Origin of the sequence: Nonomuraea sp. NPDC050733 (assembly GCF_040654215.1) — a bacterium.
Classification (GTDB): Bacteria; Actinomycetota; Actinomycetes; order Streptosporangiales; family Streptosporangiaceae; genus Nonomuraea.
On the sequence record NZ_JBFAHO010000010.1, the window covers coordinates 65,743 to 121,191 of the forward strand.

The 55,449-nt window shown below is 70.4% G+C and carries 56 protein-coding genes (2 of these 56 cut by a window edge); 19 read left to right on the forward strand and 37 right to left on the reverse strand.

Features of this window, described 5'->3' with window-relative positions; translation table 11 throughout:
* Window positions 1–103, reverse strand: the 5' portion of a protein-coding gene (locus tag AB0H64_RS19020; protein WP_357625872.1) for a hypothetical protein. The gene continues 452 nt to the left of window position 1, outside the view; only the first 103 of its 555 coding nucleotides appear in the window; the start codon lies at window positions 101–103; the stop codon falls past the left edge of the window.
* Between the two features lie 92 nt (window positions 104–195).
* Here AB0H64_RS19020 and AB0H64_RS19025 point away from each other — a divergent pair, with 92 nt between their 5' ends.
* Together AB0H64_RS19025 and AB0H64_RS19030 are read left to right on the forward strand one after the other, a co-directional pair.
* Entirely contained in the window at window positions 196–567 is a 372-nt protein-coding gene (locus AB0H64_RS19025; protein ID WP_357625874.1) for a hypothetical protein, read from the forward strand.
* Window positions 564–1,103 carry a hypothetical protein gene (locus AB0H64_RS19030; protein ID WP_357625877.1) on the forward strand — a complete coding sequence of 180 codons (540 nt, stop codon included), beginning with the start codon at window positions 564–566 and terminating at the stop codon, window positions 1,101–1,103. Before AB0H64_RS19025 ends, AB0H64_RS19030 begins: the two co-directional genes overlap by 4 nt.
* A 544-nt stretch (window positions 1,104–1,647) precedes the next feature.
* Here AB0H64_RS19030 and AB0H64_RS19035 read toward each other — a convergent pair.
* The 6 genes from AB0H64_RS19035 to AB0H64_RS19060 form a co-directional block, all read right to left on the reverse strand.
* Window positions 1,648–1,827, reverse strand: a complete 180-nt coding sequence (locus tag AB0H64_RS19035) for a hypothetical protein (RefSeq protein WP_357626219.1) — start codon at window positions 1,825–1,827, stop codon at window positions 1,648–1,650.
* A gap of 220 nt (window positions 1,828–2,047) precedes the next feature.
* Window positions 2,048–2,866 carry a hypothetical protein gene (locus tag AB0H64_RS19040; RefSeq protein ID WP_357625879.1) on the reverse strand — a complete coding sequence of 273 codons (819 nt, stop codon included), beginning with the start codon at window positions 2,864–2,866 and terminating at the stop codon, window positions 2,048–2,050.
* A gap of 2 nt (window positions 2,867–2,868) precedes the next feature.
* On the reverse strand, window positions 2,869–3,774 hold the full coding sequence (locus tag AB0H64_RS19045) for a DNA-processing protein DprA (protein ID WP_357625882.1): 906 nt from the start codon (window positions 3,772–3,774) through the stop codon (window positions 2,869–2,871).
* A gap of 2,382 nt (window positions 3,775–6,156) precedes the next feature.
* On the reverse strand, window positions 6,157–6,693 hold the full coding sequence (locus tag AB0H64_RS19050; protein WP_357625884.1) for a hypothetical protein: 537 nt from the start codon (window positions 6,691–6,693) through the stop codon (window positions 6,157–6,159).
* A 141-nt stretch (window positions 6,694–6,834) separates the two neighbouring features.
* Complete coding sequence (locus AB0H64_RS19055) at window positions 6,835–7,308, reverse strand: hypothetical protein (protein ID WP_357625887.1); 474 nt, start codon at window positions 7,306–7,308, stop codon at window positions 6,835–6,837.
* Window positions 7,309–7,331: 23 nt separating this feature from the next.
* Window positions 7,332–7,589: a hypothetical protein gene (locus AB0H64_RS19060; RefSeq protein ID WP_357625889.1), complete on the reverse strand. Its 258-nt coding sequence runs from the start codon at window positions 7,587–7,589 to the stop codon at window positions 7,332–7,334.
* 333 nt (window positions 7,590–7,922) lie between these two features.
* Between AB0H64_RS19060 and AB0H64_RS19065 the strand changes: the two genes are divergently transcribed.
* On the forward strand, window positions 7,923–9,833 hold the full coding sequence (locus tag AB0H64_RS19065; protein WP_357625892.1) for a sialidase family protein: 1,911 nt from the start codon (window positions 7,923–7,925) through the stop codon (window positions 9,831–9,833).
* 90 nt (window positions 9,834–9,923) lie between these two features.
* On the opposite strand, the gene AB0H64_RS19070 is transcribed toward AB0H64_RS19065, so the two are convergent.
* Window positions 9,924–10,859: a dihydrodipicolinate synthase family protein gene (locus AB0H64_RS19070; RefSeq protein WP_357625894.1), complete on the reverse strand. Its 936-nt coding sequence runs from the start codon at window positions 10,857–10,859 to the stop codon at window positions 9,924–9,926.
* Window positions 10,860–11,041: 182 nt separating this feature from the next.
* Here AB0H64_RS19070 and AB0H64_RS19075 point away from each other — a divergent pair, with 182 nt between their 5' ends.
* Together AB0H64_RS19075 and AB0H64_RS19080 are read left to right on the forward strand one after the other, a co-directional pair.
* Window positions 11,042–11,731, forward strand: a complete 690-nt coding sequence (locus AB0H64_RS19075) for an FCD domain-containing protein (RefSeq protein WP_357625896.1) — start codon at window positions 11,042–11,044, stop codon at window positions 11,729–11,731.
* 197 nt (window positions 11,732–11,928) lie between these two features.
* The gene (locus AB0H64_RS19080) at window positions 11,929–13,119 is read left to right on the forward strand and encodes a hypothetical protein (RefSeq protein ID WP_357625898.1); all 1,191 of its coding nucleotides are present in this window, start codon (window positions 11,929–11,931) and stop codon (window positions 13,117–13,119) included.
* Between the two features lie 78 nt (window positions 13,120–13,197).
* Here the strand turns inward: AB0H64_RS19080 and AB0H64_RS19085 are convergent, their stop codons facing one another.
* Entirely contained in the window at window positions 13,198–14,097 is a 900-nt protein-coding gene (locus tag AB0H64_RS19085) for a hypothetical protein (RefSeq protein WP_357625900.1), read from the reverse strand.
* Between the two features lie 217 nt (window positions 14,098–14,314).
* Between AB0H64_RS19085 and AB0H64_RS19090 the strand changes: the two genes are divergently transcribed.
* Window positions 14,315–15,067, forward strand: a complete 753-nt coding sequence (locus AB0H64_RS19090) for a glycosyltransferase (protein WP_357625902.1) — start codon at window positions 14,315–14,317, stop codon at window positions 15,065–15,067.
* On the opposite strand, the gene AB0H64_RS19095 is transcribed toward AB0H64_RS19090, so the two are convergent.
* A complete protein-coding gene (locus tag AB0H64_RS19095; protein ID WP_357625903.1) occupies window positions 15,064–15,714 on the reverse strand; it encodes a TetR/AcrR family transcriptional regulator in 651 nt (216 codons plus the stop codon). The two genes, AB0H64_RS19090 and AB0H64_RS19095, sit on opposite strands and share 4 nt — an antisense overlap.
* Before the next feature lie 143 nt (window positions 15,715–15,857).
* Between AB0H64_RS19095 and AB0H64_RS19100 the strand changes: the two genes are divergently transcribed.
* The gene (locus AB0H64_RS19100; protein ID WP_357625905.1) at window positions 15,858–16,889 is read left to right on the forward strand and encodes a medium chain dehydrogenase/reductase family protein; all 1,032 of its coding nucleotides are present in this window, start codon (window positions 15,858–15,860) and stop codon (window positions 16,887–16,889) included.
* On the opposite strand, the gene AB0H64_RS19105 is transcribed toward AB0H64_RS19100, so the two are convergent.
* Window positions 16,879–17,541, reverse strand: a complete 663-nt coding sequence (locus tag AB0H64_RS19105; protein ID WP_357625907.1) for a TetR/AcrR family transcriptional regulator — start codon at window positions 17,539–17,541, stop codon at window positions 16,879–16,881. The genes AB0H64_RS19100 and AB0H64_RS19105 overlap by 11 nt on opposite strands.
* Before the next feature lie 83 nt (window positions 17,542–17,624).
* Between AB0H64_RS19105 and AB0H64_RS19110 the strand changes: the two genes are divergently transcribed.
* A complete protein-coding gene (locus tag AB0H64_RS19110) occupies window positions 17,625–18,827 on the forward strand; it encodes a cytochrome P450 (protein ID WP_357625909.1) in 1,203 nt (400 codons plus the stop codon).
* 16 nt (window positions 18,828–18,843) lie between these two features.
* On the opposite strand, the gene AB0H64_RS19115 is transcribed toward AB0H64_RS19110, so the two are convergent.
* Complete coding sequence (locus AB0H64_RS19115; RefSeq protein ID WP_357626211.1) at window positions 18,844–20,115, reverse strand: M1 family metallopeptidase; 1,272 nt, start codon at window positions 20,113–20,115, stop codon at window positions 18,844–18,846.
* Complete coding sequence (locus AB0H64_RS19120) at window positions 20,112–23,954, reverse strand: Pls/PosA family non-ribosomal peptide synthetase (RefSeq protein WP_357625911.1); 3,843 nt, start codon at window positions 23,952–23,954, stop codon at window positions 20,112–20,114. The genes AB0H64_RS19115 and AB0H64_RS19120 overlap by 4 nt, the downstream gene beginning before the upstream one ends.
* A gap of 121 nt (window positions 23,955–24,075) precedes the next feature.
* Between AB0H64_RS19120 and AB0H64_RS19125 the strand changes: the two genes are divergently transcribed.
* Window positions 24,076–25,314: an FAD-dependent oxidoreductase gene (locus tag AB0H64_RS19125; RefSeq protein WP_357625913.1), complete on the forward strand. Its 1,239-nt coding sequence runs from the start codon at window positions 24,076–24,078 to the stop codon at window positions 25,312–25,314.
* A gap of 139 nt (window positions 25,315–25,453) precedes the next feature.
* On the opposite strand, the gene AB0H64_RS19130 is transcribed toward AB0H64_RS19125, so the two are convergent.
* The 3 genes from AB0H64_RS19130 to AB0H64_RS19140 all read right to left on the reverse strand — a co-directional run bounded on the left by AB0H64_RS19130 (window position 25,454) and on the right by AB0H64_RS19140 (window position 27,994).
* Window positions 25,454–26,026 (reverse strand): adenylyl-sulfate kinase, encoded by a 573-nt coding sequence (locus AB0H64_RS19130; RefSeq protein ID WP_357625915.1) that lies wholly within the window; start codon window positions 26,024–26,026, stop codon window positions 25,454–25,456.
* A gap of 212 nt (window positions 26,027–26,238) precedes the next feature.
* Window positions 26,239–26,862, reverse strand: coding sequence for a DUF4386 family protein (locus tag AB0H64_RS19135; RefSeq protein WP_357625917.1), 624 nt, complete (start codon window positions 26,860–26,862; stop codon window positions 26,239–26,241).
* 250 nt (window positions 26,863–27,112) lie between these two features.
* Window positions 27,113–27,994, reverse strand: a complete 882-nt coding sequence (locus tag AB0H64_RS19140; protein ID WP_357625920.1) for an NmrA/HSCARG family protein — start codon at window positions 27,992–27,994, stop codon at window positions 27,113–27,115.
* Window positions 27,995–28,106: 112 nt separating this feature from the next.
* On the opposite strand from AB0H64_RS19140, the gene AB0H64_RS19145 reads away from it, so the two are divergent.
* Both AB0H64_RS19145 and AB0H64_RS19150 read left to right on the forward strand, forming a co-directional pair.
* Window positions 28,107–28,832, forward strand: coding sequence for a helix-turn-helix domain-containing protein (locus AB0H64_RS19145; RefSeq protein WP_357625923.1), 726 nt, complete (start codon window positions 28,107–28,109; stop codon window positions 28,830–28,832).
* A gap of 58 nt (window positions 28,833–28,890) precedes the next feature.
* A complete protein-coding gene (locus AB0H64_RS19150) occupies window positions 28,891–29,094 on the forward strand; it encodes a hypothetical protein (protein ID WP_357625926.1) in 204 nt (67 codons plus the stop codon).
* Between the two features lie 21 nt (window positions 29,095–29,115).
* Here the strand turns inward: AB0H64_RS19150 and AB0H64_RS19155 are convergent, their stop codons facing one another.
* Window positions 29,116–29,682 carry a TetR/AcrR family transcriptional regulator gene (locus tag AB0H64_RS19155; RefSeq protein ID WP_357625928.1) on the reverse strand — a complete coding sequence of 189 codons (567 nt, stop codon included), beginning with the start codon at window positions 29,680–29,682 and terminating at the stop codon, window positions 29,116–29,118.
* Between the two features lie 69 nt (window positions 29,683–29,751).
* Here AB0H64_RS19155 and AB0H64_RS19160 point away from each other — a divergent pair, with 69 nt between their 5' ends.
* The 4 genes from AB0H64_RS19160 to AB0H64_RS19175 all read left to right on the forward strand — a co-directional run bounded on the left by AB0H64_RS19160 (window position 29,752) and on the right by AB0H64_RS19175 (window position 33,847).
* Window positions 29,752–30,672, forward strand: coding sequence for a zinc-binding dehydrogenase (locus AB0H64_RS19160; RefSeq protein WP_357625930.1), 921 nt, complete (start codon window positions 29,752–29,754; stop codon window positions 30,670–30,672).
* Window positions 30,673–30,727: 55 nt separating this feature from the next.
* Window positions 30,728–31,816 (forward strand): FAD-dependent monooxygenase, encoded by a 1,089-nt coding sequence (locus tag AB0H64_RS19165; RefSeq protein WP_357625932.1) that lies wholly within the window; start codon window positions 30,728–30,730, stop codon window positions 31,814–31,816.
* A 142-nt stretch (window positions 31,817–31,958) separates the two neighbouring features.
* Window positions 31,959–32,417 carry a MarR family transcriptional regulator gene (locus tag AB0H64_RS19170; RefSeq protein ID WP_357625934.1) on the forward strand — a complete coding sequence of 153 codons (459 nt, stop codon included), beginning with the start codon at window positions 31,959–31,961 and terminating at the stop codon, window positions 32,415–32,417.
* Window positions 32,414–33,847 carry an MFS transporter gene (locus AB0H64_RS19175; protein WP_357625937.1) on the forward strand — a complete coding sequence of 478 codons (1,434 nt, stop codon included), beginning with the start codon at window positions 32,414–32,416 and terminating at the stop codon, window positions 33,845–33,847. The genes AB0H64_RS19170 and AB0H64_RS19175 overlap by 4 nt, the downstream gene beginning before the upstream one ends.
* Before the next feature lie 52 nt (window positions 33,848–33,899).
* On the opposite strand, the gene AB0H64_RS19180 is transcribed toward AB0H64_RS19175, so the two are convergent.
* From AB0H64_RS19180 to AB0H64_RS19195, 4 genes are all read right to left on the reverse strand, one after another.
* Entirely contained in the window at window positions 33,900–34,103 is a 204-nt protein-coding gene (locus AB0H64_RS19180) for a hypothetical protein (protein WP_357625938.1), read from the reverse strand.
* 445 nt (window positions 34,104–34,548) lie between these two features.
* Window positions 34,549–35,454, reverse strand: a complete 906-nt coding sequence (locus tag AB0H64_RS19185; protein WP_357625941.1) for a S41 family peptidase — start codon at window positions 35,452–35,454, stop codon at window positions 34,549–34,551.
* Between the two features lie 326 nt (window positions 35,455–35,780).
* Window positions 35,781–36,128 (reverse strand): GNAT family N-acetyltransferase, encoded by a 348-nt coding sequence (locus AB0H64_RS19190; RefSeq protein ID WP_357625943.1) that lies wholly within the window; start codon window positions 36,126–36,128, stop codon window positions 35,781–35,783.
* Between the two features lie 132 nt (window positions 36,129–36,260).
* A complete protein-coding gene (locus AB0H64_RS19195) occupies window positions 36,261–36,761 on the reverse strand; it encodes a nuclear transport factor 2 family protein (protein ID WP_357625946.1) in 501 nt (166 codons plus the stop codon).
* Window positions 36,762–36,805: 44 nt separating this feature from the next.
* Here AB0H64_RS19195 and AB0H64_RS19200 point away from each other — a divergent pair, with 44 nt between their 5' ends.
* Window positions 36,806–37,939: a transposase gene (locus tag AB0H64_RS19200; RefSeq protein WP_357625949.1), complete on the forward strand. Its 1,134-nt coding sequence runs from the start codon at window positions 36,806–36,808 to the stop codon at window positions 37,937–37,939.
* Between the two features lie 112 nt (window positions 37,940–38,051).
* On the opposite strand, the gene AB0H64_RS19205 is transcribed toward AB0H64_RS19200, so the two are convergent.
* Complete coding sequence (locus AB0H64_RS19205; RefSeq protein WP_357625951.1) at window positions 38,052–38,927, reverse strand: LLM class flavin-dependent oxidoreductase; 876 nt, start codon at window positions 38,925–38,927, stop codon at window positions 38,052–38,054.
* Window positions 38,928–39,012: 85 nt separating this feature from the next.
* Here AB0H64_RS19205 and AB0H64_RS19210 point away from each other — a divergent pair, with 85 nt between their 5' ends.
* Window positions 39,013–39,498: an SRPBCC domain-containing protein gene (locus AB0H64_RS19210; protein ID WP_357625954.1), complete on the forward strand. Its 486-nt coding sequence runs from the start codon at window positions 39,013–39,015 to the stop codon at window positions 39,496–39,498.
* Here AB0H64_RS19210 and AB0H64_RS19215 read toward each other — a convergent pair.
* From AB0H64_RS19215 to AB0H64_RS19245, 7 genes are all read right to left on the reverse strand, one after another.
* Window positions 39,486–39,857, reverse strand: coding sequence for a metalloregulator ArsR/SmtB family transcription factor (locus tag AB0H64_RS19215; protein ID WP_357625957.1), 372 nt, complete (start codon window positions 39,855–39,857; stop codon window positions 39,486–39,488). The genes AB0H64_RS19210 and AB0H64_RS19215 overlap by 13 nt on opposite strands.
* Window positions 39,858–40,016: 159 nt before the next feature.
* Window positions 40,017–41,216 carry a cytochrome P450 gene (locus tag AB0H64_RS19220; protein WP_357625959.1) on the reverse strand — a complete coding sequence of 400 codons (1,200 nt, stop codon included), beginning with the start codon at window positions 41,214–41,216 and terminating at the stop codon, window positions 40,017–40,019.
* Entirely contained in the window at window positions 41,216–42,295 is a 1,080-nt protein-coding gene (locus AB0H64_RS19225; RefSeq protein ID WP_357625960.1) for a methyltransferase, read from the reverse strand. The genes AB0H64_RS19220 and AB0H64_RS19225 overlap by 1 nt, the downstream gene beginning before the upstream one ends.
* Window positions 42,296–42,332: 37 nt before the next feature.
* Window positions 42,333–43,349: a Rieske 2Fe-2S domain-containing protein gene (locus AB0H64_RS19230; protein WP_357625963.1), complete on the reverse strand. Its 1,017-nt coding sequence runs from the start codon at window positions 43,347–43,349 to the stop codon at window positions 42,333–42,335.
* A gap of 88 nt (window positions 43,350–43,437) precedes the next feature.
* Complete coding sequence (locus tag AB0H64_RS19235; protein ID WP_357625966.1) at window positions 43,438–44,286, reverse strand: helix-turn-helix domain-containing protein; 849 nt, start codon at window positions 44,284–44,286, stop codon at window positions 43,438–43,440.
* A 76-nt stretch (window positions 44,287–44,362) separates the two neighbouring features.
* On the reverse strand, window positions 44,363–44,851 hold the full coding sequence (locus AB0H64_RS19240; RefSeq protein WP_357625969.1) for an ester cyclase: 489 nt from the start codon (window positions 44,849–44,851) through the stop codon (window positions 44,363–44,365).
* Between the two features lie 19 nt (window positions 44,852–44,870).
* Entirely contained in the window at window positions 44,871–45,314 is a 444-nt protein-coding gene (locus tag AB0H64_RS19245; RefSeq protein ID WP_357625972.1) for an ester cyclase, read from the reverse strand.
* A gap of 169 nt (window positions 45,315–45,483) precedes the next feature.
* Here AB0H64_RS19245 and AB0H64_RS19250 point away from each other — a divergent pair, with 169 nt between their 5' ends.
* Entirely contained in the window at window positions 45,484–46,488 is a 1,005-nt protein-coding gene (locus AB0H64_RS19250) for a Rieske 2Fe-2S domain-containing protein (protein WP_357625974.1), read from the forward strand.
* Between the two features lie 57 nt (window positions 46,489–46,545).
* Here AB0H64_RS19250 and AB0H64_RS19255 read toward each other — a convergent pair whose 3' ends face one another.
* The 3 genes from AB0H64_RS19255 to AB0H64_RS19265 all read right to left on the reverse strand — a co-directional run bounded on the left by AB0H64_RS19255 (window position 46,546) and on the right by AB0H64_RS19265 (window position 49,185).
* Window positions 46,546–47,115, reverse strand: a complete 570-nt coding sequence (locus tag AB0H64_RS19255; protein WP_357625977.1) for a DUF5655 domain-containing protein — start codon at window positions 47,113–47,115, stop codon at window positions 46,546–46,548.
* A gap of 40 nt (window positions 47,116–47,155) precedes the next feature.
* On the reverse strand, window positions 47,156–48,667 hold the full coding sequence (locus AB0H64_RS19260; protein WP_357625980.1) for an MFS transporter: 1,512 nt from the start codon (window positions 48,665–48,667) through the stop codon (window positions 47,156–47,158).
* 146 nt (window positions 48,668–48,813) lie between these two features.
* Window positions 48,814–49,185, reverse strand: a complete 372-nt coding sequence (locus AB0H64_RS19265; protein WP_357625982.1) for a VOC family protein — start codon at window positions 49,183–49,185, stop codon at window positions 48,814–48,816.
* 147 nt (window positions 49,186–49,332) lie between these two features.
* Between AB0H64_RS19265 and AB0H64_RS19270 the strand changes: the two genes are divergently transcribed.
* A complete protein-coding gene (locus tag AB0H64_RS19270) occupies window positions 49,333–50,619 on the forward strand; it encodes an FAD-dependent monooxygenase (RefSeq protein WP_357625985.1) in 1,287 nt (428 codons plus the stop codon).
* A gap of 54 nt (window positions 50,620–50,673) precedes the next feature.
* Here AB0H64_RS19270 and AB0H64_RS19275 read toward each other — a convergent pair whose 3' ends face one another.
* From AB0H64_RS19275 to AB0H64_RS19295, 5 genes are all read right to left on the reverse strand, one after another.
* Entirely contained in the window at window positions 50,674–51,264 is a 591-nt protein-coding gene (locus AB0H64_RS19275) for a hypothetical protein (RefSeq protein ID WP_357625988.1), read from the reverse strand.
* Window positions 51,265–51,290: 26 nt separating this feature from the next.
* Window positions 51,291–52,742 carry an alpha/beta fold hydrolase gene (locus tag AB0H64_RS19280; protein ID WP_357625991.1) on the reverse strand — a complete coding sequence of 484 codons (1,452 nt, stop codon included), beginning with the start codon at window positions 52,740–52,742 and terminating at the stop codon, window positions 51,291–51,293.
* An 11-nt stretch (window positions 52,743–52,753) separates the two neighbouring features.
* Entirely contained in the window at window positions 52,754–54,184 is a 1,431-nt protein-coding gene (locus AB0H64_RS19285; protein ID WP_357625993.1) for an alpha/beta fold hydrolase, read from the reverse strand.
* Window positions 54,181–55,272 (reverse strand): class I SAM-dependent methyltransferase, encoded by a 1,092-nt coding sequence (locus AB0H64_RS19290; protein ID WP_357625996.1) that lies wholly within the window; start codon window positions 55,270–55,272, stop codon window positions 54,181–54,183. The genes AB0H64_RS19285 and AB0H64_RS19290 overlap by 4 nt, the downstream gene beginning before the upstream one ends.
* A 165-nt stretch (window positions 55,273–55,437) precedes the next feature.
* On the reverse strand, window positions 55,438–55,449 hold the 3' portion of the coding sequence (locus AB0H64_RS19295; protein ID WP_357625997.1) for a cytochrome P450. 1,257 nt of this gene lie beyond the right edge of the window; the window shows 12 of its 1,269 coding nt (coding positions 1,258–1,269); its start codon lies off the right edge, out of view; the stop codon is at window positions 55,438–55,440.

Here is a 55,449-nt window from a genome sequence, read left to right on the forward strand (position 1 = left end):
CCAAGAGGTCGTGCCTCCTCGCCTTCTCTTCGCCTACTCGGGCGGCGAGGCGCTCCCGCGTGCCGTGTGGGACGCCGACGCTCATCCGGATCGCTTCTACCATGATCAAATGATTCAGGCGGACACCCGAGTGGGGCAACCCAAGGCGCGATTATTCGGCCACCGCGTCTCGGCTCCCATGGAGGAGAGGACAGCATGCCGACGAGTGGTCGGGCTCACTGCAACACCGCCTACGGCGAGATGGACATCGGGTACCAGGGCGGCGCTGAGATCAGGCTGAAGAGTGACGACTGGATCGACTTCTTCGGCCGGATGGGGAACCCCTCGGCCGGCGACCAGATGTTCATGCGAAGGGAAGGCGACTTCCCCGCCGGCACGACGGGGACCATCGGCTACGGCTTCACCTTCACCGGAGGGACACCGGTAATCGTCGCCACGATGTTCAACGTGTTCGGACCGCACGGCGTCTGCATCAACTCTCGACACGACGGCGGGTTCGGCTTTTCAACGACAACCGGGACACCCGGGGCAGATTACCGGGTCATGTATTGGGTGTGGAAGCAATGATCACACGCGAAATCGTGGACGCTTGCATGCATGTCGGGGACGATGACGCCGAATGGTGGATGATCGTTACCGCCAATGAGGACGGAACGCATCACCTCTACGCCCTGCCGTCGATCACATTCGAGAATTTGGCCGCCGAATATGGGTTCGATCCCGACGACGTGGATCATCTGCTGAAGGTGGCGATTCTGCAGCTGCACATCCCTTCCCCTCTTCAGAGGAAGAACGCCGCCACGGATCCGGCTGCTGCGAAGGGGATGGTCCGCCAGGGGCGTCCTGTCAGCCTGAGCAATGCCGACAGCACCGCACAGGCGCGCGAGGCTCACCTGGAGCGCATTGCGTGGGTGGAGGAGACCGTCCTGCGGCTGGTGGAGCCCAGCCCCGGCAAGAAGCGGATGTCGCCGAAGGCTGATGGCGCGACGGAGGTTGAGCCGCACGAGCGACTACAGGCTCTGAAAGCCACCTACAGGCCGGACCCGCGCCGCGTGGAGCGGAGGCGACGGCATCTTGCAGCCAAGCTCGGAAGGGACGTGTAGATGAGCGACCAGCTGAGTGTTCCTACGGAGGCTGCACTCCGGGCCACCGCGGGGCAGCGCAACGCGGCCCCGGACCGCCGCCGGCTGTGAGCAGGGCGGCTCCCGCCGCCAGCACGGCGCACATCTGCGCGCTCTTGCGGGCCGTTCTGGCGCCGCAAAAGCCTCCGACTGATTGTAATTTCATGATTACAGAGAGTAGATGAAGTGGGGTGTGGTAACGGGTAGACCACGCCGCTTGCGGAGCAGGGGGTCCCGGGTAGCAACCACGGAATATCCAACAGGTATGCCGCTGACCTGGGGAGACTCGGCGGGTATCGGGACAGCGTCGAGCGCGGCCGTCCGGATAGCCCTCGCTCAGTGAGACGTTCACCGGACGGCCTATTTGAAACGACGTTTCCGCAGGTCGCCGTGCCTGCAAGGTCGCCCGCCCCTGGATTTTCCGCCAGGACTACCGAGACCCCCACTGGTGCGCGTTGGCGTTCTGGGTCATGGGGACGATCCCGGCCACCGGCCGGGGTTAGTGTCTCGCTCCGATGGCCAGTGATCACTCGCCGGGGCCGGTGCTTCGGCGGCACCGCGGGGCGGCGCCCGGTAGGGGCACGGCATCCGGGGTGGCCAGCTTGTCCACGGCCGCGCGGCGGGCCCGCTCCGGCCGCCGGTCGTATCGCGCCGTCGTGGCCGGTGAGGCATGCCCGAGCAGGGCTTGCGCGGTGGCCAGGTCCACGCCGGCCGCTATACCTCCTGGTTCCGCTGGGTCACCCTCGCCATGCTCGCGCACGCTTTCCTCGCCGTCGTACGCGCAGACGAGCACACCCGCCCCGCACCCGATGCCCTCATTCCACTCACCTGCAACGAGATCCAGCGCCTGTTCATCACCCTCGTCGTCCGACCCGTTCGGCGCTGTCAGCGCCGAGGCTCTGTCGTGTGTTGCCGTGGGGTGACGGTTACCGGTTGCTTGTGTGCTTGGTGCGATCTTGCTGGTCGCAGATGCAGCAGCGGTCGAAGCTGAAGGGCTGTTCGCGGGCTTGCTTCCAGATGCCGGCGCTGTAGGGGTCCGTGGCCGCCGGGTTGATCAGCCGCGCGATCACGAGCGCCACCACTGCCGCCGCTCCGGCCTCGATCAGCGCGGATGCGGCGCTTTGCACGTGAGCGCCGGACACGAACAGGTCATCCACCAGTAAGACGCGTGCCTTGTCTACTCTGTCGGGCCGGGGGATCCGGAAGGCGTTGCGGTGGGAGCGGCGGTCGGCCAGTACCGGGGCGAACGTGGTGTCTGCCTCCATTAGGAGTGGCTGCCACAGCTTTGCCAGGGCGCCTACCTTCTCCACGACTTGCCACATGAGGTGGAAGGCTTTGGTGGGTACGTCGAGGTTGTTGCTCGGGATGGTGGCCACCAGGGTGAACGAGCCACCCGCCAGCCCTTGCAGGCAGCGGGCGTGCTGGTGGTAGAAGTGGCTCACCGACGCGGCCAGGAAGTCTGCCCGCTTGCGCCGCCCCCCGGCACCGCGGAGGTCATTCTCGCGGACCAGAACGTCGTACAGTTGCTCGTTCGTGGCCGTCAAGGAGATCGGCACCACGTGCTGTGTGTGGCCGTACAGATGCTGCGTGGTGCGCTTGCAGCTCGCGCAGGTGACCCAAGGCCCGCCGGTGTCTCTGGTGTTGTTCGGACCGGAGTGGCAGATTCGGCACACCCCTGGCCGGATGGGTGGAACCGGGCGAAACAGCGGCAGGAACTCGCGGGTGAACGCCTCGGCATCTCCCATGATCAGTAGGTGCTCGTTCGAGGGGTCATATCTAAGAGATTGACCGCCTGCTTGGCGAGTTCGTCAATGTCCTGGACGGCAGTCATGCCTCCCCGCGATCCTGCCCGCGCAACCCACGGCTGTTCCTGGTGAAGCTGCTGGGACGCCAGGACATACTTGCCGGTCTGGAGTGCCTGCTCGACATGGTCGGCCGATGTCCCGCCGTCGGCTCCGTCGACGATGTAGAGGCAGTCTGCTAGTCCGCAGGTCACGATGCGGGTAAGCGCGATGGTCCGGTCGGTCACCGCGGCGTTGGGCCAGAACGCGGACACAAGCGCGCCGCAGTCGGCTATCTGGTCGGCCACACTGGCGTACTCGTCGATGACGGTCGGTTCGGCGATGCCGCCTGCCAGGACGGCCAGGGTGCGGCCACCGGCGTCGAGCGCGGCCTGGTGGACCGCCGTGTCCAGGGCCGTACGCAGGGGGGCGATGACGGTGATGCCGGCCCGAGCTAGGGCGCGGGCCGCAGCCGCCCCATGGCCGGGGTCGTCCTCGCCGATCACGGCGACGGACCGGTGGTCGCCGGGGCGGATGTCGCCGCGGATCCACAGGAAGGGCTGCCGGTCGTAGGCCCACATCAGGTTGCCGGGGTAGGTGTCGTCCAGCACGGTGACGAGCTGGACGCCGTCATCGCGCATGGCCGTGACGAGGTCGCGCGCCCATGTCAGGTCGCCGGACTGAACCTGAGCCGCGATGTCGGCGGCGTGTGCCCGGTCATCAGCGTCTCGACTCGTGCAGCGGCCGTCGAGCAGATCCAGGGCGCTACCGGTGTCGAGGATGGCGCGTGCGGTGTAGAACCAGGGCTGGCTGTGAGTGGCTTTGGTGAGGGCAAGGACGGCAGCTTGCTCGTCGATCGTGGTCATGGTCATGGTCATCACCATTTCGAACGTGGCTTCGGTGTGAACGTACGCGCTGACGCCGACAAAAGCGGCGACAGGATGCGTGGTTGCCTTGAGGGCTATCGTGCCGAGGCTGGCACCACGGCAGGGCCGGTTTACCGAGTTGGATTCATCGCGGCCACGAGCCCATCGGCGAGCGCCTGGCCTTTCAGCATGCCACTGGTTTCGCGCCCGCCGATGGTGTGGTTCATGCCGCATCCTTCACCGACTGGACGCTGTCGACCGCAGCTTTACCGGGTGCCGTCGCGGTGCAGGCGGCGGAAGTAGACGTAGAGCTGCCAGCCGAGGCGGGGCGCATGCCGGTGCCCTCGCAGGCGTGGCAGGTGCGGTTCTTGCCGCCCGGGCGCAGCGTCGGCACACGCCCCACGGGGAGGCGTAGCACCAACCGAAGTAACCGAGCGTGATGACAGGCAGGCAGACGGCTAGCAGGGCGATGACGCCGAGGAGCGTTACGGCCGTCGGCGGCTCCCGGACAACCGTCCGAGGGGACGGGCTCACCTGAGGGCGCGGTCAGTCCCGTCCCTTCCAAGACCGGGGGCTCCTGCGCGGGCGGTGGAGGCGTCGGCCGTGAGCCGGCTCGATCGCCAGGTGGCCGGATCTTCACCGCACGCCTGGTCGAATGCCTCGGCCACTACCGAGGAGGGCACTTGATCGCCCGGCTCGGCCTTGGACAGCGCGCTTTCACGTTCGACCCTGCGCGCTCCGACCCTCACGCCGGAGACGCCGTTGCCACCATGCCCAATCGGAGTCGGGCGAGGTGAACGGCATCGGCGAGGTTCGCCGGAGGTAATACGAGTCGACGGGCAGGACCAAGGCGTACAGATACGGTCTGGCCCACGGCGGTAAGCCGATGAGAGCCTGCTGAAGCCGCCGGCGAGGCGCATCACCGGTGCACGCCTCGCAATGGCACCTGAAGAAGACGCGGTCAGCCGTCCCAACCAGTGCCGCCTCCTGCCATGCCACCAGGGCCGCCGCCACCGCGCCTGGCCACATGCGAGTGTGTTCGAGGGCGATCACCGCGGCCATGGGACGGCGGCCGAGTCCGGGAACATGATGGATCACAGCTCTGTGGGTCCCACACGCCGATCCTCGCGTACGGACCTGAGAAGGGGGCCTACGCGGCATGGCCCTTTCTGATCAATGACATGGCCCAGATGATCGCATGCAACGTCCGGTTCAGGGATGGTCAGGTCGGCGAGGCGTGCGCGTCGCGCGGGAGCGACCAAGTGGCGGGCGTGACGTTCGAGTCAGTCATCCAACTCCTCCGACGAAACCGTCTCATCCGCGGGCGGTGGCTGGATGTCCACTTCTTGCCCTTGCCGAACCCACGACGCCGCGCACCGGCTTGAGGGCAGACCAACTGCCCGCCCAGTTCACCCGGGTGTGCTTGACGATCTTCACCCCATGACCCGGAATGAGCTCGACATTCCGTCGTTGAGCACGATCGAGCGATCCCGGTATAGAAGCGATCGGTGAGCTTCCGGGGGGTTGCAGTTCGGGCTGCAATACGAGGCGATCCACAGCCGTTCAGGATGGACCGAGCACATTATTTGACGTGCATGGAACGATCCGAACTGGGCGCACGGGATCTTTCAATGATCGATGCAGTTCCCAAGCTGACAGCGCGCGGATTGACCGAGGTCTGCAGCTTCCCGTCATCGCGGACTACCATCTCCGGATGAGACACGACGTTGGGCAGCTTCCGGATGGGTGGACCTTGGCGCGTGTCGCCGAGGTGGCCGGGGCCGACTCGGCTGAGTTGTTGTCTCTCGACACCCCGGTGTTTCTAGACGATCTGGATGGCCGAGAGAGAGTCCCAGTCTCGTTGATCATTCAGGCCGGCGGGTTGTGTCTGGCGCGTGACGCCCAAGATGGTGAGTACCTCATGGGACAGATTGATGGTTCGGAGGCCGTCTGCTGTTGGTCTTCCTACGGAGACGATCTAGCAGAGGCACTGAGGGCGCTCTAGCCGCCGACTTGCATTCCTGTAGGCAAGCGATCACGACAAGGCCGATACCGTGCGCTTCAGTCCGGCGGTCTCGTCCTCCTCGCAGTCGAGTGTCCCGGTTCGAGTACGCCGAGCGGAGGACACTGACTGTCGACACCTCGCCGGCCTGCGGGTTTGCTGGACACGGCCCCATCGTCGCGGAAGACCTAGTCGAGCCCGTTGCCAGAGGGCTTCCTTCGACCCGCACGGTGGTCCCGTTCTCGGTCAGCCCATCGGCGCCCCAGGGGTGATCACCTCGCAGAAGCCTGGCTGGCTCGGCAGAGCCGTCGCGATCGAGGCAATCACGCGTACCTGCTCGCCTCGTGATCGGACGGCGACGCGCTGGGACTGCGGTTCCGGCATCGTTATCGGCCAGGGGTCACGGTGGCGCCCGGCAGTGACTCCCGTTGAGCCTGCCGCGTGCCGACGACGGCGTTGAGCCCGCCCTTGAAGATCTGCGCGACCGCGTGACCGCGGACGGAGGGCTTCGAGGTCTCCCCTTTGACCCTGATCAGCATCCTGGTGGGGGTGCAGAACAGGCCGACCTTGCCCTCGCTGGAACTGCCCACCTCCCGTTCCTCCGGTCCGGAGAACCCGTCTTCCCGCTCGGGGTCCCCCTCGGACATGGTCAGGTCGACGGACATGCTCCAGCCAGGGCCAGTCAGACCGCACACGCCCGAGGAATTGATCCAGGCGGTCAGGTCGACGGAGCCGACCTTGATCTCTGCAAGCGTCCGCTCCGCCTGCTCAGGCAGTTCGCGGTGACCGGTACGCACGGTGAGCGCGTCCAGCTTGGCCAGCGGCCATCGCGCCGGGTCCTTGAGCAACGGGTCCTTGACTGACGGGCCCTCAGCCGGCGCGGAACACGCACCAAGGGCTGACAACACCACGAACGCGGCCACAGCCGGCGCCAGACGCCTGATCATCATGTCTCCCATCGGAACGGCTTCCAACCTCTGGTGGTGACCGAGGCGCGTCCGGCCGGCGGGACTCTCACCGCGGCCAGCCGGCTGTGCCTCAGCCCGCTTCACGTCGGGGAGGCGTCAAACGCCTGCGGTGTGCCCCGCGCAGCGCATGGTCTTGCCCTTCTTCACGAACGTGGAGTCCACGACAAGATAGAGCTTCCTCTTGGCCGGGACCTTGAGGTCGACGATGATGTCGTAGGAGACGTCGTAGGAGGCATGCCTCTCGTGGAGTGTCTCCCCGAAGATCTTCCTGTCATTGCCGCGTCGTTCGACCATCAGGCGCAGGTGGGCGGTCTTCAGGCGGATCGGCGCCTCGGAGCTCCATCGGTAGATGATGTCGGAGACGCGGTGATACCCGCCCGACGTCCTGTACTTCAGCTCGAAGTCCGCCTTGTGGCCATCACTCGTCGTGCAACTCGCCTTGACGCGATGCACCGGAACCGTAGCGGTGGCGTGCGCGCCGGAGGCCAGCAGGACGAGTGACAGGCCGGCCCCGCTGAGCATTGCCGCGGTCCTCCCGACGGTGCGCGTCATTTCGCCGACCCCCTTCACCTGGCTCGTGTCTCTGGTTGAGGTTAAAGGCGGGTTGTTGAGGATGGGTTGAGGATTTGTTGACAGGCGCGGCGCAGCCGGTCGAGCGCCGCCGCGGCCGTTCCCCGTCCAGGACTCGCACTCCCAGCCGAGCAGGCCGATGCGGCATCCAGCCCGATCTCGGGGTCCCAGCCGAACGGGTCGAACAGCGGAAGCCGTCCGCCGATCAGTTGCATCCCGTACGGGGAACCGGTCAGGACCTCGATCACGGCCGGGGCCGGCGCCTCGCCGCCGAGGATCATCGCGAGGGAGCGCCTGGTAACGGGCCCAGCGCGCCGACCGCGCGTCACGGAGCCCGTCGGCTCCCGGCCTGCCCATCTCGATCGTCACCTCTTGATCACACACCATCCCGCCGTCAGGGATCGAGGCGCGGTGCTGAGAACCGACGCGACCGGCCGCCGTACACGCCATGCCGCGGTGTTCGGCCCTGCGCCAGTTCCAGAACCAGACACGCCGTAACAAGTCCGCAACATATCCGTCCTCCAGCGACATTCCAGGTTCACTCCCTGTTTAACATCCGACGTGGGACGTAGGACGTCCTCTCATGACTTTCTCCTTCCAGGAAGGGCGAGGACATGCACGACAGTTATCTCCCGGGGCGCCGTACCGGGAGCTCCTGGCGCCGCCGGGCGGGCGCCGTGATGGTGCTCGCCGGCTTACTCGTCAGCGCGTTGGGCGTGCCGGCGACCGCGGCGCCGGCGGAGACCGCCGCGACCGGCGACGCCGCACCGTTCGTGGACGAGCAGGTGCTCTACAAGCAGGGCGACTTCGGATACGGCTGCTTCCGGATCCCCGCCGTGGTGCGGGCCACGAACGGCATGCTCCTGGCGTTCGCCGAGGGACGGGTGAAGGACTGCGGCGACGACGAGGACATCGACCTCGTGCTGCGCCGTTCCGCCGACGGCGGGCGGACCTGGGGACCACTGCAGGTGGTCTCGGAGGGCGACGGCACGACCCACGGCAACCCGGTGCCGATCGTCGACGAGCGTACCGGGCGGGTCGTGCTGGTGAGCACCCACAACGGTGCGGAGCCGTGCCCGAACGGCTGCGACCGCGACCCCTGGGTGCAGTTCAGCGACGACCACGGGGCCACCTGGTCGGCCGCCAGGGAGATGACCGAGGGCAAGCGTCCGGAGTGGAACTTCTGGTACGCCACCGGCCCGATGCACGGCATCCAGCTCAAGCGCGGCCCGCACGCCGGCCGGCTGGTCGTCGGGGCGAGCTTCGAGAGCTGGGACCGGGTCGGCAAGCACGTCTACGGTACGCACCTGCTCTACAGCGACGACAGCGGGCTGACCTGGAACATCGGCGCCGAGACGTCCCGCGACGACGGCACGGTCATCGCCCAGGAGGTCACCGTCATCGAGCTCGCCGACGGGCGGATCTACGCCTCCGCCCGCGAGCGCGGGACCGACGAGGGCAGCCGGGCGTACGCGACCAGCAGCGACAGCGGCGAGACGTGGGACGCCCCGTTCCGCACCACGCCGGCGCTGGCGACGACCGACATCCAGGCGTCGCTGCTGCGCTTCGGCGAGAAGCGCATCCTCTTCTCCTCGCCGATGCACCCGAACGCCCGGGAAGCGATGGGGATCCGGTCGTCCTACGACGAGGGGCGCAGCTTCGAGACCTGGGACGAGGGCAAGGTCTTCCACTGGGGGCCGTCGGCGTACTCGGACATGGTGCGTCTGGACGGCGACGAGGCGGCCCTGATGTATGAGGCCGGCACCGTCACGCCGTACGAGCAGATCCGGTTCGCGCGGTTCAACGAGGCGTACCTGGAGACGCCGAACGGCACCCCGCCCGGCATCCCCGGACCTCCGGCGCCCGGCCCGACGACGCCGGACAAGTCGCCGTACCGCAACAAGGCGTACGTCCGCGGCGGTGCGCAGACCACCGACGGGCGGTTCGGCAACGGGCTGGCCCTGGACCGGGTGGACGACCGGGTGGAGGTGCCGTTCGACGACTCCGTGGACCTCGGCGCGAAGGACTTCACGCTGACCTCCTGGATCCGGTACTCGGAGCAGACCGGCGCGCACACGATCCTCTGGTTCCACCGGGTGAACCGGGGCACCAACCCGCCGGCGCTGTGGCTGCGGGCCGAACCGGCCAGCAACCGCATCCGGGCGGTGCTCTCCGTCGACCGGTTCAACGTGACCGTGCAGTCGCCGAGCGCGTACAACGACGGGCAGTGGCACTTCGTGGCGCTCCAGCGGGTACGCGGCGAGCTCCGGCTCCTGGTGGACGGCGTGCAGGTCTCGTCGGCGGCGGCGCCGGCCGGTTCGCTGACCCTCGGCAAGGAGTTCGGGCTTGAGGGAATCCACGTCGGACAGCGGCTGGACGGTGTGGACCGCTTCCGCGGGACGCTGGACGAGGTGCGCGTCTACCGGCGCGCCCTCACCGGCGTGGAGCTGGACCTGATCCAACGGTCGAACCTGCCGATCGGCGGTCAGCTCGGGCTGCGGCTGCCGTTCGATCGCGTCGGCTGAGGCGACACGCACCGCTTGGCGATGACGCTCGCGCGGCCCCCGGTGGGCGTCATCGCCAACGCCTTGACGGTATCCACGCGCCCGGACCTCCTACGTCTCCGCGGGGAAGAGCTCGGGCAGTCGCGCCCGGACCAGTGGCCTGAGCCGGACGGCGAGCGAGGCGTCGACCGAGTCGTACGGCCACCGGACCCGGGTGCCGAGGTCGGCCCAGCCGCCGAGGTGGGCCAGGAACTTGTCCAGCGCGGGATTGGCGTACCCGCCGCGCTGGAGCGGCTGGACGTGCGCGGCGAAGAACTCGTGGATGCGTCGCTCGACATCGAGCGCGGCGTCGGGTCGCGCGGCCATCATCCGCTGCCAGGCCATGGCGCCGGCCGGGCTGAGGGCGGCGATGTTCGAGTAGGAGCCGGCGGCGCCGTGCCGCCGGCCGGTCGCCAGGTCGTGGCCGGGGACGAAGACGGCGAGGCCGGCCGCGTGGCGCCCCATCTCCGCGTACCACCCCGCGTCACCGCCGGCCACCTTGATCCCGATGACCGCCGGAACCTCGCGGCGGATCACCGGATACAGGTCGGCCGGCACCTGCGTCTTGGCGTGCGGCGGGTTGTACAGCACGAGCGGCACCGGGTCGGCGGCGGCCGCGACGCGGGCCAGGAAGCGGACCACCTCGCCGCGCGACAGCGGCAACCAGTCCGGCAGCGTCACCTGGATCGCGCCGGGCCGGAGCTCCCGTGCGCGGGCCACCCGGGCCAGGCCGGTCTGCGCGCTCATGTGTCCGGCACCGATCTGGAACGGCAGCCGGTGCCGTTCGCACCGCTCGGCCAGCAGCGCGTTGACGCGGTCGTACTCGTCCTCGCCCAGCGCGTGGAACTCGCCCGCGGTACCGTGCGCGTACAGGCCGTCGAGCCTCACGGCGACGAGCACGTCCAGCTCCGCCTCAAGGCGTGCCCAGTCGATCGACTCGTCGTCCCGGAGGGGCAGCAGGACCGTGCCCCAGGTGCCGCCGAGCGTCCCCGGCGTCAGTTCCTCCATGGCGCCCCGCCAGTCGATCGATACACGTAGGACATCCTATGTCTTGACCGGGAAGTGACCAAGCCATGTCCGTCCAGTGGCCCGTCCGTGGCGTCGGCGTAGACTTTTCCGCCTCGCCTGGCCTTACGGCACCGAGAGGTGGGATGTTCGACGCAAGGTCTTTCGACGAGTCTGGGGGCAGCATGCGTACGCGTGACGGCGCGTCGCTTCAGGAGCGCATCGTCGCCCTGATCCACGAGCGCGGACTGGCCCCCGGGTCGCCGATGCCGACCGAAGTGCAGTTGATGGATCTGCTCGGGGCGAGCCGCAACAGCGTCCGCGAGGCCGTGCGGGCCCTGCGGGCCCTGGGCATCGTGGAGATCCGGCACGGTCATGGGACGTTCGTCGGGCACGCCTCGCTCGACGTGCTGACCCCGTCGCTCGCCTTCCAGGTGCGTTCGGGGCCGGGCGGCGGGATCCGCGCGCTGCACGATCTGGTCGAGGTTCGCGAGCTGCTCGAGACGGGGCTGATCGGCCAGGTGGCCCAGAGCACCAGCGCCACCCGGCTCGCCGCGTTGGCCGCCCTGGTCAATGGCATGGACCGGGATCGGGAAGCCGATCGGGCCTTCCACGCGCTGCTGTACGAGTCGTGCGGCAACGAGCTGGTGCTGCAGCTGATCGGCCTGTTCTGGGACGTCTACCACGAGGTCGAGCCGACGCTCGGCCCGCCGGAGGAGCGGACGGCGGAGATCGTCGGCAACCACCGCCGGATCGTGGCGGCGCTTCGCGCCCGGGACGCCGAGGCCGCCCGGGAAGCGATGCGGCTGCACTTCCGCGACGTCAAGGCGCGCATCGCGCGGGCGGCGGCCCGGCCGGTGTCCGCGCCGACCTGACCAGGCCGCCCGGCGGCATTCGCTCCGTTCTGCTCCGGGAGGTGCATGGTCGCGGCGAAGGAGCGCGCCGGCCAGGCAGCTCACGGATCGGGATGACAACGGCAGTGCGGCACGGTAGAACAGCACACAGCCTCCGGCGGAGATCGTCGATCTTGGTCGACGACCCTTCCACCAGGGGTCTTCCTGCTGCCGGATCAATGGAGGACGACATCAAACGATTTCCTCGCCCGGGAACGGACGACCGGCGCCGCTTACCGCTCGTCCGTGCGCTCGCCCGGAGTTCCTTCGCCGCCGCCGTCGCCCTCGCGGTCCTGGCCGCCGCCCTCTCCACGAGCGTCGTCACCGGCGCGGACTTCCGCACCAGCGGGTCGGCGGAGGTCGTCAGCGCCATCGACGCCCGGCCCAACGACGGCTCCGGCTATTGGCCGGACTTCTCGAACACCGGCTATGCCAACACGCCGGCCAATGCCGGAGGGCTGGGCCTGGGCGCGTACCCGGGGAAGCTCACCGACTACACGTCGGGCATGAGCGCCGACAAGCCGCTGACGCTCAGGTTCCCCGACAACAGCGTCATCTCGTACAAGCGGTTCCTGAGCCTGAAGGTCCTGATCTACGGCGACAATCTCACCTTCGTCGGCTGCTTGTTCGAGGGCACCAATCCCAACGACAATCTCGTCCAGATCTACTCGGACAACAACATCAAGTTTCTCTACTCGACGTTCAAGCCGAGCTCCTACGCGATGCCTCCCGGCAACGACGGCACCGTCTCGTCGTCCCACACCAAGCCCGGAACGCCCTTCGACAAGTCCTGGCAGCTGGCCACGACGATGAAGGAAGCCGTGGCCGTCATGGACCACAACGACATCTGGGGCAACGCGGGCATGATCATGGTGACGGGCTTCCCGGGCCGCCCGTCGACCTGGACGAACAATTACATCCACGACATGGCCGACACCTCGCATGACGTCTACCACCACGACGGCATAGGCCCGCAGAGCGAGGGCAACGGCGGCCCCATGATCGTCGACCACAACACCCTGGCCTCCGTGGGGAACACCAACGCCCTGGCCCTGCAGGGCGACGGCGTGTACGACCACATCTCGTTCACGAACAACTACGTCTCCGGCTGGGGTTACGCGGTCTCCATAGGCGTCAAGAACAACGCCACCAACATCACCGTCACCGACAACGTCTTCTCGACAGAGCTCGAGCAGTTGTACGGCTTCCTGTACGGCAACATCTGGGGCGGCTCCACGCGCGGCTCCACCTGGCGCCGCAACCTCATCCAGGCCCGTACGGGAGACGACAACACCGCCTATTCGACAGCCGACAACGGCAAGTATCTCTGGCCGAGCGGCGCGGCCCATGCCACCGACTACACGGGCTGAGTCCCTTCCCATGTGAGGCGAGCGAACGTCCTTCGCACTCCCCGTCGGCGTCGACCGCCGGCGGGGCCGACGGCGCCGCTACGAGAACCAGTTGGCGCCGAGCTCCTGGATGGTCCTGCTGCCCTTGGGCACCAGCAAGGCCTCGCTCAGCACCTGGTTGATGCTCTTGGGGTCGTTGACCATGGCGAACAGGAAGAACGAACCGCCGTCCGCCGTACGGAAGCCGAAGACCGAGCCGTGGCCCGCGAACGCCACGTACATCCCCTTGTTGACCGCGGGGAACGCCTTGCGGCTGTAGCTGTCCCTGGCCAGGCGGTAGCCGGAGGCGCCCTCCTTCTTCTTGTTGTTCCAGAAGTTCTGGTACTCCTTGGCCACGGCGCGCGCCACGGCGTCGTCCATGTCGGTGACGTAGCCGTCGGCGTCGAGCAGCGGCGCGGGCATCCGCCGGCCCCAGTGGATCGGGGTCGCGACGGCCAGCCTGAAGGGCTGCCCGGGGGCGCGGAAGAACGCGAGCACGTGCGGGCGGGCATGACCCTTGGTGTCCTTGTAGGTCGCCTGCGCGACGAACCAGTCACCGATCGGCGGCTGCCGCTCCGGCCTGGGCAGGTAGAGCGTCGGGGCGCCGATCAGGTTGATCGGCTTGTGCTCCGGCTTCCAGCCGAAGGTCTCGTGGTTGCGTTCGAGCACGCCCTCGTGCAGCGCCGCCTCGACGAACAGCGCGTCGAGCGGGGCGTTCTGCCGCCACCACTTCCGCTTCCGGAGCGTCGCGTTGTACGTGGCCACCCACTCCCGCATGGCCTGCCTGGCCTGCGGGACGGTCAGCGCCGCCCTCGCCGCTGAGGGAGTGGGAGCGGCGCTCGCGGAGGGCGTGGCACCGGATGGCGGTGACGCGACCGGGGCCGGCGTGGGGGGGCCGGCGGGCCGGGGAACCAGCCCGGGGATCACCCCGCAGCCGCACAGGCTCAGGACAAGGGCCACGATCAACAGCGTTCCGCGCACCAGCGACTACTCCAAGACGATCTTCGTGGCACGGAGCAGGCATCGCGCGCCGTGCCGGTGCAGCACCGTATCCGGCCACGCGAGAAGCCGCCAAATGGCACTACAGCTGGAAATGGATCAGTGGTCGGAAGTGGTTCTTCCTGGGGACCGGACAGAGATCACGCACACGACGAAGCTCGAAAGGTGGGCCGACCAGGTGCCCTTGCTCTCCATCGTCACGCCGAGCCACCAGCCCGTGCGCAAACAGCTCCTGGAAGCCTACGAATCCGTCCGCTCCCAGAAACTGCCCGGGGACTGGGAGGTCGAGTGGGTCATCCAGGAGGACGGCGACACCGGGGCGGTCAGGGACATCCTCCCCGGCGACCCCATGGTGAAGTTCGCCACGGGACGGCGAGGCGGGGTCGCGCTGACGCGGAACATCGCCCTCGCCCGCGCCGAGGGTGAGCTGGTGAGGAACCTCGACCAGGACGACGTCCTCACCCCTGGCGCGCTCGCCCGCGACATCGACGTTCTCTCCTGGGACCCCCTTGTCCAGTGGACCACCTCCCCGGCCCTCGACCTGATGCCCGACGGATCGACGGTCGGCTTCGACAGCGACCCGGCACCGGGACGGATCGAGCCGGGCTTCGTGCTCGACCACTGGCGCGCGCACGGCTACCGGCTTCCGGTCCACCCCACCACCATCTGCATCCGGCGGGAGTTAGCCGTCGCCCTCGGAGGCTGGATGGGGGTTCCGGGATCGGACGACACGGGCCTGCTCGTACCGGCCAGTGTCGTCAGCTACGGCTACTTCCACGGCGAGGTGGGCCTGCTCTACCGCAAGTGGCCGGGGCAGGAAACGGCGGCCACCGGCCACTACGCGCCGGTCGAGTGGACCTTGCGCATGCGGCTCATCGAGCAGCGCGCCGAGGCGGTGCGCAGATTGTGGCCGCGGACCATCGGCACCTAGCGTTTCGTGGTCAGGTCGTCCAGCTCGGCCTGGAAGAGCAGCTCGGGGTAGAACCCCATCCCGGTGAAGTGGCCGGCGAGTTCGAGCGACAGGACGCCGTGCAGCCGGGTCCAGAAACGCAGGGCCCGGTGGAGGGCCGCCGGTGAGGCGGGGTGGCCGTCCGCCCACTGCCGGTGCTCGTCGAGGTGCGCGCCGAACGGCGTCGCGGGGCCGTCGGAGGGCGTCGCGGCGCAGGCGTCGAGCAGCGTCGCCATGATCTCGGACGCGATCGCGGTGATGTCGTCGGGCGCGTGGTAGCCGGGGACGGGTGTGCCGTAGATGAGGAAGTACCGCTGAGGGTCGTCGAGCGCCCACCCGCGCAGCGCGTGGGCCAGCGCGGCGAGGTCGGGGCCGGTCTCGGAGGCGGCGTGGAAGGTGTCGGCGAGGCTTCGGTACGCGTCCCTGATGAGCTCGGTGATCAGCTCGTCGCGGCCGGCGAAGTACCGGTAGAGCGCGGGCCCGCTCATGCCGAGCTGCTTGGCGATCGCGTTGAGGGACAGCGCGGACGCCCCCGCCGTGGCGATCTGCTCCCACGCGCGCTCCTTGATCTCCGCCCGCACCTGAGTGCGGTAGCGCTCGCGCGGGGCCTTCGTGCCTGTTTGCGCCATGACCTGCCGTCGCCGCCTTCCAAGCCCGCCTAGTTACATCATCAAGGATTGGTTAGAAGGTATCACGCTGCCTGTTGACACTGCTCATCCGTTGCGTTAGAACTTGTAACGAAAAATAGAGTGTCTAACCACCGGAGGTCGTCATGAGCGTCGAAGGACTCGTCGAGGTCGTCCTGCCGGGCAAGGTGGAGCCGGAGGGGCTCCAGATCCGGCACGGAGCCGTCCCCACCCCCGGCCCCGGCCAGGTCCTGATCCGGATGGAGGCGACCGGGGTCTCCTTCGCCGAGCAGCAGATGCGCCGCGGCCGCTACTACGACCAGCCGGCGTTCCCGTTCGTGCCGGGCTACGACCTGGTCGGCACGGTGCTGAGGACCGGTGCGGGCGTCGATCCGGGCCTGGCCGGCACCCGGGTGGCCGCGCTGGTCAAGGTCGGCGGCTGGGCCAGCCACGTGATCGTCGACGCGGCCGACGTGGTGGAGGTGCCCGAGGGGGTCGGCGCGGCGGAGGCGGAGACCGTGGTGGTCAACGGCATCACCGCCTGGCAGATGCTGCACCGCAAGGCACGGGTCCGCGCGGGGCAGACCGTTCTGGTCCACGGCGCCAACGGCGGCGTCGGCTCGGTCCTGGTCCAGCTGGCGCGGGCCGCGGGCGTGAAGGTGATCGGCACGGCGTCCGCGCGCCACCACGACGCCCTGCGGCGGCGCGGCGTGGTCCCGGTCGACTACCGCGCCGAGGACGTCGCCACGCGCGTCCGCGAGCTCGCCCCCGGCGGGGTGGACGCCGTCTTCGACCACGTCGGCGGCCGCGGCGTCGTCGACTCCTGGCGCCTCCTCGCGCCCGGCGGCACCCTCGTCTCGTACGGCAGCGCCTCCACCCGGGACGACCAGGGGTCCAAGCAGTGGCCTGTGCTCAAGCTGCTCGGCCGGGTGTGGCTGTGGAACGCCCTGCCCAACCGCCGCCGCGCCTACTTCTTCAACGTCTGGGCCGGCCGTGCGCTGGCCAAGAACCGGTTCCGGGCCCGGCTGCGCGCCGATCTCACCCAGGTCTTCGCCGCCCTCCAGCGCGGCGACGTCACCGCCCAGATCGCCGCCCAGCTTCCACTGGCCCGCGTCACCGACGCCGTGCGGCTGGCCGAGTCCGGCACCGTCGCCGGAAAGGTCGTCCTCAATCCGTAGGCGGGGCAGGCGCTTCGGGTTCGCAGGTGGCCGTCTTCCCGTACAGGGACATCAGCAGCGGCCGGGTCAGGGCGGCCATCTCGTCGGGTGGGCGCGGGCATCCGCGCTGGAGCCAGTCCGTGGCGACGCCGATGAGCGCTCCCGCGGTGAACGCGGCGGGCACGTCGTGCGGGGTCTGAGCCGGGTAGTCCGCGGGGGTGTCGTCGCCGGTGGCGCTCCGGTGGGCGCCGACGTGCGCGGCGACGGTGGCGCGGCGGCGCACGTGGTCGACGACGCGCGCGCTCCCCTCGGGCCCCAGCACCCTGCGGTAGAGGCGGGCGTGCTCGGCGAGGTGGGCGAAGAAGGTCAGCAGGGTGTCGGCGGTCGTGTCGGGGACGTCGCCGGCCTCGGGGTTGGGGATGGCCTCGATCAGGTCGTCGATCATCGCGGTGCAGGCCGCGTCGGCCAGCTCGTGCACGTCACGGAAGTGGTCGTAGAACGTGGAGCGGCTCACCCCGGCGCGTTCGGCGACGTCGGCCACGCTGATCCGGGACAGGTCGCGGTCCTGGACGAGGTCGATCAGCGCGCGCCGCAGCGCCGCCTGTGTGCGGCGCACCCGCGGGTCGCCCAGGTCACCGCCCCTGTCCCGGTCTCTGTCTCTGGTGAGGGCCACGCCTCAGTGTACTGAGGCCTACATCTGTAGGTTAGCCTGCAGATGTAGGGAAGTTGGATTGGCATGTCTGATGGGGGACACCCGTGACCACTGACTCCGCTGAGACGCTCCAGATCACCCGCACCTGCCCTTACGCTCCGCCGGAGCAGCACCTTCGATTCCTGCGCGAGGAGTCGGTCGCCGAGGTCGAGCTGCCTGGTGGTTCGAGCGCCTGGATCGCCACCCGCTACGAGGACATCCGCACGGTCCTGAGCGACCCGCGCTTCAGCGCCGACCGCCGCCATCCCAACGCCCCCAGGCTGAACGGCGAGACGGGGCCCGGCCAGTCGCCGCTGCCGAAGATGCTGCTGGAGATGGACCCGCCCGAGCACGGTCCGGCGCGGCGCGCGGTGGTCGGGGAGTTCACCGTCCGGCGGATGGCGGCGCTGCGGCCGCGCATCCAGCAGATCGTGGACGAGCACCTCGACGCCATGCTGGCCGGCCCGCGCCCGGTCGACCTGGTGCAGGCGCTGGCCCTGCCGGTGCCCTCGCTGGTGATCTGTGAGCTGCTCGGCGTGCCGTACGACGAGCACGACTTCTTCCAGACGCACTCCGCGCAGTTGCTCAACCGCACCATCACGGCGCAGAAGCGGCAGGACGCCACCCTCGAACTGGCCGTCTACCTGGACAAGCTGATCAGGGCCAAGGAGGAGAACCCCACCGACGACCTGCTCAGCCGCCAGGTGGTCAAGCAGCGCGAGAGCGGCCAGGTGGACCATGGCGCGCTGCTCAGCCTGGCGTTCCTGCTGCTGATCGCCGGGCACGAGACCACGGCGAACATGATCTCGCTGGGCACGTACATGCTGCTGCGGCATCCCGACGCGCTCGCCGCGCTGCGCGAGGACCCGGCCAAGACACCGGGTGCGGTGGAGGAGCTCCTGCGGCACTTCACCATCGCGGAGTTCGCGATCATGCGGATCGCGGTCGAGGACGTGGAGCTCGGCGGCACGGTCATCCCGGCCGGGGCAGGCGTGCTCACGCTCGCCAACGCCGGCAACCGCGACCCGGAGGTGTTCGCCGACCCGGACGCGTTCGACATCGAGCGCGACGCCCGCAGCCACCTGGCGTTCGGCTACGGCCCGCACCAGTGCCTGGGCCAGAACCTCGCCCGCGTGGAGCTGGAGATCGTCTTCAACACCCTGCTCCGGCGGGTCCCCGGCCTGCGGCTGGCCGTCCCCGCCGAGCAGCTCTCGTTCAAGGACGAGGCCACCGTCTACGGCATGCACGAGCTGCCCGTCACCTGGTGACGGCGGCGCCGTGACCTCAGGCGGCCGGTGGGAGCGGCTTGTCGTGCAGCCAGGCCGACAGCAGCGGACCCACCGGCCGCGTGGTGTGCCGCTGAACGTGCTCGGCGAAGTCCCGCGTGCTGACGTTCGCGTGCCGGCGCGCGGCGGTCCAGGCGCGCAGGGCGGGGAAGAAGTCCCCGTCGCCCAGCGCCCGCCGCAGCGCGTGCACGGTCAGCGCGCCCCGCTTGTACACCCGGTCGTCGAACATGACGTCCACGCCGGGGTCGGCCAGCACGAAGTCCTGCGGCAGCCCGGCCAGCCGCTGATGCCAGCGCCGGGCGTGCTCGGCGGCGGGCGGGCCGCCGGACGCCTCGGACCAGAGCCACTCGGCGTACGTGGCGAAGCCCTCCTGCAGCCAGATGTCGCTCCAGCAGGACACCGTGAGGCTGTTGCCGAACCACTGGTGCGCCAGCTCGTGCGCGACCAGCCGCTCGAACCCGCGCCGGCCGTCCACGTGGTTCCTGCCGAAGATCGACATGCCCTGCGCCTCGACCGGGATGTCCAGGTCGTCATCGGCCACGACGGCGACGTAGCCGCTGAACGGGTAGGGACCGAACCGGTCGGCGAACACCGCCATCATCTCGCCCTGCCGGCCGAAGTCGTGCCGGACGCGGGCGCCCAGGCGCGCCGGGTGGGCCAGCCGGGTGCCCGCGACCTCGGTGAGCTCGTAACGCCCGATCTGCACGCTGGCCAGATAGCTGGCCATGGGCTCCGGCTGGTCGTAGCTCCAGGTCGTGGTCCCCGCCCCGCGGCGCCGGCCGGCGAGCACGCCGTTCGCGACGACCCGGTACGGCGACGCGGTCGTCACGGTCATCCGGTACGACGCCTTGTCGTCGGGCCGGTCGTTGCACGGGAACCAGGAGGGCGCGCCGATCGGCTGGCCCGCCACCAGCGCGCCGTCGGTCAGCTCCTCCCACCCCACGCCGCCCCAGGGACTCGGCACCGGCACGGGGTTGCCCGAGTAGCGGACCTCGACGACCGCGCCGCCTCCCGCGGGCAGCGGCCTGGGCAGGGTGACCCGCAGCTTGCCCTGGCCGTGCAGGTGGCGGGCCTGGACCCCGTCCACCGTGACGCCCGAGACCCGGAACCGGCCGAGGTCCAGGTCGAGCACGCCGAGGGGCTCCGCGGCCGACACGGTCAGCCGGGCCGTGCCGTCGAGCCGGTTGCCCGCCACCCGGTACTTCAGCGTCAGGTCGTAGTGCGACACCCCGTACCGGTGGTCGCCGTGCGCCGAGAAGTACGACGTCATCGCCACGCCGAGATGGGATTGCCGAACCAGCGCGTGCGAGCGGGCACGGCCTCCCCGCGCATGACCAGCGACGCGGGCCCGATCGTGGTGTCGGCCCCCACCCGCGCGGCGGGCAGCACCACACCGTGCGGGCCCAGCGTCGCGCCCGCCTCCAGGATCACCGTGTCCATGCTCATGACCCGGTCGTGGAACAGGTGGGTCTGCAGGACGCAGCCCCGGTTGACGCAGGCGCCGTCCCCCAGCGTCACCAGATCCGCCTCAGGCAGCCAGTACGTCTCACAGGAGACCCCATGCCCGATGCGCGCCCCGAGCGAACGCAACCACGCGTTCAACGGCGCGGTCCCCAGCCACGGCCGCGCGAACCAGGGCGCCGCCAGCACCTCCACGAAGTTGTCCGCGAGCTCGTTGCGCCACACGAAGGAGCTCCACAGCGGCCGGCTGCCCGCTGCGATCCGGCCGACCAGCGCCCACTTCGCGGCCGTCGCCACCGTCGCGGCGGCCACGCCCGCGACCGCCAGCACCACCCCGCCCAGCGCGAGCGCCGCGGCGAAGCCGTAGCCGGCCGCGAGCCACTCGAAGGCGGCCGCGACCAGGACCGCGAGCGCGACCGCGCACATCGCGGGCACCACCCGGAACGCCTCGACCAGCGCCCTGGCCGCCTTGTACCGGGCGGGCGGGTCGTAGGTGCGGCTCCGGTCGCCCTCCTCGGCGGTACGGCGCAGCTCCATGGGCGGCATGCCCACGTACGACGAGCCGGACCTGGCCTTCTTCGGCGTCGCCGACAGCACCCCGACCAGGCCGTCCTTGGGCACCTTGCGGCCGGGCGCGGTCATCCCCGAGTTGCCGAGGAAGGCGCGCTTGCCGATGCGGGCCGAGGCGATGCGCATCCAGCCGCCGTCCAGCTCGTACGGGGCGACCATCGTGTCGTCGGCCAGGAAGGCGCCGTCCCCGACGGACGTCATCGAGGGCAGCGCCAGGACCGTGGACAGCTCGGCGCCGCGGCCCACCTTCATGCCGAGCGCCCGCAGCCACGCGGGCGTCAGGACGCTGGCGTACAGGGGGAACAGCCAGACGCGCGCCGACGCCATCAGCCGGCCCGTCGCCCACGCCTGCCAGGCCTGGCGGCTGTGCACGGGATGGCGTCCCGCGCGCAGGCCCATGCCGAGCAGCCGCACGCTGACCAGCGTGACCAGCGCGAAGGCGGCCATGCCGGCGATCGTCGCCGGTGGAACGCCCGGCAGGGCGGCGGTCAGGGCCTGGCCGAGCGTGCGCGCGTCGCCGGCGAACACGGCCAGCACCGCGAGCCCGGCTCCGGCCGCGACCATCGGCAGCAGGCTGAGCACGACGGCGGTAAGCCCATACAGCGCGGCCCAGAACCGGGAGCGGGCGGGCCGCTCCCCCGGCCGCGACCTGCGCGACTTGCCCTGCCTGAACGCGGGGGCGCCGGCCCAGAGCCGGCCCGCCGGCACGCTCCCGGCGACCGCCGATCCGGGGGCGATCTCGGCGTTCTTCCCGATTCTCGTTCCGGGCAGCAGCGTCGCGCGGGAGCCGACCCTCGCGCCGGCGCCGATCCTGATCTCCCCGATGTGCAGCCGGTCGCCGTCGTACCAGTGGCCGCAGAGATCGACCTCCTGCTCGACCGACGCGCCCCTGCCCAGCTTGAGCAGCCCGGTGACGGGCGGCGGCGAGTGCAGGTCGGCGTCGCCTCCCACCTGGGCGCCCAGCAGCCGGGCGTACCACGCCAGGTAGGGGGCACCGGCCAGGTCGGGAACGCCGAGCCGCTCGGCGAACCGCTCCGCGAACCACAGCCTCAGATGGACGGCGCCGCCGCGCGGATGACTGCCCGGCCGCACGCCGCGCAGCAGGAGCCGGGCCACGGCCGCCGACAGTCCCATCCGCCCGGGAGGGGTGACGAACAGCAGAGCGCCCAGCGTCACCCACCACCACGACAGGGTCGGCGCCCACGCGGGCGCCAGGATGTTGCCGGCCGCGGCGAGCAGCACGATCCAGCGGACCGCGCCCACGCCCAGCAGCGGGATCATGAGCGCCGACTGCGCCAGCGCGGCCCGCCGGGGCATCGGCGTCACGGGCCGCCGTCCCGGCTCCGCCTCGCCCCGGCCGTCCAGCAACCGCGCCAGCCCGCCGAGCGTCGGCCGCGCGTACACGTCGCCCACGGCCACGTCGGGATGGTCGGCGCGCAGCACCGACACCAGCCGGGCCGCCGCCAGGCTCGTGCCGCCGTCGGCGAAGAAGTCGGCGTCCCGTCCGCTCGGCGCCACGCCGAGGACGGCGGTCCACCGCTCGGCCAGCGCCGCCTCGGCCGGGCTCAGCCCGCCCTCCGGCGTGACGGGCGGCGTGGCCAGCGGCCAGGGCAGCGCGTCACGATCGATCTTCCCCGAGGTCCGGACCGGGAGCGCGTCGATCGGCGCCAGGCGCGGCACCAGGGCCGCGGGCAGCGAGCCGGCGAGCAGCTCACGCGCCCGGCGGAGGTCGAAGCCGGGCTCGGTGACGACGTAGCCGACGAGCACCTGGTGGCCGCCGCCGGCGGTGCGGACGGCCGCGGCCGCGCCCGCGACCCCGGGCAGCGCCCGCAGCGCGGCGTCCACCTCGCCCAGCTCGATCCGGCGCCCGCCCAGCTTCACCTGGTCGTCGGCGCGGCCGGCGAAGACGAGGCCCTCGGGCTCGGCCCGTACCAGGTCGCCGCTGCGGTAGGCGCGCTCCCAGCCCAGCGACGGCAGCGGCGCGTACTTCTCGGCGTCCTTGACCGGGTCCAGGTAGCGGGCCAGGCCCACGCCGCCGATCACCAGCTCGCCGGTCTCCCCCATCGCGACCGGCTCGCCCTGGCCGTCGACCACCGCCAGGTCCCACCCGTCGAGGGGCAGGCCGATGCGTACCGGACCGTCGCCGGTGAGCCGGGCCGCGGAGGCCACCACCGTGGCCTCGGTGGGCCCGTAGGTGTTCCACACCTCACGCCCCGGTACGGCGAGCCGCTCGGCCAGCTCGGGCGGGCAGGCCTCCCCGCCGAAGATGAGCAGCCGGATGCCGTCGAGGTGCTCGGCGGGCCACAGCGCGGCCAGCGTGGGCACGGTGGAGACGGCCGTGATCCGCTGCTGCGCCAGCCAGGGGCCGAGGTCCATTCCGGTGCGTACGAGGGCTCTGGGCGCGGGCACCAGGCAGGCGCCGTGCCGCCACGCCAGCCACATCTCCTCGCAGGAGGCGTCGAAGGCCACCGACAACCCGGCCAGCACCCGGTCGCCGGGGCCCAGCGGCCGGTCCCGCAGAAAGAGCCCGGCCTCGGCGTCCACGAACGCGGCCGCGGACCGGTGCGTCACCGCGACGCCCTTCGGCCGGCCGGTCGAGCCGGAGGTGAAGATGATCCACGCGTCGTCGTCGAGGGCGGGCGGCGCGGGGGCCGACGCGGCGCTGCCGCTCACCGTCAGCTCGCCGGAGATGACCGCGCCGACCTCGGCCTCGGCGAAGACCAGCGCGGCCCGTTCCGCCGGGTCGTCGGCGTCGACGGGCACGTACGCGGCGCCGGCGGCGAGCACGGCGAGGATGGACAGGTACAGCTCCGCGGTTCCCGACGCGACGCGCACGCCGACCCGGTCGCCGTGGCCGACTCCGGCCGCGCCCAGCTCGGCGACGAGCCGGTCCACCTCCGCGCGCAGCGAGCGGTAGTCGAGGCGCACGGTGCCGTCGTCGATCGCGAGCGCGTCCGGGTGCCGGCGCGTGGTGTCGTCGAGGACGTCGACGAGGGTGCGCGGCGGCGGCGCGAGCACGCCCGCGGGGTAGATCGCGCTCGCCGTTCTGGGGCGTAACTCGGCCGGGTTGCTGGGCAAGCAGTGCTCCCTCGGAACGGCGACGGCTGACATTGAAGGGTACGCGCCGTGCCCGTGTGATCGGCCCTACACATTCCCGGCATTTCATCGTACGATGAATTAAAGCCTGGAAGGGAGAGCCATGATCACGCGAAACACCGGCGTCCTGGTGTGCGGCGGCGGACCGGCGGGCATGATGCTGGGCCTGCTGCTGGCCAGGGCGGGGATCGAGGTCACCGTGCTGGAGAAGCACGGCGACTTCCTGCGCGACTTCCGAGGGGACACCGTCCATCCCTCCACCGTCCGCCTCATGGACGAGCTCGGCCTCGGCGAAGGCTTCCGCGCCCTGCCGCAGAGCCGCCTGGGCAACCTGTCGTTCCCCGCCTCCGACGGCAGCATGATCACCTTCGCCGACTTCGGGATGCTGCCCGCCCCGTACGACTACGTCGCGATGGTGCCCCAGTGGGACCTGCTCGCCTTCCTCGCCAAGGCGGCCGGCGAGGAGCCGGGCTTCTCCCTGCGCATGAACACCGAGGCGACCGCGATGGTCAGAGACGGCGAGAAGATCGTCGGAGTCAGGTACCGCACGGCGGACGGCGAGGAAGGGGAGATCCGCGCCGAGCTGACGGTGGGGTGCGACGGCAGGCACTCCACCCTCCGGCGGGACGCGGGCCTGGTCCCCGAGGAGTTCCGGGTGCCGTTCGACGTCTGGTGGTTCCGCCTGCCCAGGTGGGAGAGCGACGCGGGCGTGCCCGCCGGCATCGTGCCGGTCGCGCGGGGCACCGAGGCGCTGATCTCCCTGACCCGCGAGGACTTCTACCAGGTGGCGTACTTCACCGCCAAAGGCTCCGACGCGCGGCTGCGGGCCGAGGGGATCGAGCGGTTCCGTGAGCGGGTCGCCCGCCTGCGGCCGGACTTCGCCGGCCGCGTGGACCACCTCAGGAGCATGGACGAGGTGTTCGTGCTCGACGTGAAGCTGAACCGGCTCGGACGCTGGCACCTCGACGGGCTGCTGCTCATCGGCGACGCCGCGCACGCCATGTCGCCCGCCGGCGGCGTGGGCATCAACCTCGCCGTCCAGGACGCGGTGGCCGCCGCCGCCATCCTCGCCGGGCCCCTGCGGCGGCACGCCGTCACACCGGCCGACCTGGCCGCCGTGCAGCGGCGCAGGCAACGGCCCACCGTGATCGTCCAGGCGTTCCAGCGGATGCTCCAGCGGGTCGTCTTCGAGCCGCTGTTCGCGGGCAGGTTCTCCGGGCCGCCCAGGACGCTCCTCCTTCTCAGCCGCCTGGTCCCCCGGCTTCGCGCGATACCGGCGCGGTTCGTGGGCTTCGGCCCGCGACCGGAGCACGCTCCAGCCTTCGCGCGCAGGCGTCCTTAGCGGTCCGGCCCGCCAGCCGCGAAGGCCGACTCTCATTCCTTCCGGGCCTGCGACTCACAAGGTAGGCCCGGACGTCGTTGCCTGCATCCGTCGGCACTTGCCCTGCACTTTCGGCCGCTGCTGGCGCGCCCACCCGACCTCAGATCCAGCCGATCGCTTTCATCACCGCCTCGGCCACCTCCGGCACAGAACCATCCGAGGCTTCAACGACAACGTCTTCGAGCTGAGCATTTTCCATGATCTGGTCCAGCTCGCCCGACCTCTTGAGATGCCACTGGAGGGCAGCCTCCTCACCTTGGTGACGCCGAGCCAGTCGCCGACGGACAACAGGGAGTTCCACACGGAGTCGACACACCGTCAGCTCGATACCGACCGCCTCCGCATACCGCCGGCGATCCTCTCGAGTCTCAGCGACGCCGGCCATGACGAGTCGGACAGCCCCAGCGTCCAGATAGTTTCCAGCGACGCTGCGCAGATTCCGTAGGGCCATCTCGAAGTTGAAACGATCATCCGGTGCGGGAGGCCAAGATCGACGAAGTGCGTCCACGTCGATGACGGCATGGGCAACCCCGGCGTCGGCGAGCAGGTCGCCCACCATGTCCGCAACCGAGGTCTTGCCGGCTCCCACCGTGCCGATGATCAAAAGAGCGCGGGACGATTCACCAGGAGACACGCAGATCATCTTGGCAAGAGTTTCCATCGTGATGCCCAATCGGCCAACAGGACGGTCATATCTGCCACCTCCTCTGTCAGAGCTCTCCGTTCGCATGGTTACTGCGGACGTTGCGCGATCGTTCGCAAGGTAGGTCCGGACGCCGCGAGGTTCGCGTGGACGCGACATTCGTCGCTCTTTTCATCCCGGACGTTCATGCTTTCGGGATAGTGAGCGGCGATGTGGTTCCCGGTGGTCAGGCCGCCACGGGCTTACTGTGCTGGGTGTCCGTTCCCGCCGGCTGCTGTCGTCCGCCAAAGGGCGCCCGTGATCCCGGCGAAGCTCGCGGTCAGCAGGGCCGCCCCGAGCAACGCCACCGGACCCAGGTCCATGTCGGTCACGAGGAACACCGTGGCCTTCACCATGCCCAGTCCGCTGCCGAGCCCGAGAAGAATGCCGATCCAGCGGGGCAGGACGCCACGCCACGTCACGATGGCCACCAGCATCAGACCTGCGTTGACTACCAGGCCCCCGGCGCTGAACGTCACGTTGATCAGGTTCAGCGACTCCCGGTATGTCTCGAGCAATGAGCCGCGATCGCCCGCCGGTGCGGAGAGGTATTCAGCTGCCAGTGCTGGAGTGGCGGACAGGCGCAGGCAGGCGCCGAAGAAGCCGATGAGGGCGGCGGCGCTGGCGGCCGATATGAACGTCGCCCGTATCGGCGCGGGCCGGCGCAGCGCGGTGCCCCAGGCCAGGAGCAGCCCGCCGATCCCCAGCCACGCCAGGACGTCGAAGACGATGGTCAGCCGGTAGAGGCCGGGTGCGCTACCGGAGGCCTCCAACTCCAGGAATTGCTCTGGCAGGGCACCGCTGCCCGCCGGTGCGACGACGGTCACGGACAGGACGATCAGCCCCAGGTAGGCGAGAGCCGTCAGTAGCGACCAACGGGACAGGAGGCGCAGCCATGGCCGCTCGTTGCCACCTGTCGTGTGTGGGCTGGTGGGTGGAGTAAGTGGGGCGCTCATGATTGAGCCCTTTCGTACAGAGGGATTTCGTGCAGAGCACGCCGCGGCGTCGGCAAGGACGTTCGGGTGGTTCCCGGGCTTTGGCCGGGGAGTTCGGCGACGGAGATGATGGGGTGTCCGGTTACGCCTGCAGGGAGTCCAGCTGTGCCAGGAGTCGTGCCTTGCCCGATCGGTTCAGCCAGGTGGTGAAGTCCGTGAGGTCGGCGTGGGCTTTGCGCAGGGGTGCGAGGTCGGTGTCGTAGTAGGTCTCGTTGGCCCACGTGAAGACCTTCGCCACCTCGGGAGCGTGCTCCCAGAGAACTTCGAGCGGAACCTGGGTGTGTGGAACCCGGCGGCCCGCCGCCGTGCTCAGCGCATCGGCGATCTGCGGTGCCGTCAGCCTGTCGCCGGTGATCTCCAGGGCCTTGCCCAGGTAGACGGCAGGCTCGGCGAAGGCCAGCGCGGCGAACGCCCCGGTGTCCGCGATGGCGATGAGCTGCATGACCAGGTCGTCATGCCAGGGCACGTTGAGCGAGCCGTTCTGGAAGAACCGTGCCGGGCTGGTGAAGTCCTCCATGAACCCGGCGGGACGCAGGATCGTCGCGGGCACTCCTAGCTCGTGGATGTGCTCCTCGATCTGCCATTTGTCGATGGTGCCCCAGCCGTGCTCCACGTAGAACCGGTTCTGGCTCTCCACGCCGCCGACCGACGAGTACACCAGGTGCTGCACGTCCGCGGCCTTGGCGGCGTCCGCGACGTTCTTGCCTTGAGTGATCTCGTTGGGGTTGGCCGACTGGACGCTGTAGATGCCGTACGCGCCGCGTGCCGCCGCCTCGATGGAGGCGCGGTCGTCCAAGTCGCCGCGGACGAGCTCGGCGCCGCGCTCGGCGAGCCGGACAGCCGCCGGCGCGGTGTCGTCGCGGACGAGGGCGCGGACGTGCCAGCCGTCGGCGAGCAGGTGGCGGGCGGTGGCGCCGCCCTGGTTCCCGGTGGCGCCGGTGACGAGCACGGTCTTGGTGTTCATGACTCACTCCGTTGTCGCTGTTTCGATGCGGTGACTGTATGACGATTTTTGAAAGTTCGTCAACTGCAAGTACCGATTGACGAAATATCAGACTGCGTCATAGGGTTCTCGAGTGAGCGCCAACGTCGAACGGCTTCGTGACCCCCGTCAGCGAGCCGAAAGGGCCGCACGGATCCTCGATGTGGCGGCGGATCTGCTGGTGCGCCACGGCTACCGGCGGGTGACCATGGACGATGTCGCCGCCGGGGTCGGCATCGGCAAAGGCACCGTCTATCTGCACTGGAAGACCCGCGAGCAACTGTTCGGCGCGGTCTTCGCACGCGAGGTGCTCTTCGCGATGGACGAGCTACGGCAGGCGCTGCAGCAGGATCCGCGGGCCTGTCTGCTGCACAACTTCGCGCGCGCCTACTTTCTGGCCATCACGAACCGCCCGCTACTACGCGGACTGCTTCTGGCCGACCCCCACCTGCTCGGCAAGCTGACCAGCACCCCCGACGCCGGCCGCGATGACCGGCACGGCATCATGGCGCGCCACTACCTCGAACTGCTCGCCGAGCACGGCCTGCTCCGCGACGACATGCACATCGATGAGATCGGCTACGCCTACCAGGCGACATTCGAAGGCTTCCTGCGAGCCGAGGGCGCTGCCCCCGCGGGCGGCCCGGAACAGCGGGCCGACCTGCTCGCGCGGACGATCCAGTACGCATTCGAGAGAAAGCCGGCGATCCCCGACGCGACGCTGCGGGGCCTCGCCGCCGCCACCGTGACTCTGATCAGCGAGCTGATCGACACCGATCGCGCCGAGTTCGACATCCCCGAGGCCGACGACCTCGGATAGGGTGGCTCGTCCTTCCAGTCACCCGGGCCAACCGAGAGCGCCATGAGAAGGCCGTTTTGTGGTTTCCCGCAAGCGGCGCCCCGGTCAGGTGATCCTGCATCATCGCACGGTCCACCCTGTCGTCATCCGCGAGTGGAGCATTCCGATGGAACGCTTCGGCGGCGCGATCTGGCAGAGCCGGCGCACTACAGACCGGTTCAAAGCAGCGACCCAGGCTGTTACGGGACACGAACCGTTCGTGGCGATCCGCCGGGGCGCCTGACTGGGGAGCCGTGCGAGACGATCAGGATCGCGGGCGTAGGCCGTCCATCATGACGGTGACAAAGCTGCCGGCGAGGTCCGGGGATGCATCGCTGGAGCGTGCGATCGCGTAGGTCACCTCGCCCAGCATCACCGTGGCGACGTCTGGGTCGATGTCGGTCCTGATCCCTCCTGCCTCGCGCGCCCGGTGGATCACGTCGACGAGCGCCTTGCGCAGCTCAGCACGACGCGCACTTGTCAGGGGCACCTGCAGCCGGGTGAGCTGCTCGCTCACGATCCAGTGGGCAGCTTGGAAGTCGATCAGGTCCAGCAGGAACCGGCGCAGGGCGGCGACCGGGTCGGGTTCGGCCACTGCCTGATGGGCCCGCTGGATCAGCGGTTCGAGCAGGTCGGCCACCGCCGCGTCGATGAGCGCGTCCTTGGTGCCGAATGCTCGCACGATCGTGGCCGCTCCGAGCCCGGCCTGGCGGGCGATGGCCTCCACGGTGACGGTGGTCCCGGGCTGGGCGAGCAGCATCTTGGTGGCCTCCAGGGCGAGGCGACGGTTGCGGACGGCATCGGCCCGGCGCGGGTGTTCGGCGGTTGACATCTGAAATGGCCGTTCCATATCCTTAAGTGGAATGTTCATTTCAGATAGCTTACGAGCCTGGAGAGGCCCATGCAAGCGCTGATCAGCGACCCGGACACCCCTGCTGGTGTGCGGCTCGGCCAGGTCCCCGAGCCGGTGCCGCAGGCCTCCGAGGCCGTGATCGAGGTGGAGTGGTTCACCCTGCTCGCCCGCAATCTTGACCACGCGGCCACCCTGCCGGCGGGAAGCATCCCGGGATTCGACGCGGTGGGCATGGTACGGCGGGCAGCCGAGGACGGCACCGGTCCCGCGCCAGGCACCCGAGTCGCCACGCTGATGACCGCAAACGCCTGGGCGCAGACGCGTACGGTACCCACGCACGAGCTGGCGATCGTGCCGGAGCGGGTCGACTCCGGCCAGGCCGCCACCTTGCTGGTGCCCGGGGTGAGCGCGCTGCGAGCCGTGCGGCGGCTGGGCGCGTTGACCGGCCGCCGCCTGCTGGTCACCGGGGCCGCGGGCGCGGTCGGGCACTTCGCCATCCAGCTGGGTCGTCTCGCCGGCGCGCACGTGATCGCCGCAGTACGCGATCCCGGCAGCCGCGACCGGCTGGTGGGACTAGGAGCCGACGAGGTGGTCACCGAGCTCGGCCAGGTGTCCGCTCCGGTGCACGGCGTGATCGAATCAGTCGGCGGGCCGCTCCTTTCTCAGGCCTTCGACCTGCTGACCGAGGGTGGTCTCATCCAGCAGGTGGGCGCGAGCTCGGGACAGCCGACCACGTTCGTCCCTTACCAGATGGTCGGGCGACGCCGCGCGATCGAGGGATTCCGGGCGGGCGACCGGTTCGGGCCCGACCTGTCCTATCTGCTGGACTTGCTCGCGGAGGGCAAGCTCGTCCCATTGAACGACGAGCGCGCCACGTGGGACGACATCGACGCACTCGCCCAACGGCTGCGAGCGGCCGACGCCCCCCAAAGGATCGTGGTGGCGGCCCGGCGAACCCTCGCGTCCTGATCTCCAGCGCGGTCGCGGATCGCGACTGCGAACGACAACATCCTTTGGAGTGGCAATGAGCAAGAAAGTTCTGATCTCGGGAGCGAGCATCGCCGGGCAGACTCTGGCCTACTGGCTGACCAAGCACGGTTTCCAGACCACGGTGGTCGAGCGGACGCCAGAGCTGCGGACCGGCGGCCAGGGCGTGGACGTACGCGACCAGGCACTGGACGTGGTCGAGCGCATGGGCGTCCTGCCGCGGATCCGGGCGGCGGTGGCCGACGTGCGCGAGATGCGGTTCGTGGACGCCGCGGGGCAGCGGGTGGCCTCCGTGGAGCTGGCGAACGACATCGAGATCATGCGCGGCGACCTGGTGAAGATCCTTTACGACGTGACCAAGGACGACGTCGACTACATTTTCGGCGACTCGATCAAGAGCCTGGCGCAGGACTCCGAGGGCGCGACCGTCGCCTTCCACAGCGGCGGAACTGGCCGGTTCGACCTGGTCATCGGCGCGGACGGGCTGCATTCCAACGTGCGGCGCCTGGCCTTCGGGCCGGAGTCGGAATTCCTCGACTACAAGGGCTACTACTTCGCCTTCGGCAACGCCGACGCGGCACAGGGCGCGGACCGTACGATCACAATGTTCAACACGCCGGGCAAGATGGTGGGAATCTACCGCTCAGGCAACCACGCCCAGGCCAAGGCGTACTTCATGTTCCGGCGTCCCGAGACGATGGACTACGACCACCACGACCTGGACGAGCAGCGCCGACTGCTGAAGGAGAGCTTCGCCGGCGAGACATCGTGGCGGGCGCCGGAGCTCCTGGACGGCGCGCTGGCCGACCCCGACCTCTACTTCGACGCCCTGAGCCAGGTACGCATGCCGTCGTGGTCGGCCGGCCGGGTGGCCCTCGTGGGCGACGCCGCCTACTGCGCCTCCCCCGCCTCGGGGGCCGGGGCGGAGCTGGCCCTGACCGGCGCCTACCTGCTTGCCACGGAACTGGCGCACGCAGACCACCGCGAAGCCTTCCGCCGCTACGAGGACCAGCAGCGCAAGCTGGTCGATATCAAGATGCAGATCAGCGACAACCTGGGCCTGATGGTGCCCAAGACTCAAGACGACATCCAGGCCAGGAACGTCGCGCTCACAGCAAGTCAGTGAGCCGTCCCAGCGGCGGCGAGGGGCGCTCGCTGACGACCTGCCGGTCGAGGTGCGGGGCAAGCTGGAGCCGCTGCGGGCGAAGCTGAACCGGCTGGCCGACCATTTCCATAAACGATGAATATAAAAATGCTATGCTTCGAGCATGGGTCGTCAAGGCACCGCTCCTGACGCGTCCGCCGCCATCGGGGCAGCCCTCTACGGCCTGGCCACCAGGGCCGTGAGACGCCTGCCCCGGGACATGAGCCTGACGTCGGCCGCCACCCTTGCCACGCTGGACCGGACCGGCCCGCGGCGCATCACCGATCTGGCCGCGGTCGAGGGCGTCACCCAGCCCGCGATGACCGCCCTGGTCCGGGTGATGGAGGAGTCCGGCCTGGTCGAGCGGCGGGGCGACGCGTCCGACAAGCGGGTCACGCTGGTGTGCCTGACCGAGGCCGGCGCCTCCTATGTCCGCACGCGGCGCCAGGCGGGCGTCCACGCGTTCGAGCGGTTGATCGGCGAGCTCACCGGCGACGAGGTCGAGGCGCTGGTGGCGGCCCTTCCGGCGCTGAAGCATCTGGAAGAGCTCGAAAGCCAGGACCGCGAAGGGCCGAAGCAGTGACCGGGCAGCCGGTCGGCGGGGTCGCGGCGAAGGCGTTCCCGGTGGCGCGTTCCGAGGCGCGGCTGCTGGTCCCCGCCCTGATGTTCATCGCTCTGGTCGTGGCGGCGGTCGCCAGCCTCGGGACGCCGCTCATCACCAGCGTGGCGACCTCGTTCCACGTCTCGCTCGGCAGCGCGCAGTGGACGCTGACCGTCGCGCTGCTCAGCGGCGCCGTCGCCACGCCGGTCCTGGGCCGGCTCGGAGCCGGCCCGCACCGGCGGGCCACGATCCTCGCCACGCTGGCGGTCGTCGTCGCCGGCAGCGCGCTCACCGTGCTGCCGCTGCCGTTCGCGTGGCTGCTGGCCGGCAGGGCGGCCCAGGGCGTCGGGCTCGGGCTGACGGCGCTGATGATGGGCGTGGCCCGGGACCACCTCCCCGAGAAGCGCAGCGCGGCCGTGATCGCCCTGATCTCGGTGGTCTCGATCATCGGGGCCGGCGTCGGCTACCCGCTGGCCGCACTGCTCGCCGAGCTCGGCGGGGTACGGGCTGCCTACGGCCTCGGCCTGGTCGTCACCGCCGCCGCCCTCCTGACCGCGTGGCGCTCCATGCCCGAAGCCCCCGAAGGCCGCTCCGCCCACGTGGACGTGGCAGGCGCGGTCGTCCTGGCCGCTGCGCTGCTCCTGGTGCTGTTCCTCGCCGGCGAACGGAATCTGTGGAGCCGGCACCTCGCCGTGGCGGCGGGCCTCGCCGTCGTCGCGGTGGCGCTGCTCTGCGTCTGGGCCGTCATCGAGCTGCGCAGCACGACGCCCCTGGTCGATGTGCGGGCGGTGCGGCACCCGGCGGTCGCCGGGGCGAACATCGCCATGTTCGTCGGCGGGATCGGCATGTACCTCCTGCTCACGCTCATCACCCGGTACGCGCAGACGCCGCACGGCGCCGGCTACGGCTTCGGGCTGACGACCTTCGTCGCCGGGCTGGTCCTCATCCCGTTCTCGGTGCTGGGGTTCGTCGCCGGCAAGCTCACGCCGCGGGTCCGGACGCGGATCGCCGGCCCCCTGCTCCTGGCCGGCAGCGCCGTCGTGGTCGGCGGCGGGTTCGCCCTGTTCGCGGCGGCCCGGTCGGACCTGGCCGAACTGTTCGCGGCGATGGGCGTGCTGGGCTTCGGCGTCGGCGGCTTCTCGGCCGCGATGCCCGGCGTCATCCTGGCCGTCACCCCCAAGAGCGAGACGTCGAGCGCCATGAGCTTCAACTACGTCGTCCGCAGCGTCGGGTACTCCCTGGGCAGCGCCATCGGCGGCCTGATCCTCGCCGCGGGCACCGGCCCCGGCCACCTCTTCCCCGACGACAGCGCCTACACCACCGCGGCGCTGGTCGGCATCGGCGCCATGGCGATCACGACGCTGACAAGCCTCGCTCTCGCCCGCCGACGCTCGTCCGAGACCAACCCGTAAGTCAGATGTACTCCTCCCAACACTGGAGGTTCCATGCCCAAGGGCTACCGGGTCAGCGTCTACCGTGGCGCAGCACGGCCAGGACGATCACGACGATCCGACCCGCCGCCGGCAGGGACCGCCACCGCGATCTGATCGCCTTCGGGTGCTTGCGCAGCAGGTCGGTGACGTATTGGACAGTTCTCGTGGACAGCGGCAGGGCGCACTGACAGACCAGGGAGACAGCGTCCCCGGCCTGCTGGTTCTTGTTCTTCACACGACTTCAACGAGCACCGGGGACGCCCCTTGCGGCCGGCTCCGCCGCCCGCCCGGTTCGCCCCTATATCAGGGTCCGCATAATCGCCGGTATGTGGGACGGACGCACGGCGGTCCGGATGCTCGCCGCCGATCCGGGCACCACCTTCGGGTGGACAGCCTCCGCTCTCGCCGCGCAGGCCAGCGGCCAATTCACGGGCCCACCGCAGGCGCGATCCGGTAAGGGTCACCGTCACGGCGGCTCAGAAGGCGATCGTGAACCGGCCGTCGGCGAGTTTCCGCAGCCAGGACCGGTCGGCCAGCCGGTTCAGCTTCGCCCGCAGCGGCTCCAGCTTGCCCCGCACTTTTGGTACCGACCTCAGCGCGGTCTCGTACCAGGCCCGAAGCTCCAGTCGCCTTGATCACGAACGACGTTTGGTATCACACTGTCGTCGAGCTGGACTGCGTCAGCCTGCCAGTCGGGCGAGGGCCAGTGCGTGTGCCTGGTCGAGGGATTCCGCAGCAGCGCAAGGGACGTCCGGCTGCACACCGATGCCCTCCCAGTTCGTGCCGGAGACGGGGTTGATGGCGCGGCCGGTGGGGACGGTGGCTTCCAGGTGGGGGTGCACGGTCCAGCCCTTGCACGGGTGTGCGCCACCGCGGGTGGCCTCGCCGACGACAACGGCGCGGCCGAGCTGCTGCAGGTCGTAGGCCAGTTCCTCGGCGGCGGAGAAGGTGCTGTCACTGGACAACACGTACAACGGTTTGCTGCCGCCGAAACGCGCGCCGGGAACGTGCGGCAGGCTCCAGGACTGCTCGCTGCGCTCGCCGCGGCGCCAGTACATGGTGTTGAGGTGGGTGCGCTCGTCCAGGAGGTAGCTGCAGACGAAGGCGACGGTGTCCGGGTCGCCACCCCGGTTGTTGCGAAGGTCCACGATCAGCGCCTGGGCGCGGGAGGCCAGGGTGAGCGCGGCGCTCAGCGGTTCGGCGGCCCACTCCAGCGGAAACAGCATCGGCGCCAGCTCCACCACGGCGACCCCCCCGTCGAGCAACTCCAGCCGGGGCGCACCGCCCAGCGAGGTGTCGAAGTCCCGGCGGATGGACTCCAGGGTCGCCGCGCCCTGCTCGGGGGACACCGGGTCGGCGTGGTGCTTCAGTCTCAGGTGTTTGTCGTCGTTGACGGACTGCAGATCCGCGGTGACCAGACGGGCGAGTTCCTCGGCACCGTCGACGTCATAAGCGCCCTCGGCGAGGCGTCGTCGTAGCAGGCCGGCGAGCTGCTCGGCTATCTCAGGGAAAACGTAGTGCTCGGTTAGCAGTCGGGCTGTCTCGTCGATGACAGGAGCGGGCTGAAGGTTCGTCAGAGTTGTCATAGCAGGGGAGTAGAGCACTGCCCTTACGAAAACGTCAAAAGACTGATTGTGCGGCCTCGATAGGGCGCTCCAGCAGACTCCGGGCAATGTCCGCGTACTCGATGACGGTGACGTCCGCGCGCTGAAGGCCTGTGCCGGCGCGGCGCCCATCACCCGCGCCTCGGGCAAGAGCCTGGTCGTCCACCACCGCGAGGTGAAGAACCAATGGTTGGCCACCGCCGGCTAGGTATGGGCCTTCGCCTCTTTGAGGGCGCCAGGTCCTCGAGCGCACTACGACCGCCGCCGAGACGGCGGCGACCGGCACTCCAGCGCGCTACGCAACACCTTCAACCGGATGCTCGGCTGCCTCTGTCACTGCCTGCAGGAAGGCAAGGCCTATGACGAACTCGTAGCGTTCCCGGCATCAAGCTCAGGGTCGGCGAAACCAGACACGCTGACGCCGCCTGATCATCAATCGATACCGGCCTGCTCAGCCGTACCTCCTCCTCCGCATATCCCAGCGCCTGATAGAAGCTCCGGGCGCGGACGTTGGCCGCACCGGTCTCCAGCGTGATGCGCCGCAGACCGCGTTCCCGTGCCCAGGACTCGGCGGCATCCACCTGGCCGGTGAAGTGCCGCTGGGTGGCCAGGGTGACAAAGCCCACGACACAGCCGTCGCGGACCGCCACCAGCACCCCGTGACCATCGCTGCTGTCCCGGTCCAAGGAACCGGTGACCCAGCCGCCAACGGCATCACGCCATGCCGCGACACCCTCGGTCAGGCGCGGAGCCAGCGCGACGACGGCATCACGGTCTACGGTCTCCTGTCACCTGGGACGGTATGGCGACGGAGCGGCCGGAGGCGGAGCGAGGACCTCGGCGATCAATTGGGTGTCGGTGTACTCGGTTATCTCGGCGACCTTGCCGTCGCGCATGACGAAAATCCAGCAGTAACGGTTCGGGTAGTCACGCCCTGACGCTGTGACGCTGTGATTGCGGCCTTCGACAACAACCACATCATCGTCGGCCACGAAGCGCTCGGCGCTGACGAGATTACGGCCGCCAAGCTGTTCCGCGAGTGGGTGGAGCAGTTCCTCCAGTACGGCACGCTTCCCCTCATAGGTGCGTGACCACGCGGTCTGCCCGATGATCGTCCAGCGGACCTCGTCGGCCAGGGCGTCGATGAAGGGCCGCCCGTTACCCTTCGCGGTCTCGGCGAAGACTCCCTGCAGGAACGCTCTGTTGTCGGCCTCGGACATCTGGCAAACCTCCTGGTAATCCGGTAAGGCTTGGCGATCTTCGTGGTCAGGTGGCATGAAGACGGCCATCGCGTGATCACTCAGAGTTTGTGAAGACATCTGAAGATCGCGTGATGGCCGTGGCCGACAGCGTAGACCCTGACGGCTGGATGGTCACCTTCAACGAGTTGATACACCGAGTCGCCGGACGTTTCGGCCGTGTCGAACCACGACGTACGGCGACCGGATACGTGCGCGGGCTGCTGGCCGACCTTGAACGCAAGAACTGCTGGAACCTGGCCGAACACGCCGGACCCGCTGGTCCGCAAGCCATGCAACGGCTGCTGCGCACCGCCCGCTGGGACGCCGACGCGCTGCGTGATGACGTTGGCGACTACGTCACCGAACAGCTCGGCCCGCAGGGTGCTTTGGTGGTCCCCGCCGGGCGAGCCCTGCTGGATCGGCGGCTCTACCTGCCTCAGCACACCTGGCTGGCCGATCCCGATCGCTGCGCCGCAGCTGGCGTGCCCGAGCAGGCCGCCTTCGCCACCAAGCCCGCCCCGGCCGGGCAGATGATCACCGCCGCGGTGGAAGCCGGGGTGCGCGCGGACTGGGTGACCGGTGATGAGGTCTACGGCCAAGACCCCGCCTGCGCGCCCTGCTGCACCAGCGCCGGATCGTTACGTCCTGGCCATCGCCGGCAACCGCAGGTCAACCTGGAGGGCGCCGAGAAGAGCGCGGCCGAGATCGCCGCCGACGTGACCGATCGGCACTGGCACCACTACAGCGCAGGGCAGGGAGCCAAGGGGCCGCGCTACTACCTGTGGGCCTGGGCCCGCATCGACGCCGACCAGCACGACGGCTCGCGGTGGTTGCTGATCCGCCGCAACCCCGTCACCGGCGAACTGGCCTATTACCGCTGCTCCGCACCCGAGCCGACCCCGTTGCCCACCCTGGTGCGCGTCGCGGGCATCCGCTGGACGATCGAGGAGTCCTTCCTGGCCGCCCTGTCCACATCCCAGCCCGACCCCGACGATGAGCGCATCCCTCTCACCATGCCCGAGATCCGCCGCTTGCTCGTGCTACTCATCCCGGCCCAGCTCCGATCTGCCGAAGAGACCATGATCGCGGAGTGTCACTGGAGTACTAGTGGTGGATCGGAGGAGGCCGAGCGGGTGGGCCTGTTCGGGGTTGCCGCTACAGGACGGCTGAGCTGGGCTTGTGATCGCTTGCGGGAACAAGACATCCCGGGGTCGATGAGATGGTAGGCACAGGAAAGGCGGGGTCAAAGTGGAATGTCGTCAAATCGGCGATATGGCGATGGATATGTGGAATTTCGGCAGCCGAATCCTGGCTCCCGGGGCTTGTCGCTGGTGACGTTCAGCGGCCGGGGTTGTCCGCGGTGTATCGGTCGGCGAGGTCGGCGAGCCGGGCCACCTGGCCGACCTCGGGCGACCAGCAGTAGAGGATGACCTCGTCCGCCCCGAGCTCCTCGAACCCGCGCAGCGCCGTACGGATCTGGTCCTCGGTCGTGAGCATGCCCTCCACCATCCAGTGGGAGGCGCCGACGATGGCGTAGCACTCGCTGATCGCCGCCTTGGCCGTGGCGACCGTCTCGTCCGAGCCGAAGGCGACGTTGAGCTGGCCGACGTTGCGCGGGCGGGCGGCCCGGCCCGCCTGCGACCACTCCTTGTCGACGGCGCGGAAGAGGTCGCCGGCCCACGGCGGAGGCGCGGCGCACAGCAGTCCGTGGCCGAACCGGGCCACCCTGGCCAGCGCCGCCGGCGCGAACGCTCCGAAAAGGATCTCCGGGCCCCCCGGACTCACCGGCGCGGGCCCGACCGGCCCGAGTCCGCACGGGGTACGCTCTCCCGCCCACAGCTGCCGCAGCGCGATCAGCTGGTCGTCGAGCCGGCGTCCACGCCCCTTGAGCGGCATCCCGGCCGCGGCGAAGTCGTCGGTCCGGCTGCCGACGCCCATGCCCAGCGTGAACCGGCCGTGGGCGAGCCGGTCGAGCGTGGCCACCTGCTTGGCCAGCAGGGCGGTGTCACGCAGCGGACCGATCAGCACCTCGGTCTGGATCCGGACCCGTCGGGTGGTGGCGGCGACGGCGGCCAGCATCACCAGCGGCTCCGGGTTGCGCCAGATGAAGCGGTCGAGCAGTCCGAGCGTGCTGAACGGTCCCGCCTCCACCTGCCGCGCCCACTCCAGCAACAGGTCCGGCTCGTCACCCGGCAACCCGATTCCGATCTTCATGGGTGTCCCCTTCGTCAGTGCGCCGTCCTGGCTGTGGCGATAGACTCGCTCTGGTCATTCAGTCCCTGATCGAGAGCTGACGGATATGACGGACGACCCCCAGGCGATCAGACTGGATGAGTTCCTGCCGTATCCCCCGGATCGCGTGTGGCGGGCGTTCGCGGAGCCCCGGCTGGTGACGAAATGGCTCGGGCCGGAGGATTTCCGGCCGGTCGTCGGCCACCGGTTCACGATCGTGGCGCAGGCCGTTCCGACGACGAAGTTCGGCGGCGTCATCCACTGCCAGGTGCTGGCCGTCGAGCCGGAGCGGATGCTGCGGATCAGCTGGGACGACCACGGTCCCAGCGGGGCGCGGTGCACGGCGACCTGGCGGCTGGTGGCCGAGGGCCACGGCACCCGCCTGTTCTTCGACCACGAGGGCTTCGACCCGGACAACGAGCTGCAGCAGCGGGCGCGCCGGATCATGGGCGGCGGCTGGCGCTCGTGGCTGTTCAGCCGGCTGGAAGCGGTCCTCGCGGACAAGGTCGCCGGGCCGGACGTGGCCCGTGAGGGGCGGCTCTACCCGCCCTGATAGTCGCCTTCCTCCTCCACCACGGTGTCGCGGAGGAGCCTCAGCCGATCTCTCCAGTAGGCCTCGTACGGGTGCAGCCAGTCGGAGATCTCCTGCATGGGCGCCTGACACAGTGAGTAGTGGCGTTCCCGGCCGACCCTGCGCTCCGTCACCAGGCCGGAGTCCCGCAGCACCTTGAGGTGCTCCGACACGCTGGGGCGGGCCATGTCGAAGTGCGCGGCGAGGCTGTTGACCGACTGCGGGCCCTGCAGCAGGAGCTGGAGTATGCGGCGCCTGACCGGGTTGGCCAGCGCCGGGAACACGTCGTCGAGCAGGGTGGGGACACCGTCCGGCGTCGTCGTCTTCCCGCTCCGCGGCATGGTTCGCAGCCCCTGATCGCACTGTCGTCGGCGGCCCGATATCCGTCGACTCCAGTACATTATCAGTAGGGGCTATCCTACCTGTCAACGCGGCCCGCCGATCCGCCCGGCGCCGGGGGGCTTCTGGATCACCCCCCGGCCGCCCTCTCGCCGGCCGGCTCACCACGTCACCGGCAGCGCCTCAGGCCCTCGTACCAGCCGGTCGGCCTTCCAGATGATCTCCTCCGGGTCGACGGCGAGCCGCAGACCGGGGAGCCTGCGCAGCAGGGCCTCGATGGCCAGCTCGATCTCCACCTTGGCCAGTGCCGCGCCCATGCACCGGTGCGGCCCGAAACCGAAGGTCAGATGCTGCTCCCTGGCCGCCTCGGCGTCGATCTCGTCGGGGTCGGCGAAGACCCGGGGGTCGCGGTTGGCCGCCGACAACTGGGTGTAGACGGCCTCCCCCTTGGAGATGAGGGTGTCGCCGATGGTGACGTCCTCGGTGGCGACGCGGGCGAATCCCCCCGGGCTCTCCAGCGGGATGAAGCGCAGCAACTCCTCGACCACCCGCGGCAGCGGCGCGCCGCGGCCCTCGGCCAGCTCCGCGTAGAGGCCGTCGCGGAGCATGACGAACATCATGTCGGCGAGCTCGTTGACGGTGGTCTCGTGGCCGACCACGAGCAGGGTGACGCCGAACGTCACCAGCTCCTGCTCGCTCATCACCGCCTCGGTGTCGCGGGCCCGGACCATCACGCTGAACAGGTCGTCGGCCGGCGCGACCCGGCGCTGCCTGACCAGCCACTGCAGGTACGCGGTGAGGCTCTGGAACGCGGCGAAGATCTCCTCGGGGGTGAACGCGGTGACCGACATGACGATGTCCGACCACACCCGGAACTTCTCCCGATCCGCGAACGGAACGCCCAGGATCTCGCAGATCACCGAGATGGGGAGGGGCAGCGCGAGGTCCTTCATCAGATCGGCCGGCGGCCCCTTCGCGGCCATCTGGCCGAGCAGGCCGTCGATGCGGTCGGCGATCCACGGCCGGAGTCGCTCCACCCGGCGGGGTGTGAACGCCCGGGCGGCGACCTGGCGGACCCGCGTGTGGTCGGGCGGATCCATGCTCATGATCATGTCAGGGCTCTGGACGATCTGCGGCTGCAGCCGGGGCAGGTCCATCGCCAGCGTGACGGCACGGCTGAACCGGGGGTCCGAGAGCACGAACTTGGTGTCCTCGTACCCGGTGACCAGCCACGCGTCGCCGCCGAACGGCATGCGGACCCGGGCGACCCGCTCGGACTCCTGCAGCTTGCGGTACTTGCCGTCCAGCTCCAGCGCGGTGGTGGGCCCGAACGGGAACGGGTGAACGGTGCGCTCGTCCATCACCGGCTCCCGGCGGGCGCCGTCCCGGCCGGGCGCAGCTCCAGGATCGCCAGGCCGAAGGAGGTCGGGTACGACTCGGCGACGGTCAGCCCGGCTCGCGCCGCGAGCTCGTCGTACTGCGGGCGGCTGCGTTCCTTGCCGCCGCAGAACAGCAGCATCATGATGTCCAGCCGGGCCAGGCTCCGCTGGTCCCCGCCGCCGCCGACGATCGTCTCGATGACCAGGAGCCGGCCGGTGGACCCGAGCGCCTCGGCGCCGCGCCGCAGCACCTCCACGGCCTGGTCGTCGGACCAGTTGTGCAACACGTTCATCAGGACGTAGGTGTCCGCGCCGGTGGGCCAGGCGGCGAAGAAGTCCCCTTCGACGAAGCCGGCGCGGTCGGCGACCGGCGAGCCGGCCAGGTGCGCCCGTGCGGTCGCGACCCCGGCCGGAGTGTCGAAGACGATGCCGCGGGCGTCCGGGGACGCGCGCAGGACGGCCTCCAGCAACAGCCCGTGGCCGCCGCCCACGTCCACGACGTCGCCGCGGGCCGACCAGTCGATGGCCGTGATGACGCTGTCCAGCGAGATGCGGGTCTTGTGGGCCATCGCCTTCTCGAACGACGCCGCCAGATGCGGGTGCTCCGCGAGGTCCGCCCAGACGTCCTGGCCGAAGATCCGCTCGTACACCGGCCCGCCGGTCCGCACCGCGTCGAGCATGTGCACGGGTGTCTGGTCGAGCCGGGTCATCGCCCCGCCCATGTCCCACCAGTCGCGCATGCTGACCGGGTTGTCCTCGGACATCAGCGCCGACAGCTTCGTCGGCCGGTACACGTCGGAGGGCTCGTCGTGGTCGAAGACGCCCAGGTGCGCCAGGTACCGCAGCAGCCGGCGCACCGCCTCCGGATCGACGCTCTCCCCGGCGACCTCCAGCCCTTTCAGGATCGCGTCGGCGGACGCGCCGTCGGGGGTGACCAGGTCGGCCAGCCGGAGCGTCGCCGCCGCGCGGATGGCCCAGGGCGCCACGGTGTCGGTCAGGTTGAGCATGGTGATGAACGCGTTGTCGGCCTGGACATCGCGGGGGGCACGTGCGTCGGACACCTTGTACTCCGTTCGAGAGCGGGACACCGGGCGGCGGTCAGCTGAGGAACTCGCGTGCCGGATTGGCGCGGGGGTAGGTCCGCAGGTAGTCCAGGAACGTCGCCAGGGTCCTGTCACGGGAGGTGAGCAGGCCCGGCTGGAAATGAATGGTGTCGAAGATGTCGGAGTCGTCGGAGTAGAACTGCATCTGCGCCTCGAACACCTGCTGCAGCGCCTGCTCCGCCGACTCCTCGGTCTCCGACTCGCCCTTACGGACGCCGTAGACGAAGAAGGAGTCCGTCCGGCCCGGAGCCGGCAGGCTCGGCGAGGTCATCCAGAAGTACCAGCGGCCGTTGAGCAGGCCCGTCTGCAGGAACAGGTTGGGGCCGTGGATGTCGATCTGGACGTCGTACGTGGTGCCGTCCGGCAGGGAGCCGACGAGGTCGTACCCATGGCTGTGGGCGCTGTGCCGGGCCGTGTCGGCGGGCGGCGTCTTCAGGTCGAACCCGTGCGGCAGCGACAGGTGCTGCAGGTCCAGGGTGTGCGCCGACACCATCCAGGGCTCCATGGCCAGGTGCCCGAACCGTCCCCGTCGCGCCCGCACCTCGTCCTCCGGGCAGGGTAGATCGGGAATCTGGAAGATCGGCTCGGTGCCGTTGAACGCCCACACGACGCCGAATCTCTCCGCGGTGGGGAACCGGAACAACCGCGCGCCGTCCGGCACCGGGTCGCCGCTGCCGGTCCGGCGGCACACCCCCTGCTCGTCGTAGACCCAGCCGTGGAAACGGCATCGCAGCATGCCGTCGGACACGGTTCCCACGCTCAGGTCGGCGCCGAGATGCAGGCAGTATGCCGACACCACCGACGGCCGGCCCGCTCTGTCGCGGAACGCGACGACCCGCCCGCCCAGGAACTCCGCGCCGACGACCTTGCCGGCCGTCAGGTCGGCGGCCATGCAGATCGGATACCAGCTCTGTGTGTAGAGTCCGTCGTCCCCCTCGTGTGGCAGGTGCTCGCCCATCGGGCGGGGAACCGGATCGTCCTGGCCGGTCGCCGGGGCCGGGGGTGTGGTCACGGGTCACCTCCGCTTGTTCGGTTCGCGCGGTGGCCCAAACGCTAGATCAGGCCAGGTCCCGGAACTTCTTCGATCCTGCGCAAGCTCGCTAGCGGCCGACCGGCAGGCTTTTCGGCGTCGGATCGAAGCCGCTCTCCTGGGCGGCCAGCAGCGGGGAGGCGAAGACGATCGGCGGATCGCTGGGCCGGCGCGGGCGCAGGTCGATGACGATGCTGCTCTCGGCGACGTGGCCGTCCTCGACGTGGACGTGCCCGTACGAGCCGACCAGGTACTGGTTCGGCAGGTCGCCGGTCATCATGGCCTCGATGTCGGCGTCGGGCGAGAAGCTCATCGCCAGCGCCATGTAGGCGCCGTCGGGGCCGACCGCCATGTCCACCTCGGCGGACTCCCGGGCCATGGCGCAGGCGGCCGGCCAGCCCTGCGGGATGCCGGACTCGAACAGCCCGACCAGCGCGATGCGGCCCGGCTCCAGGCCGTTGAACCGTACCCGGAGCTTGCGGGTCCGCCCGGCACGGAGCGGGGGCGGCGCCGCCGCGTCCAGCACCGCGTCCCACGACTGGTCGGACATCTCGCCGATCAGCCGCCGGAACTTGCGCGGCGAGACCCCGACGTGCCGGGCGAACTGGTGGGAGAAGGTGCCGAGGCTCGTGTACCCCACCTGCATGCAGATCGTGGTGATGTCCAGGTCGGTGACCGCGAGCAGGCGCTTGGCCTCGGCGATCCGCAGCGCCGCCAGGAACCGCGCCGGGGTGGTGGCGGTGATGAGCCGGAACACGCGCAGGAAGTGGAACGGGCTGAAGCACGCGGTCTGCGCCAGGTCGTCGAGCGAGTGCGCGCGGGACAGGTCGCGGCGGATCTTGCCGAGGACCTCCTCCACCGCCCGAAGACGGTGATCGTCGCAAACGCCGATCCGGTCCGTTGCGCCGTTCTCGCGCATCCGCACTCCTGCCTCCAGGTCCCTGCAGCATCCATCGATATGTCCCTCAGGTCCACCCGCCGCCCGCGGCGCTCGGTCAGGGCCGGTTGGAGGGCTCCGGGCTCGGCCACATCGACGCCCAGCCGCCCTGGGCGCCGTGCGTCTCCCGCAGCAGGTCCGGGATCTTCGCCACGTCGAAGACCCCCCAGTGCTCCACGATCTGCCCGCCGTCGAAGCGGAAGGTGTTCGATCCGCCGATCGCGAAGGTCTTGCCGGTGGCGGGGACGCCCATGAACTCGCCGGTGTGCGCGAAGTGCAGCTCGATGGCCTGCGACAGGTACTCCCCCTCGCACACCGAGACGAGCACCTCCACCTTGGTGGTGGTGAGCGCGTCGGCGGCCTGGCCGAACCGGTGCGCGACGCCGTCGCGGCCGGGCGGGTCCCACGGAGGCGCGAAGTGGTCCACGAACTCCGGGGCCAGCACCTCCTGTATCGCCGTGAAGTCCTTCGAGAAGAGCACGGCCCCGCGGAAACGCCGTACGATCTCTTCCCGCTCGGCCTTGATCTTGGCCAGTTCGTCGTTCACATGCCCTCCCAGGTTGCTGTCAGGCCGTGGCCTCCAGCAGCTCGCTGTCGATCAGCCCGAGCTGCTCGAGAAGGTGCACGGTGTCGGCCACGCCCCAGTGCTCGACCACCTTGCCGTCCACGATGCGCAGCTGGCCCATCAGCGCGCAGCGGACGGCCCGGCCCGTCGGCTCGATGTTCAGATAGGGGCCGGAGTGGGTCGCCGAGACCGTGAGCCGGGTGCTGACGAGATCGCGCTCGGCGATCATGTCCTCGACGTCGATCCGGATGTCCGGGAACGCGGTGATGAACCGCTGCATCTCGCTGCCCACCAGGCCGGCCGGCATGGTTCCGTCGCGGCCGTGATGCACCATGTCCGGCGCCCAGTAGCGCATCATCGCGGAGATGTCCCGTACGTTCCACGCGTCGACGAGCTTCTGTACGACGGCCTTGTTGGCGGCCAGCTGGTCCGGTTCCACGGTCACGGTTCCTCCCCGTCGGCCCCTCCACGGATGACACCCTCATAGGGGAACACATCGCCATATGTCGGGGTTTCTTCGAGATTGTCGTTCTGCCGGGTGCGATTGACCGGGCCGTCAGGCCGCGGAGACACTGAACGCGGTCCAGCGCCTGCCGGGAAGGACGGCATTCACCATGACCATCTCGGATGACGTACGACCTCGGCCCCGCGCCGAGAGCATCCCGTCCGAGGGTGCGGACGGCCTGTTCACGCAGACCTGGTTCCCGGTGTGCCTGAGCACCGCCCTGCCGGCGGACGGCGGCATCGCCGGCGTCGACCTGCTCGGCGGCCGGGTGGTGGCCGTGCGCTCCCGCTCCGGCGAGGTCGCCGTGTTCAGCGCCTACTGCGTCCACCTGGGCGCCGACCTGTCGGTGGGCCGCCTCGAACGTGACGCGATCCGCTGCGCCTTCCACGGCTGGCGCTACGGCATGGACGGCCGCTGCCTGTCCGCCAACGGCACGCCGGTCGATCCCCGGGCGCGCCTGTTCCGCTTTCCCACCGTCGAGTCGCACGGCATCGTCTGGGCGTTCAACGGCTCGGCCCCGCTGTTCGCGCTCCCCCAGCCGGAGCCGCCGATGCCCGGGGCGCCCGTCGCGACGCGGACGATGGCGTTCGACCACGAGCTGGCGGTCGATCCGTGGGTGGTCGCGGCCCAGACGATGGACCTGCAGCACTTCGCCCTCCCCCATGAGGGGAAGTTCGTCGAGGACCCCAACGACTCGGTCACCTGGGACGAGTTCTCGGTGGGATACCGCTATCACGCGCTGATGCCGGGCGGAGAGGAGTACCGGGTCTGGGCGTCGATCCACGGCAGCAACATCTTCTGGCAGCAGGGCACCCTCGACGGCCGCTGGTTCTACTGGATCACCGGCATGGCGGCGCCCCGGGAGCGGACCACCGCCTCATTCTTCGGCTGGGGCACCCATGTGCTGCCCGGCGAGCCGCCGGAGGCGGCCGAGGAGTTCCTCACCAGGGTGCAGGCGTTCATGTTCAACCTGCTGGCGGAGGACGCGCCTGTGCTGATGACGATCCACTACACCCCCGGGCTGCTGACCCACGGCGACACCGCCCTCGCCGACTTCTTCTCGTACCTGCGCCGCTACCCGCGGGCCAACCCGGCCCGGCACTATCTGCGGTGACCCGCGCCTCCGCCGGCCACGCCACGAGGCGGGCCGGCGGAAGCAGCGGGTCGCGTGTCAGTTCTGCTCGTACGCCTGCCGCAGCAGCGCCTTGACGCCGTCGTCCACCTGCTCGACGGCGGTCACGCTGATCTTGTGGGTGGACTGGCCCGGGGCCTTGGCCGGCTTGAGCCGCTCGTCGGCCGGCGGGTCGACGAAGCGCAGCCCGAGGTCGATCCGGCTTCCCGTGGCGGGCTGCACCGCGGCGAACTGGCGCTTGCGGTTCACCGCGACGAAGGTGGCGCGCACCTCGACGGCCACGTCGTCGCCCAGCCCGGTGGCCGCCGCGACGAGCGCCTCGTAGATCGGCTTCAGGCTCTGCTGCGAGCCGGCGTACTGGGCGGCGAGATGGTCGTCGGCGGTGGGCTCGGCCCACCCGGCGTCCTTGGCCGCGGCGATGGCGATCGCCTCCTGCTGCGGCTTGGTCAGGCCGTGCTCGGACTTGAGCCATTGCCGCACCGCGCGCTGGTCGAGCGGGTCGGTCCCGGACTTGCGGACCTCGGCCACCCACTCGTCGAGCGACTTGCCGGTCTTCTCGGGTAGGGACGCCGAGACGCGGACGAGCATCTCCGCTCCGGAGAGCGCCATGCCGTGTTCCTTTCGTCGGATTGCGGAAGGGGGGAGCTGCTCAGCCCCAGGACGCGCCCGCCCCCTGAGGAGGCGCCTTGACACGGCTCGCGATCACGGCGGCCACGACCATCAGCACGGCGCCCACGATCAGCGCGGTGTTGAGGCCACTGGTGAAGCTCTGGCCGACCGCGGTCCTGATCTGCGCACCGACGTCCGGAGCCACCCCGGTGACCTGCGGCAGGACACCCTGAGCCGCCACGGCCGCCTGGTCCGTCGCCTTGCCGGCGGCGTCCGGCGGAACGCCCGCGGCGCTGAGACGCCCGGGAAGGTCCGCGGCGACGCGCACGCTGATGATGGCCCCGAGGATGGCCGTGCCGAGCACGGCGCCCAGCATCAGGCCGGTCTGCTGCATGCCCGACGCCGTCCCCGCGAGGTTGGCCGGGCTGTGTCCGAGGATCACCCCGACGGCCACCGGGACGATCGCGCCGATCCCGATGCCCATCAGCCCCAGCGACGGACCGAGCAGCGCGTACGACGAGTCGGCCTGCAGCAGCGTGATCCCCACCGAACCCAGGGCGACCAGCACCGCGCCCAGCATCATCGGGACGCGAGGGCCCCGGTCGTTGCCCAGTTTGCCGCCGACCGCGGCGCCGACCCCGAACAGGACGGTCTGCGGGAGCAACAGCACCCCGGCGAGCAGCGGCGTGGCCCCCTGCACCTGCTCCAGGTAGAGGCCGAAGTAGAAGTAGCTGCCGAAGGCGACGAACGCGGCCATCGTGAGGACCACGACCGCGGCCGACAGGGACACGGAGCGGAACAGGCGCAGCGGAAGGACCGCGTTCGCCGACACCTGCTGCCGCCAGAGGAACAGCGCCCCCAGCACCACGAAGCCCAGGAAGCACAGCCCGGTGAACAGGTCGAGACCGTCCACGGGGATGCGGACGATCCCCCACACCAGCGCCAGCAGCGCGGCCGACAGCAGGATCACGCCGGGGATGTCGATCGGCGCGGCCAGTCGCTCCTCGCGCCCCTTGTCCATCAGCACCAGCCCGGCGATCACGACGATCGCGCAGATCGGGACGTTGAGGAAGAAGATCCCCCGCCACCCGAACTGGCCGACCACCAGGCCGCCGATGAACGGCCCCGCCGCCATGGCCAGCGCGCCGAACGCGGCCCAGACCCCGATGGCCGTCTTCATCCGGTCGAACGGGAACAGGTTGCGGATGATCGCCAGGGAGTTGGGCGCGAGCACGGCCCCGAACAGGCCCTGCACGACGCGGGCGGCGATCAGCACCTCGACGGAGCCGGCCAGTCCCGCGGCCGCCGAGCTCGCGGCGAACCCGACCATCCCCACGAGGAAGGTGGTGCGGTGTCCGAACCTGTCGCCCATCTTCCCGGCCGTGATCAGGAAGACGACCACCGCGAACATGTAGCCGTTGCTGACCCACTGGAGCTGGCTGAGCTCCGTCCCCAGCTCGACGGCGATCTTCGGGTTCCCGAGCGCCATCACGGTGGAGTCGAGCGCCTCCATCATGGCCCCGAGAGAGACGAGCACCAGGGTGATCCACATCCGGGACGAGACGGTGCTCGCGGGCGCGGGCTCGTCCGCACCGGATGGTGACCACGTTTCGTCACGAGGGGGTTGAGTCATGGCTTCTCCCACGGAGGGACGACTGGTGGATCACCGCGGGCACGCCGCGCGGTGGGGACGAACGGTCAGGCGCCGCCGCCGTCGACGAGGATGAAGCGGTTGCCGTCGGGGTCGGTGACGGCCGCCTGCTTGCCCCACGGGGTCTGGTTGGGGTCGTCGACGGAGACACCGGCGTCGCGCAGGGCGGCGACGGCCTCGTCGGTGTCCTTGGTCTCGAGCATGGCGTTCTGCAGCTTGGGGATGTCGGGCATCCAGTTGCACAGGACCAGCGTCGTCTGCCCGCCCTTGGGCGCCACCTCGATCCAGCGCAGGTTGTCGCCCATCGGCATCGGCGTCTCGCTGCGGACCTCGAAGCCGAGCTTGTCGACGTAGAACGCCTTGGCGGCGTCCTGGTCGGTGACGGGAATGGTCAACTTCTGCAGATGCGTGATTTCCATGCGGCAATCCTAGGTAGGGAAGATCCTACCCGTCAAGGGTCGGCTACATCCTACGCGTTCATGTCGCGAGCCGCCGGAGAGCCGTTACGGACCGGTGGCAGCAATGTCGGAGAAGGGTTCGCGACCCGCCTCAGGCATGCTCGGGAGATGCACCCGACGAGACGAGGCCGCGTACTCGTGGCAGGCGGGGGCGTCACCGGGCTCGCGCTGGGGATCGCGCTGCGTCACCGCGGGTTCGCCGCCGTCGTCCTGGAGCGCTCGGCCGGACCCGACCCGGCCGGTGGCGGGCTGGTGCTGGCTCCCAACGCCGTCAAGGCGCTCGACGCGATCGCGCCCGGCCTGGCCGGCCGGGTCCGCGCGGCGGGCCGTCCCGCCGGCGGCCGCGGCGCGGCCCCGCATCGCAGCGCGTTCCTGGACGACCGCGGCCGGCTGCTCGGGTCGGTGTCGTTCGACGGGTACGAGGACCGCTACGGCATGCCGGCGGTCACCATCCTGCGCGCCGGCCTGCACGCGCTGCTCTGGGAGGCGGCGGGCGACGCCGGGGTGGAGCTGGCCGGCGGACGCGCCGCCGCCCGGTATCTCGACCGCGGCTCGCACGTCGAGCTGGTCGCCGGCACCGGCGAGGTCCTGCGCGGTGACCTGCTGGTCGGAGCCGACGGTGTCCACTCGGCCGTACGCGCGCAGTTGCTGGGCGACGGCGGGCCGCGCTACCGGGGGTTCACCGCGGTGCGCGGGATCGGGCCGGCGCCCGCGGCCTACCCCGACGGGTTCATCGCCTACGGGCGGGGGCTGGTGCTCTTCGCCGCCGCGCTCGGCGGAGGCGACCTGTACTGGGTGGCGTCGATGACCGCGCCGCGCGGCGTCTGGCCGCGCCGCCCGGTCGCCGAGGCGCTGGCCCATGTGATCGACCGCACCAGCGCCTGGCATCCGGACCTGCGCAAGGTGCCGGCCTCGGCCGATCCGGCCGGCTGTGTCGTCCACGACGTCTTCGACCGGCCGCCGCCGCGCACGTGGAGCCGGGGCCGCGTCGTGCTCGCCGGCGACGCCGCGCACCCGATGGTGTACACCCTCGGGCAGGGGGCCGGGATGGCCCTGGAGGACGCGGCCGTCCTCGCCGCCGCGCTCGCCGGAACCGGCACCACCACGCCGGCCGCGACCGACGGCGCCACGCCGGCCGCGGTCGACGGCGCCGCGCCGGACGGGACCGACGGCGTCGGGGTGGAGCGGGCGTTGCGGCGCTACGCGGCCGAGCGGGGCCCGCGCGTGCGCCGGATCGTGCGCCAGTCACGGCTGCTGGGCCGGGTCGGTCACGTGCGCTCGCCGTTACTGGTCGCGATCCGCCGGGCGATCCTGATCGCCACGACCCGCGGGGACGCCGGCGAGCAGAGCGCGGACGTGTTCGCCTGGACGCCCCCGGAGGAGGCCCGGCGCTGAGCCCGGGGAGGCCCGGCGCTGCGCGGCCGCCGGTCGTGACGGCCGTCGCGGGCCTCACCGCTCGCGGGCCCGGCCCGCCAGGTAGGCCGCGCCCCGCGCGGAGATCCGGTAGCCGGTGCCGAGGCTGACGGTCAGCCCGAGGTTCTTGAGCTTGCGCACGTCCAGCTTGAACTGCGCGGCGTCACGTCCCAGCTCGTCGGCCAGGTCACCGGCCCGGACCTCCGGCCGGCGGCTGATGATCTCCAGCGTCGCCTCGGTCCACGGGCCGGTCCTGCTCGCCCGGTCCAGCCGGGCGAGCCTGGCCGCGATGGTCTCCCGCTCCTCCGCCGACAGGTCGCCGGAGGCCGCCGCCTCGTCACGCGGGTCCGGCTCGTCGACGAACCGGACGCGGAGCCGGTAGACGGGGTCGCCGGGATGCCCGCGAAGATCCTCGACCACGGCGGCGGCCGATGGATAGCCGGCGGCCGCCGCGTCGGCGTCGGTGATCCGACCGGCCTCCACGACGTCGACCGCGTCGACCGCCACCCGGCCCAGCGCGGTGCGGTACACGTTGCCCGCGGTCGCCTGCCGCTGCCGCCAGCGGCGGAACAACACGGTGATGGCCCCGCTGCGGATGCCGTCATGCCGTTCTTTCTCGATCAGCATGAGGGGAGGCTACCGCCCGCAGCCCGTCATTCCCGGCCGGACGCGAGCGGCTCCAGCAACCTGTCGGGGTTGGGGCAGACGTGGTCGGGGCCCGGCGTCCTGCCGGTCAGCAGGAAGTCGCTGACCAGCGCGTTCAGACCGGCGTTCCCGTAGAAGGGGAAGACGCGATGGTGGGCCGTGTCCGCGACGGTCACGAAGCTCGACCGGTCCCCCAGCACCTCGTGCATGCGGCGGGCGGCCACCCACGGGGTGGACATGTCCTCGTCTGCGGCCACCAGCAGGTACCGTCCGCCCCCCGCCTCCGTGCCGAGCCGGGTGGCGGGCTCCGACGGCGGGACCGGCCAGAACGCCGGCGCCTTGATCCCGTTGAGTGCCGCGCCGGTCCAGGGGAACTCCTCGGCCGCCTTGAGCATGTCCTGCTCGTAGAGGGCGGGGCTGCGCGGCCAGGACGCGTCGCCGGCCAGGATCGCGAGCTGGGCGACCGTGCCGCTCTCCTCCTTCGGCTGCCCGAACATCCGGGTGAGGAAGTCGACGCTGTCCGCGTCGAGGTCCGCTCCGGTGATCAGGTGCCGGACGATGCCGGCGAGGACGGGGTACGCCTTCTCGCTGTTGAGCATCCCGACCGGGATCAGCCTGGCCAAGGTGCGATCGAGCGGGAATCCCATCAGCGTGACCTGGTCACCCCGGTCGACCGCGGCGAGCACGCCATCGTAGGCGGCCCGCACGTCGGGCCCGGTGGAGCCGAGCCCGTACGTGGCGTGCCGGGTGGCGGCCCAGCGGCACCACCGGTTCAGCGCGCGCTCCCCGTTCTCGGGGAAGTCGGTGAACAGCCCGCGCCACACCCAGTCCGGGCTGCAGATGGCGTCCAGCACCGCGCGGTTCAGGCGGTCGCCGAACATCTCGCCGTAGACGGCGCCCAGATAGGTCCCGTACGAGTACCCCAGGTAGTCGATCCGGTCGGCGGCGAGCACGCCGCGGATCACGTCCATGTCCCGGCAGATGTTGCGGGAGTTGGCGTGGGCGAGCAGGTCCAGCGAGCCGGCCGAGCACTTGGCGGCCACGGTGGCCTGGTAGCGGATCTCGGCGTCGAACGACTCGGGGTAGTGGAAGACCCAGAAGCGCTCGGACGGTTCGAGGTCGCAGTAGATCGGGGTGCTCGCCCCCATGAACCGGTGGTCGAAGCCGACGACGTCGAACGCCTCGACCAGCTCCCCGGGCAGGCTGCCGAGCAGCGCGGCCAGCAGGTTCAGGCCGCTGTTGCCCAGGTCGTCGCCCGGACCGATCATGAGCACGCCGCGGCGGCGGCCGGTCGCCTCGTGCCTGGCGATGCCGATCTCGATGTCGCGGTCACCGGGGCGGCGGTAGTCGAGGGGCACCCGCAGCGCCGCGCGGCGGGCGCCGCCCAGCGCGGGGTCCGGGGCGCTCCATTCGACCTGCTGGTCGTAATAGGCGGCCAGGTCGGCGTTCGGCTGGTTCATCGTCGCCCCCCTCAAAGTTCTCGCGTCCGGTCGCCGTCCAGGACGACGTCGGCGTCCGGCAGCCGTCCCGTCGTCAGGAACTCCCCGGCCACCGCGTCGACCCGGGCGTCGCCGGCGAAGGGGAAGACGCGGTGCTCCGTCATGCCGCGCACCATGACCAGCCGGGCCCGCTCGCCCAGCAGGTCCCGCATCCGGGTCGCGCCGACGGAGGAGGTGAACATGTCCTGCTCGGCCTGGACGAGCAGCACCCCGTCCGCGGCGGCGGGGCCGAACTCCGTCGGCGGTTCGAGCGGCTGGACCGGCCAGAACGCGCCGGCCTTGACCCCGAGCAGCGCCCGGTCCATGAACCCCGGCGCGTCCTGGCTCGCCGCCTCGTACTCCTCCAGCTCGCGCGGCCAGGCCGCGTCCCCGCACAGGATCGCCATCTGCGCGGCGGAGGTGGAGGCGTCGCGCGGGACGGCGAACATCGAGCCGATGAGCTGCTGGGTCTCCGCCCGCAGGGCCGCGCCGGTCCTGGCCGACCGCACCACGTCCGCCAGCGCGGGGTGCGAGCGTTGCGAGCTCAGCATCATCATCGCCAGCACCCGCAGGAACTGGTCGTCCAACGGCACCGGCACACCGGGGAGCATGATCCCGCCGGCGCCCGCCTTGTTCAGCACCTCGTCGAAGGCGTCGCGCACCCGCTGCGGGGTGTCGCCGAGCGGTCCTCCGGGCCGGGCGGTCCGCGCGCACCACTGCCGCAGGGTCGCCTCGCAGTTACGCGCGAAGTTGCCGAACAGCCCGCGCCACACCCAGTCGGGGCTGAGCACGCTGTCGAGGATCACCCGGTCGGCACGGTCGCCGAACAGCTGGCAGTACACGGCGGCGACGTAGGAGCCGTAGTTGTGCCCGATCAGGCAGATGCGCTCCTCGCCGAGGCCGCGCCGGATGACGTCGATGTCCCGGGCGATGTTGCGGGTGGTGATGTGCGGCAGGACGGCCAGGGAGCGGTCGGCCGCCTTGGCCGCGATCTCGGCCTGGAAGCGGACCTCGGCGGCGAACGACTCGGACTGGTGGAACACCCAGAAGATCTCCCGCTGGTCCAGCCCCCACTGCAGCGGCGCGCTCTCGCCGCTGAAGCGATGGTCGAACCCGATCACGTCGAAGACGTCGGTGACCGACGGGGGCAGCGCCTTCCTCAGCTCGCCGGCCAGCGCGATGCCGGAGCTGCCCGGATCGTCCGGCGCGACGACCAGCACGCCCTGCCGGGCGCCGCGCCCGCCCGCCGGGTGACGTACCACGGCGAGGTCGATCGACGGCCCGTCCGGGTCGCGATGGTCCACGGGCACGGGCACCCGCGCCCGCTGCGAGCCGTCGCCGGCCTGGGGGGCCTCCGTCCAGCGGATCGGTGCGGCCGGTGACGGGGCGCCGGTGACCGGACGGGCACTGGGGGCTCCGCTCATGATGCCTTCCTGATCTGGTAGAGGACGTTGAAGGGGGTGGGGGCGGCGACCTGCCGGGGAGCCGTCAGCCCGGCGTCGGCGCACATGGCCGCGAGCACCGGGTGAGGGAGCCCCATCATGCCCGCCACCGTCTCTCCCGTCCGGGACAGCGGAACGGAGTACAGGGTGCTGGTGCCGTAGAGGAAGGCGGGGACCTCCCCCACGTTCTCGTGCGGGTCGGTCGAGCAGTGGGTCTCCAGCAGGAGGAAGACACCGGCCGGCGTGAGCGCGCCGGCGACCCTGCGCAGGACCTCGCCGGGGTCCGCGGCCAGGTGCAGCGCGTCGAACGTCATGATCAGGTCGTAGGAGCCGGACAGGCCGTCCGCGAACTCCGCCACCCTGGTGAGCGTCACGCGGTCGGTGACGCCGAGCTCGGCGATCTCCCGGCGGGCCCGCTCGACGTTGAGGTCGTGCCGGTCGACCCCGACGAACCGCGACGCCGGGAACCGCTGGGCGAGCAGGGCGAGCGCGGTGCCCGACCCGCAGGCCAGATGGGCGACCCGCGCGCCGGCCGTCAACTTCTCCTCCAGGCCGGGGACGAGCGGCAGCCACTGGTCGAGCAGCATCGCCCTGAGCCACTTGGCGCTCATCCGCCAGGTGGCCTCGTACATCGCGGGCGGGTAGTCGGCCGGGGTCAGGCCGGCGCCGCTGCGGAAGCAGCCCGCCACCTGCTCGACCATCGCGGCCAGCGGCGGGACCAGCCGGGCGATGCCGCCGACGTAGAAGGGCGATTCCGGGTCGGCCAGCAGGGCGGCGTGGGCCGGCGACAGCCGGAACTCCTGCCCGGAGGGATCCATCTCCAGGTAGCCGCCCGCGACCATCGTCCGCGCCCATTCGCGCACGTAGCGGGCGTCGACGCCGGCCTTCCCGGCGATGGCGTCGGCGCTGCGGAAGGCGCCGTCGGCCAGCACCTGGAACAGCCCCAGCTGGTCCCCGAGGGCGCACGACAGGGTAACCATGGCGCGGCTCAGGTCCGCCATGAACTGTGCCCCGGCCGCGAGCGTCTGCTCGATGTCGGCTCCACGGTCGGAAACGATGGGGTTGCCCATGTGCGCCGCCTGTCATCGGTTGCCTGTCCGGTTCCGCCAGCGTAGGCATCGCCTCAGCCGGGCGGCTTCTTCGAGATTGCGCCCGCGGGATCGAGGGCGAAGCGAAACCGGCACGCCGGTCCGCGTCACTTCGCGGGGGCCGGCGTGCCGGTCTCGGCCGGGCCGCTAACGCGCGGC

What these genes read in the sequence shown, in the direction of transcription:
- AB0H64_RS19025 (WP_357625874.1), top strand. Translation starts at nt 196, where the DNA reads ATGCCGACGAGTGGTCGGGCTCACTGCAACACCGCCTACGGCGAGATG.
- AB0H64_RS19160 (WP_357625930.1), top strand. Translation starts at nt 29,752, where the DNA reads ATGCAAGCGCTGATCAGCGACCCGGACACCCCTGCTGGTGTGCGGCTC.
- AB0H64_RS19030 (WP_357625877.1), top strand. Translation starts at nt 564, where the DNA reads ATGATCACACGCGAAATCGTGGACGCTTGCATGCATGTCGGGGACGAT.
- AB0H64_RS19290 (WP_357625996.1), bottom strand. Translation starts at nt 55,272, where the DNA reads ATGGGCAACCCCATCGTTTCCGACCGTGGAGCCGACATCGAGCAGACG.
- AB0H64_RS19065 (WP_357625892.1), top strand. Translation starts at nt 7,923, where the DNA reads ATGCACGACAGTTATCTCCCGGGGCGCCGTACCGGGAGCTCCTGGCGC.
- AB0H64_RS19265 (WP_357625982.1), bottom strand. Translation starts at nt 49,185, where the DNA reads ATGGAAATCACGCATCTGCAGAAGTTGACCATTCCCGTCACCGACCAG.
- AB0H64_RS19060 (WP_357625889.1), bottom strand. Translation starts at nt 7,589, where the DNA reads ATGATCCTCGGCGGCGAGGCGCCGGCCCCGGCCGTGATCGAGGTCCTG.
- AB0H64_RS19275 (WP_357625988.1), bottom strand. Translation starts at nt 51,264, where the DNA reads ATGCTGATCGAGAAAGAACGGCATGACGGCATCCGCAGCGGGGCCATC.
- AB0H64_RS19285 (WP_357625993.1), bottom strand. Translation starts at nt 54,184, where the DNA reads ATGAGCGGAGCCCCCAGTGCCCGTCCGGTCACCGGCGCCCCGTCACCG.
- AB0H64_RS19185 (WP_357625941.1), bottom strand. Translation starts at nt 35,454, where the DNA reads ATGACAACTCTGACGAACCTTCAGCCCGCTCCTGTCATCGACGAGACA.
- AB0H64_RS19195 (WP_357625946.1), bottom strand. Translation starts at nt 36,761, where the DNA reads ATGGCCGTCTTCATGCCACCTGACCACGAAGATCGCCAAGCCTTACCG.
- AB0H64_RS19170 (WP_357625934.1), top strand. Translation starts at nt 31,959, where the DNA reads ATGGGTCGTCAAGGCACCGCTCCTGACGCGTCCGCCGCCATCGGGGCA.
- AB0H64_RS19125 (WP_357625913.1), top strand. Translation starts at nt 24,076, where the DNA reads ATGATCACGCGAAACACCGGCGTCCTGGTGTGCGGCGGCGGACCGGCG.
- AB0H64_RS19070 (WP_357625894.1), bottom strand. Translation starts at nt 10,859, where the DNA reads ATGGAGGAACTGACGCCGGGGACGCTCGGCGGCACCTGGGGCACGGTC.
- AB0H64_RS19260 (WP_357625980.1), bottom strand. Translation starts at nt 48,667, where the DNA reads ATGTGGATCACCCTGGTGCTCGTCTCTCTCGGGGCCATGATGGAGGCG.
- AB0H64_RS19080 (WP_357625898.1), top strand. Translation starts at nt 11,929, where the DNA reads ATGGAGGACGACATCAAACGATTTCCTCGCCCGGGAACGGACGACCGG.
- AB0H64_RS19040 (WP_357625879.1), bottom strand. Translation starts at nt 2,866, where the DNA reads ATGGGAGATGCCGAGGCGTTCACCCGCGAGTTCCTGCCGCTGTTTCGC.
- AB0H64_RS19210 (WP_357625954.1), top strand. Translation starts at nt 39,013, where the DNA reads ATGACGGACGACCCCCAGGCGATCAGACTGGATGAGTTCCTGCCGTAT.
- AB0H64_RS19140 (WP_357625920.1), bottom strand. Translation starts at nt 27,994, where the DNA reads ATGAACACCAAGACCGTGCTCGTCACCGGCGCCACCGGGAACCAGGGC.
- AB0H64_RS19165 (WP_357625932.1), top strand. Translation starts at nt 30,728, where the DNA reads ATGAGCAAGAAAGTTCTGATCTCGGGAGCGAGCATCGCCGGGCAGACT.
- AB0H64_RS19235 (WP_357625966.1), bottom strand. Translation starts at nt 44,286, where the DNA reads ATGCGCGAGAACGGCGCAACGGACCGGATCGGCGTTTGCGACGATCAC.
- AB0H64_RS19200 (WP_357625949.1), top strand. Translation starts at nt 36,806, where the DNA reads ATGGCCGTGGCCGACAGCGTAGACCCTGACGGCTGGATGGTCACCTTC.
- AB0H64_RS19155 (WP_357625928.1), bottom strand. Translation starts at nt 29,682, where the DNA reads ATGTCAACCGCCGAACACCCGCGCCGGGCCGATGCCGTCCGCAACCGT.
- AB0H64_RS19280 (WP_357625991.1), bottom strand. Translation starts at nt 52,742, where the DNA reads ATGAACCAGCCGAACGCCGACCTGGCCGCCTATTACGACCAGCAGGTC.
- AB0H64_RS19045 (WP_357625882.1), bottom strand. Translation starts at nt 3,774, where the DNA reads ATGACCATGACCACGATCGACGAGCAAGCTGCCGTCCTTGCCCTCACC.
- AB0H64_RS19215 (WP_357625957.1), bottom strand. Translation starts at nt 39,857, where the DNA reads ATGCCGCGGAGCGGGAAGACGACGACGCCGGACGGTGTCCCCACCCTG.
- AB0H64_RS19115 (WP_357626211.1), bottom strand. Translation starts at nt 20,115, where the DNA reads ATGACGTCGTACTTCTCGGCGCACGGCGACCACCGGTACGGGGTGTCG.
- AB0H64_RS19255 (WP_357625977.1), bottom strand. Translation starts at nt 47,115, where the DNA reads ATGGCGCTCTCCGGAGCGGAGATGCTCGTCCGCGTCTCGGCGTCCCTA.
- AB0H64_RS19095 (WP_357625903.1), bottom strand. Translation starts at nt 15,714, where the DNA reads ATGGCGCAAACAGGCACGAAGGCCCCGCGCGAGCGCTACCGCACTCAG.
- AB0H64_RS19205 (WP_357625951.1), bottom strand. Translation starts at nt 38,927, where the DNA reads ATGAAGATCGGAATCGGGTTGCCGGGTGACGAGCCGGACCTGTTGCTG.
- AB0H64_RS19220 (WP_357625959.1), bottom strand. Translation starts at nt 41,216, where the DNA reads ATGGACGAGCGCACCGTTCACCCGTTCCCGTTCGGGCCCACCACCGCG.
- AB0H64_RS19100 (WP_357625905.1), top strand. Translation starts at nt 15,858, where the DNA reads ATGAGCGTCGAAGGACTCGTCGAGGTCGTCCTGCCGGGCAAGGTGGAG.
- AB0H64_RS19270 (WP_357625985.1), top strand. Translation starts at nt 49,333, where the DNA reads ATGCACCCGACGAGACGAGGCCGCGTACTCGTGGCAGGCGGGGGCGTC.
- AB0H64_RS19075 (WP_357625896.1), top strand. Translation starts at nt 11,042, where the DNA reads ATGCGTACGCGTGACGGCGCGTCGCTTCAGGAGCGCATCGTCGCCCTG.
- AB0H64_RS19250 (WP_357625974.1), top strand. Translation starts at nt 45,484, where the DNA reads ATGACCATCTCGGATGACGTACGACCTCGGCCCCGCGCCGAGAGCATC.